Here is a 52,504-nt window from a genome sequence, read left to right as displayed (position 1 = left end):
TACCGCAAACAACAGGGGTGGCAAGCTTTTTTTATCATTCATTGCGTAAAATCAACAAAAAATCGGGGTACGTCTTTAAAACTTTTGACAGTACCTCAAAGAGCAAGGGAGGGATTTAATGAAACAAGTTGTTGTACGTGTAGACGAAGCAGCAAGCATATTAAAACTATTGGGCGATAAAACAAGGCTCACGATCATGGCGCTGTTGGACAAAAGAGATTGTTGCGTCTGTGAACTTGTGGAATTGTTTCAAATGAGCCAACCGGCCATAAGCCAACATCTTCGAAAGCTAAAAGATGCCGGTTTAGTGACAGAAACAAGAAAAGCGCAATGGATTTTTTATTCTGTAAACAAAAAACATGAACTGTATGCCTTCATTCAAGACATTTTAGCACATATCCCAAGCCAAGAAGAAAAAATAAAAGAACTTGAAACAAAAGGAACACGGATATCGTGTGAGTGAGGGGTGATTATTTGTTTTCCGTCATACTGGCATCATTGATTTTCCTTGTCACGTTAGTACTGGTCATTTGGCAGCCAAAAAACTTGTCCATTGGCTGGTCTGCCTGCGGCGGCGCGTTGTTAGCGTTGTTAGCAGGAGTAGTTGATTTCCACGATGTAGTGAATGTGACAAGCATCGTCTGGAATGCGACGCTTGCTTTTATTGCGATCATTATTATTTCGTTAATCTTAGATGAAATTGGCTTTTTCGAATGGGCAGCTTTACATATGGCAAGAGCGGCCAACGGAAACGGAATCAAGATGTTTATTTTTGTTTCCATTCTTGGCGCTTTAGTTGCGGCGTTTTTTGCGAATGACGGAGCCGCGCTTATTTTAACGCCGATCGTTCTGGCGATGGTACGCGCCTTGCAATTTGATGAAAAGAGTGTGCTGCCTTTCATTTTGGCAAGCGGTTTTATTGCCGATACAACATCATTGCCGCTTGTCGTCAGCAACCTTGTCAATATCGTATCTGCTGATTATTTCCATATTGGGTTTGTCGAATATGCGGCGCGGATGATCGTTCCGAATCTTGTCTCTCTCGGCGCAAGCATTTTAGTGCTATATCTTTATTTTCAAAAAAATATACCGAAACAATACGATTTATCACATTTGAAGAAACCAAGTGAAGCGATTAAAGATCATAAAATGTTTAAGCTTTCTTGGGTGGTCTTAAGTATTTTGTTAATTGGTTATTTTGTCAGCGAATTTACAAACATTCCGGTATCCTTCATTGCAGGAGCGACAGCCCTTGTTTTCTTGTTCATCAGCAGAAGAAGCCCAGCTGTTCATGTAAAGCAAATAGTAAAAGGAGCGCCGTGGGCCGTTGTGTTTTTCTCCATCGGAATGTACGTCGTTGTTTACGGCTTGAGAAACGTCGGTTTGACGAATGTATTAGCGGATATTATTCAAGCAGCCGCCAATCAAGGACTGTTTGTCGGAACGGTTTCGATGGGCTTTATTGCCGCCATTCTTTCATCAATTATGAATAACATGCCAACGGTCATGATTGATGCGTTAGCGATTGCCGACACGAACACAACCGGTATCATTCGCGAAGGATTAATTTACGCCAATGTGATTGGTTCCGATTTAGGACCGAAAATTACCCCAATTGGTTCGTTAGCGACCCTCCTTTGGTTGCATGTATTATCAACAAAAGGAGTGAAAATTACATGGGGAACGTATTTTAAAAACGGGATTATTTTAACGATCCCTACGTTATTCATTACGCTTGTCGGACTTTATCTATGGTTAGTCATCATCTAAAAAGGAGTCGATGGAAATGAAAAAGAAAATTATTTATTTCTTATGCACAGGTAACTCTTGCCGCAGTCAAATGGCGGAAGGATGGGCAAAAAAATATTTAGGCGATGAATGGGCAGTTTATAGCGCGGGAATCGAAGCGCACGGATTAAATCCAAACGCAGTGAAAGCGATGAAAGAAGTAGGGATTGATATTTCCAACCAAACATCTGATGTGATTGATCCTGAAATTTTAAACAAAGCCGACTTAGTTGTCACCTTATGCGGTCATGCGGCCGATCATTGCCCGGTAACACCGCCACACGTGAAGCGCGTCCATTGGGGATTTGACGATCCAGCGAAAGCAGAAGGAACAGAAGAAGAAAAATGGGCCGTTTTCCAGCGTGTTCGTGATGAAATCGGCGCGCGCATCAAAAAATTTGCGGAAACAGGTGAATAAGAATGAAATGGACAGCCGAGAAGAATCGTCTCGGCTGATTTTTTCTTATTAATTAAAGGAGTGCCATAAGTGATCCACCAATTGCACCTGTTAATACAATAATCCATGGAGGTAGCTTCCAATAGACTAGCATACTAAACAATATAGCAACAAAAGCGAAATCTATCGGTGATAAAATGGAACTGATCCAGATAGGCTGATAAAATGCAGAAATTAATATACCTACTACGGCTGCGTTCACTCCCATCAGCGCGCCATTCACTTTCGGATTTCGTCGTAAAGTGTCCCAAAAAGGTAGAGTACCTAAAATGAGAAGGAATGCTGGTAAGAAAATAGCAACTGTTGCTAGTAAGCCACCTAACCAGCCATTCATAACTGCCCCTAAATATGCTGCAAATGTAAATAATGGACCCGGAACTGCTTGTGCAGCCCCATACCCAGCAAGAAATGCTTCTTTGCTTATCCATCCATTTGGTACAAATTCACGTTCAAGCAATGGCAATACAACATGTCCACCTCCAAAAACAAGAGAACCTGAACGATAAAAACTATCAAACATCGCAATCCAATGCAATGAAGTGACTTTCCTTAAAATAGGAAGAAGAATAAGTAATCCAAAAAATAATGCTAAGCAAATTAATGCAAAGCCACGTGAAATGGGAAAGTTTATTCTAGCAGCATCATTCTCTTTATGTTCTTTATAGAGAAGATAGCCGATAAGTGCTGACAATATAATAATTCCCACCTGCGTATATGCTGTTGGCCATAGTAAAGTTACAACTAACGCTAGCAAAGCAATCGCTTTTCTTTTTAAATCTGGTGTCAGTTTTTGGGCCATTCCTAAAATAGCGTGTGCAACAACTGCTACTGCAACGATTTTTAACCCGTGAATCCAGCCAGCCTCACCGATATTTAACTCTTGCAAAATCAATGCAAAAACAATAAGTGCAATGACAGAAGGTAAGGTAAATCCAAGAAATGAAACTATTCCACCTAACACACCTGCACGCATTACTCCAATCCCAATCCCAACTTGGCTACTTGCAGGACCGGGTAGAAATTGACATAACGCCACTAAATCAGCATAACTTTTTTCATCCATCCATTTTCTTCTACGAATGTATTCATCATGAAAGTATCCTAAATGCGCGATTGGTCCCCCAAACGATGTAAATCCCAATTTTGTTGATACCATCAATATTTCTAGCAAAGACCGTATGGACGTCCTATTGTTTTCTTTGTTTAATGCTTCATGATCCATACCAATTTCTCCCTTCAAATTGCATTCTCAATTTTAATCCTTAATTTCTTTTAAATAGTTCGTATGCTTTATTTCTCGCTTCAGTTATCAACTGCACGAGTGCGCTCTCCATTTGGCGTGTGCTCCTGCGACAATGCTACACACATTGCACGCCATTTGCGATTTCAGTCCGCAAGATTGTCGCAATCTCGATACACCAACGATTGCAACTTCTTATAAAGAAGAAAGCAAATTGTGCTCGTAAGCGACTTTCGACGCAAAATTCAACGCTTGTTTCATCGCTTGCATCGTTTCGCCTTATTCATCGGTTGGCAACAATCGAATTTTAGCGGATATAACTACAACCCTTATCTATGATACCATATATCACTTATCACTGAATACGAACAAACGTTTCTTGCACAAAAAGAAAAACATTGTGAATCGATCGAAGCAACGCTAACAACATCTCGCCGGTTGGCCGATGACTTTTTCGTTTTCTTGATAGAATGAGCAAACCTATAAAAGGAACTAAAAAAGATGAAGGAACAAATTAGAAAAATGTCGAAAGTAAATAAAAGAAATGTGTCGAAACGATTTTTGGCACTATTATAGCGTTCTAGAACTATGTCAAATCGCCAGCAAAAAGTAGAGGGAGAGTGTGAAATGGAAACGGTTATCAGCATGAAAAATGTGTCTTTTGTAAGAGAAAATCGGGTTATTTTGAGGGATATCAATTGGAAAGTCAGCGAAAAGGAACAATGGGTCATATTAGGTTTAAACGGTTCAGGAAAAACGTCATTGTTAAATATCGTCTCAGGCTATCAATATCCAACAAGAGGAGAAGTTTCTGTTTTAGGACATACATTCGGGAAAACAAACTTGCCAGAACTTCGCAAACAAATCGGATTTGTCAGCAGCTCCCTTGACCGTTTTAATCAAACATTGGAATCGGAAACTGTCGAAGATATTATCGTGAGCGGGAAATTCGCCACAATCGGATTGTATCATACGGTAACACATGAAGACCGCCAGCAAGCGGAACAGCTCATGGCTTCTTTTCGAATTGATCATTTAAAAGGGAAAACGTATGATACGTTATCACAGGGAGAGAAAAGAAAAGTTTTGATCGGAAGGGCGTTAATGGCCAAACCGAAACTGCTTATATTAGATGAACCGTCCATAGGATTAGACATTTTAACACGGGAAGAAATTTTGGCGTTAATAAAAGAAATTATCGTCACTCAACCATGTCACGTGCTTTATGTCACTCACTATATTGAAGAAATTATCGAAGAAATGACCCATGTGTTGTTATTAAAAGACGGGCAAATCGTAGCCGCAGGAAAAAAAGAAGAAGTATTAACAGACGAATATTTATCCGAAACGTTTCAATTAGGAATGAACGTCCGTTGGGAACATAACCGGCCATGGGTTTCGATCGAGAAGAAAAGCATGCTCCAGCGATCATAACAAATCATAAGAAAAGCGGAGGCGGCTGTCCAGCTGCGACAGGCAAATATCGTGCCCTTACAAAATGGACAGGATGACGAAGAGTTGAAACAATTCGCTGCTGCAGCCGATTGATTGTAAAATAAAGCATAAAAAGTAGAGGGAGGAAAAGCGATTGGGAGGACCTTCGCCAATTCGATGAAAACAGAAGTGACAGCAGAAAAAATTATGCAAAAATTGCAAGAACAAGTGAATCGCCAGTTTGCTAATTTGGAAGAAGAAATGATTAGGCTGATTAAAGAAGAATTGTCAGCAATAGCAAACAATAAAAATTTTACGATCAAAAAATTTCGCGAAGTAAGTGACTTTTGGGATGATGATGATATTTATCCATTTCAAGGATACTATGAATTTCGATTTACATTATTAAGCAAATGTGAAGATAAAATACAGGAGTTTGTCTATCGGTTGCTTATAGATTCCGTCGAGGAATTAGGAATAGACGAGGTGCGTGCTTATCTCGTAAAACAAGGTTCGGCAGATGAAGCGGAAGAAATGGACATCGATGATATTGGCTTTGAACTGCGTCATTTATTGGACCATGAAATTGATGATATCGTATCTGATTTATTGGATGATTTTGGTAATTATGAAATTTCGTTTTTGATGTCTAATCAAGAAAATTCATTTCAACAATTATACAAACAAACGCAAAAACCGGATCATTTAGATTTTTTTAACCATTACGTTGAAAACTGGCTATTCGAGAAAAAAGAAAGCATAAAAAAACGGCTTAAAGAGAAAAACGGAGAAGCAATACTAACGGATTCTTTTGCTGTGGGGACATTATTTCCTTTGGAAGAAGTGAAAGAAAAGCTGGTGCAAACTTTTTTTGATACGATCGACAATGAACGTTTGTTGCGAATTTTAAAATATGCAGAAACGGAGATCAGTGATGATTTTAAAACACGCTTTCAAGCCATTCGTACCATTCAACAAACTTCTATTTGGAAAATGTATGAAACAATCATCGACAAAGAATTAGAAACATGGCTAGATAAGGCAAAAAAAGAAGTCATTTCTTTATACGATGATTGGTTAAAAGTTTGCGATTTATTATCACAATCTTTATCTGATGGTAGTTCTCCGAACGAGATTATCATGATTCTCGACAAGCTGCGAAATTATCTTTCCTTTATCAAAAAAGCAGACAAAAAAAGAAGAAGCGAAGAAGAATATGACACCATCTTGTCTAAAATTGAATGTATTTACATAGAAATGTTAAATAAAAAATATCAATGCTCGATTAAATGGAATCCTCATAAGAAAAAACGTTGGTTAAAAACATGGTTTACAGAGATCGAAGAAGTCGAACAATCTTTCCTTCATTCAAAGGGATTTAATGACCATTTGAAAAAACTGAGCAAACACATTTTTGAAAACCCATTATCACTAACAAATCAATACAGAAATAAAAAATACATCATCCATGTCGGTCCGACGAATTCGGGAAAAACATATGATTCCCTTCAGCGCTTGCTTCAGGATAAAAAAGGAATGTATTTGGCGCCTCTTCGGTTGCTTGCTTTAGAAAAATTTGAAGAGATGAATCATCATGGCATCAAATGCGCTTTAGTGACAGGAGAAGAAAGAAAAACTATAGACGGCAGCACTCATATTAGCGCAACCGTAGAAGCGGCTAACTTAACGGATGAATTTGAAGTCGTTGTCATTGATGAATGTCAAATGTTATCAGATGAAACGAGAGGATCGGCCTGGGTAAAAGCCATTATTGGAGTGAAGGCAAAAGAGATACATCTTATTGTTGCTCCGTATGCAGCAAATTTTATCCAAACCCTCTTAAATTACCATCAATTCGAATTTGAAGTGGTTGAACATGAAAGAACGACACCCCTTATTTGGGAAGAAGATCCCTTTCATTTTCCAAGAGATTTGAAAAAAGGGGATGCATTAATCGTTTTTTCGAAGCGGAAAGTTCTTAATATTGCCGCATTGCTTGTAAAAAAGGGGCATAAAGTTTCAGTTTTATATGGAAGTATGCCTCCAGAAACAAGAAGAAAACAAGTGAAACAATTTCGGACCGGTTTAACCGATGTGTTGGTGGCCACAGATGCGATCGGTATGGGATTAAATCTTCCAATCCGACGAGTCATCTTTATGGAAAGCGAAAAATTTGACGGGCAAACGATTCGCACGTTAAAGGCGGAAGAAGTTCAACAAATAGCGGGAAGAGCGGGCAGAAAAGGGATTTATGATGAAGGGTTCGTCAATGCAACAAAAAATCGAAAGAAAATCAAACAATTGCTACAGGCGAGAGTAGCTCCTATTGAATATAGTTTTCTTCCTATATCTAATGAATCAATGAAACGGTTCCCTTATGAATCATTTGATTTGTTCAAACGTGCATGGGGTTTCTATCAAAAAGAATTAAAAGGAACCCCTTATAAAGTTCATGATTTAAGCGAACAGGAAAGAAAAGTGGCCGTTTTGGAAAAAGCGTTGCATGAAATGGATATGGAACTTTCCCTTTGGAAAAAGCTTTCTTTTTGCTCTATTCCGTTTTCTATAGAAGAATCGTTTTTGGTCGACTGCTGGTTAACAATGGTTAAAGAGTATCTTCTTGATCGAAAAATAAACATGCCACTTGTATTCACTTCAACCGATACGATCGATGAATTGGAAAAAAGTTATAAAAAACTAATGTTGTATACGTCATTTGCTTATTCACAATCACTTTCTTTTGACGAAGACGCGGTATTTTTGCTGAAAGAAGAAATCTCTGAAAAAATATTTGAAGTGCTATCTAAAAATTTGACGAGTTATATGAAAAAATGTAGCATTTGTGGCGAAGTATTGCCATGGGATTTTCCGTATCCGCATTGCGATCATTGCCATAGATGCATGTATGATGATAGGTACGACTATTTTTAAAAATAACTCAACCTATTGACACATGAGCATAAGCGAAAAGGGCGTGTGGTGATATGCAAAAACAAGAGCCTAGTAAACTTATAAAGACATTAAGCATTGGGAAGGAAACTGGGAACTCATTGATGGGATTCCTTATTTGTTAGCTTCTCCTTCTTACGCATACCAATATGTCATAGGGGAATTGCATCTTGAATTCGCTTCTTATACTAAAATTGCTTGATATGACGATACATCTAGGCAACTAAACACATTCATCACGGATTCAGGTTTCATTTTAATAAAGGACGAATTTTCTATCTTTGGGCCGTTCAAGAAATGGACGAAGGTTCTTAGCCTCGCTTTGCAAGTGGAAATAGTCGTCATGTGCAACACCTTGAAATGGGGGAGCAAAATGGAGAAACGAATTGTAAAAAGTGTTGTTTATGTTTTTATTTCTTGTTTTGCGTTGCTTTTTGCTTTTACATCGCAAGATCCTATCGTGACAATGAGCGATGGTTCTTACACGACGGTGCATATGGACACAGCCGATTATTTAATGAAAATTACCCGCACATCTATAAAAGTTACTTTAGCGGCGGCATTGTTGGTGACGGCCATAGAAATCTATAAGCGCATTCGCCCGCGCTCGTAGGTGCTATATAAATACAACTGGGAGGTTTAACTTATGGCTGACGAAAAAGTAGACTCCCTATTTTTTCGACTGTCGGAGGCAAGTCTGTGACTGGCCTTCGTCACTCCTTCGCGTGACAGAGGACCGAACAACACCGCTTCACAGACAAATGCATTGTCTGGAAGCGGTGTTGTTCGGTCACCCGACAGTCGAAACATACCGATTACTCCATAAAAGACGAAAACATTAAAGTTCCAAATGGCATTTATATAGTGTGCTACAAAACAGCACTTTGTTATAAAGCGATGTCAAACTCATTTGGAGATAACTTGGGCGACTTTGCGAAAGAATTCGACCAAAAGAATGGCAACAACGTCGGCCGTTTGCACGAACAGTTCGGCCGCAAATTTATCGTCCTTCCCAATCCTATGTACGGTGACTGGGAAGGAGCTATTTTTGTCGTAGAAAGTTGATTTTGGAAAAACGGTTTTTAGCCTTCTTTTTTTTCTAACGCCTGCTTCAACAGCTCTCCTAAACTTGTGCCGAACGAATCGTTTTCCGCACTGTATTTTTTCAGCAACGCCCGCTCGTTGCGGCTGATCGTCGCGTGTTTCTTTTCCTCCGCTTTTTCAATCACATTGCAAGGCCGGCATTGGAAATAGATACCCGCTTTTCCTTCATGGATTTCCATGCGCTTTTTGCATTGCGGGCAGCGCCGGTTCGACAGTTTCGGATCTTTCCGTTTGCGAAAGCGGCAGTCCATATTCGAACATACGAGCATGCGTCCTTCTTTTGTCATTCGCTCTTTTAAAAACGAACCGCACTCCGGACACATCGAGCCTGTTAAGTTATGCGCACGATACGTTCGTTCGCTTTGTTTAATTTCCGCCACTAACCGCTCCGTTTGTTTGCGAATGTTTTGTAAAAATACTTTCGGATTGCCTTTTCCGCGAGCGATCACTTCCAACTCTTTTTCCCAGCGGGCAGTCAACTCCGGAGATTTTAACTCTTCATTCACGAGTTCGATGAGCTGTTTTCCTTTTGGTGTCGGATAAAACCGTCCGTTTTTCCGCTCAACCGTTTCGGTTTCCACAAGCCGTTCAATGATTTCCGCTCTTGTTGCGGGTGTGCCGAGTCCGTATTTCTCCATTTGCGACAAAATATCTGCCTCCGAATAGCGAAGGGGTGGTTCGGTCATCGCCTCTTTCATTTCCCATTTATTAAGCGTTAACGTCTGTCCTTTCGTTAAGATAGGGAGCGGCTTTCTGTCGTGTTTGTCGTCATGTTTTTCAAGAACTTTTCTGAATCCTGCCTCGATCACCGTCATTTCGCGAACAGTCAACATTTCGCCATCGATATCCAAAACGACATGAATCGTTTCGTATTCGCATGCAGGATAGAAGAGTGCTAAGAAGCGGCGAGCGATTAAATCGTACAACTTTCGTTCATCTGCAGTAAGCTTTCCAATGTCAAGCCGCTCTTCTGTCGGGATAATCGCATGGTGATCGGTTACTTTTTCGTTGTTGAATACTCGTCTAGCGATCACTTTCCCTTTATTTTTCAAGAGCGGTGCGATTTCGTCTTTGTATCCCGATGCCATCGCCTCCAGCCGGTCCAACATCGTCGGTTCCATATCCGCCGTCAAATAGCGGGAGTCCGTGCGCGGATATGTGACAAGCTTATGGTGCTCATAAAGCCTTTGCAAAACCGTTAGCGTTTTCTTCGCGGAAAAACCAAACCGCTTGTTTGCTTCCCGCTGCAATTCAGTTAAGTCGTACGGAAGCGGCTGCGGCTCTTTTTTTGTTTTTCGTTCGATAGAAACGACCACGGCTTGTTTGTTTTGTAGTTTTTCAAACAGCTGCTCCGCTGTTTCTTTCGAAAAGATCCGCTTTTCTCCGCTTCGTTCCCAAGAAGCATTGAGAGCACCGATCTCGGCATGAATCGTCCAATACGATTTCGGGACAAATGTTTGAATCTCTTTTTCCCGATTGATAATCATCGCAAGGGTAGGGGTTTGCACGCGCCCCGCTGAAAGAGGATCGTTATATTTCGTTGTTAACGCTCTTGTGACATTTAAGCCGATGAGCCAATCCGCTTCAGCGCGGCAAACCGCTGATTGATATAAAGGATCAAACTGCTCTCCCGGCTTTAAATGTTTGAAACCATCGCGAATCGCTTTATCTGTCTGCGACGAAATCCATAAACGTAAGATCGGTTTTTTCCAGTTCAGCTTTTTTAAAATCCAGCGGGCGACAAGTTCACCTTCACGTCCGGCATCGGTGGCGATAATGCACTCTTTAATGTCTGTTCGTTTAGCCAAGTTTTCAATGGCCCTGAATTGGTGGCTCGTTTGCCGGATGACGTTGAGCCCCATTTTTTCTGGAATAATCGGCAAATCTTCCAACCGCCATGTCTTATACTTCGGATCATAATGTTCCGGCATTTTTAATTCAATTAAATGGCCGAGTGCCCAAGTGACGATATATTGATTTCCTTCAAAGTGATGTTTATGTTGCTGCTTACAGCCAAGCACGCGAGCAATCTCGCGCGCCACACTTGGCTTTTCGGCAAGAACAAGCGATTTCATACAAAGCTCCTTTCTCGTACAAAAAGATTACTCGTTCAGTATAGCGGAAAGCGAATCAGTTTGCATCTTTCAACTTCAAGAGGGCAGAGGAGTGTGATAAAATTGGGGAAAAATATGAGAAGGTGGGAATGAACATGGCAACGATGGAAGATTTTTTGAAATCTTAAAAATGTTTCGAGAGGAAAGTTTGTTATAATGCAGCGAGGTCTTGATGCTTTAAAAAGTAATTGGTATGGATTATTTGTAAACAATTACGCGCAACGGTACGAAAAGTATTTAAACGAACTCTTGCCTAAAGCAAGTTTTTTCCAATTAAAGATGCTATAATGAGGATATCGAGTATTAAGAAAACGGTGGTGATAAATTTGTTATCACAACAAGAAATACTTAACGAAATGTCCAGAAACTTAGATATATGGAAGGAAAAATATGGTGTGAAACGGATTGGTCTATTTGGTTCGTATAGCCGTGGAGAACAAAAGGAGTCCAGTGACATTGATGTGTTAGTGGAATTTATGGATCATGCCATGACATTCGATAATTACATGGATTTAAAATTCAATCTGGAAGATCATTTTCAAAAGCCGGTAGATTTAGTCATTTTAGATGATATCAAACCAGCATTAAAGCCGAGTGTTTTAAGGAGTGCTAAGTATGCAGAAAGAGCCTAAAGTCTTTTTACAAGATATTCTCGCCGCTGCAGAAAAAATTGAGAAATACACCAAGGACTTATCTTATGATGATTTTCTAGACAATGACCTAGTGTCGGACGCGGTAATTAAAAATATATTAGTGATTGGCGAAGCAACGAAAAACATTCCAGACGAAATCCGACAAGCACACCCACATATCGAATGGAGAAAGATGGCTGGCATGAGAGATATGATGATTCACAGCTATTTCTCCATCAATTATCGAATTGTCTGGGATGTTGTTCAGAATAAGATTCCTAAGTTAAAACAACATGTTGAGCAGTTACTAAATGAAAATTAGAGTGGATATTTTTAAAACAAATCTTTTGAGTTAGCATAGAAGACTTGAATCCAAAGAATATTCTTACTGTTGCTTTGTCAAAACGCTATTGGGAGGTCTTGCAAATGAACAAATATGAAAATGTGATACTCATTGCTTCCGCACCATATGGATATGGAAAAAAAGTTGTGACAAATCGACTTAACCAAATGAAGCGTGATCATGCTGAATTGCAAAATAAGCTTTCCAAAATAAAAAGCTCATCGCGCAACTATAAATGACCCTAATCATATCCATACGTAGAATAACTTATTTTAAGGAACCGATATCAATAAGAAGTAAACAGTTCCCTCGTTGTTAATACGCAGCGAGGGTTTTGCTTTTTAAAAAAAGAGAATAAAATGAACAATCAACCCATTTCCCCTAAAAACCGCTTGACATTATATGGTTTTGTTAGTAAATTATAATTAAAGAAATGAACATTATATAAAAAGAGAGAAAAATGAACAAAAGGATGTGGTTATATCTGGTGGTTTGTCTACACAAAAGATTTACAGAATGAACGTTTAGACCCGTATTTTTATCAAATCGAATTGGAATTAAAAAAACACTTGGAAAATAAAAAAACGATCCCTTTACGGATGTTATGTAAAGAAATTACAGATGGAACAAGAAATGCAACGGAGTTTGTTGATTATAAGACGAATGTCCCTTATATCCGCTTATCAAATATTGAAGGTGGTAAATTAGTTCAGAAAGAGATGAAATACTTATTTGATTTAGAGGAGATTGAGGAAAAGGCCATTGTTAGAAAAGGGGATATTTTAATTTCGAAAATCATTTCGCTTCCAAAATTAGCTCTTGTTGATGAGGTGTATGATGGAGCAGTTATTAGCCCTGATATTATAAAAATTCGTCCGAACGATCAACAGACACAAGAGAAACTAAAGAGATTTTTTTCTTCAGATATCGGGATGCTTTCACTAAAAAAAATGGTTGTCCCGTCTATATTACCGAAAATCTCGTTAAAACAATTAGGAGATTTAGAGATCATAATTGACGAAGAAACTGAAGGGGACATTCGTAACGAACAAACCGATTTAAAACAAAAGCTGTACAGCTTATATGAATTGGAGTTCAATCACATCAACAAATCACTGACAACAGAGTGTTGGGTTGAAAAACAATTTTTAGTGGAACGATTGGATGTTAACTATTATCGCTACTATACTTCAGATGCTTTCAAACTATTGAAACATAAAATCAAAAACGAACAATGGACGCAGTTGAAAGACATTTGCGAAATCGTAACATATACGGTGAGTCCAAAAGATTTTCGCAACAAAGAAATTCGTTACATTGGCTTCAAAAATATTGATGCTAATGCGTGTCGGATTGTTTCTGCAGAAACTATATCATTTGAGAAAGTGAAAAGCCGCGCTCGTTATGAATTGAAAGAAAACGACGTACTTCTAGGAGTTGTTGGACCACATATTGGAGAAGAAAACCACCCTTTAGCTTTTGTTACGAAAGAGTATGAGGGGGCACTGGCGTCAAGTGCTTTTATCGTTTTACGTAATTTTAAATATGGAGCTGCATATTTATTGTGGTGTTTGTTTCATCCTTTAGTGCGTTCTCAACTAAAGGCTACGCGAAGAGGGCAGTTACAAATGATAATAAGTATCGAGGATCTCAAAAGAATTTACCTCCCGGTTGAATCACCCGAAAAGATTGCTTTGATTGAAAATGTGGTAAAAAAATTCTTTTATTAATCGGAGGGATATAAAATGAGGTTACCATCGTTATACGGATTTTATAAATACTATTTTAATTATCCTTTGAAAGGGAAAAAGAATTATGCGCTGGCAATAAGAGAGGCGGAAAAGCAAATTAGTGATGCTTTTGACTTAAGAGATGAATCGTACATTATAGATTACGAACATCAATCGTACCCTAGACAGCTCACCATTTCTTTTTTGAAGAAACTCTATCAGCTAATGAATGACTATTATGAACAGCCTATTTTTGAACTAGATTATCACAAAAATAGTATTCACCTTCCAAAGGAGTTGCTTACTAGCCGTATACAACTAGATATTGATTTTGGGTACTTTTACGATCGTAATGCGAAAAAAATTATTCTGCTTGAGTATGGTAAATTGAATGAAGTTTCTCGATGGATTCCTGTTTTTAAAACGTTGGTAACCTCATTCGAACTAACTGCCACGCTCCCACCAAATCTTGAAACGATTGTATTTTGGGATTTATCAAAAGGACTTATTCATGAAGAAGATTATACTAGTGCGACTACTGCGCCTATGGAACAAATTCTCAAAATCGCCAGGAAAATAGTAAATGAAAGAAGGAGGGGTTAAATGATTTTATATGAATATTTAAAAACCCCAAAAACAATCGAACAGCTTGTGACGATTGCACATGAAAATGAATTATATTGGAATCAAGAACAAATGGAACTGTTTGTGCGGTTAGATCCGTGTATTATTCAAAATGAAGCAGGATTTTGGACAGTTAAACAAGATGAACGGCGACAAATCATTTTAACAGCAATCGAGCGGGCGCTACAAGGACGCCCGCTCACAAAAATCGATCCCGATGTTTTCGGCCAACTCCCTGCTGATATGATTGTGCCACAACGTGAAATTATTGATGTTGCCATTAGCAGCGGCAAATACGAATCACCACGGGAAAATTTACTTCGTGTCAAACGATAAACAGGAGGAAACAGCAACATGGAAACAACAATTCAACAAGTACAAGAACAATTAAAAATGAAAGGATATGGTCAATTCTCTGACCTTACTAAAAATGAAGAAGATGGAACAACGATTTTCACAGCGACAGGAGATGAAAAAATCGTCTACGTAAAAATTTTCGAAAAAGATGCAGACTTATCATACGCTGTTCAGCAATCAGCACTCAGCGAAGCGCAATATCATGAATCGGTTCCTGATTTTATTTGGGCCACAAACGGAGAGGTCAATTATTACGCCGATTGTATTGAAGCAATCCCCATTGCAGAAATTCCATCCATTGCGGATGTAACAAAAAAAGAAAAGAAACCGCTAACAAGACAAGAAAAATGGTCATTGGATATTTATTCCGATTTGCAAAAACGCTTCAATGATTTACATGAGCGTCTTTACGGCCCTGCTGGTGCCGATAATATTAGCTCAACGAACGAGGCGATCGATGAAATAAGCAAATTATTGTTTATGGAAATTTTTCGCCTTTATCACCCCGACTACGTATTAAGAGAAGGAGAAAATGACGGTTTAAAATTATATGACATTTTAAAGCATGAGTACATAAAGCAGCATGGAAAAGAAGCGGTAAAACAAATCAAAACGGCATTTAAAGAAATAAAAAATCATGACGACTATGTAGCGATCAACGACAAAGGTGAAAAGTGCTATATTTTTAACGAAGATGAGTATATTAAGTTGGAAAATCCAGCAAACTATGCTGCCGCATTTGAAGCGTTCCAAGAGCTCGGTGAGTTTGAAGATGAGAACGGAGTACGAAAAAAAGCGACATTAAAAGACGTTACTGCCGATATTTTAGGACGTCTATACGATGTATTGCTGCGAGGAAAATATGATAGTAAAGTCGGGCAAGCAACGTATTTAACACCACGCCAAGTAACAGAAGCAATGGTTGAAATGGTCATGCACGATTTAACAGCGAATCCAAAAGAAGCGGCTAAATTGCGAAGAACAGACGAAAACGGCAATCCAACTTTCCGTGTACTTGACCCGACCTGCGGTTCCGGAGGATTTTTAATAAAAGCTTATGAAGCCATTAAAAGATACTTTACGAGAGAATTTGCCGGGATGCAAACGGAAAAAATAAAAGAACATTTGGACAAAATGAAGGAGCATAGCTTTGTAGGTGCTGATAAAACACGAAGTATGATTGTAAAAGCGCGTTTGAATATGGCGATGCACGGATTGCCAAAAGCGCCGATTTTTTGGGTCAACGACTCATTAATGACCGATTCATTGCAACCGGAAACATTTGATGTGATCATCACCAACCCGCCATTTGGCTCCGGATCTGTATCAAATAAAACAAAAGAAGGGGAAGCCATTCTAGAACGTTACACATCTGGAATTGAAGATGGAAAACCAACAGGGAAAGGATTATGCCTTGGAGCAAAGCCAAATAACAAAGGTGTTTGGAAGCAAGTCAATTCGACAGACCAAGCGGTGTTATTCATTGACCGAAATTTAGAACTATTAAAACCGGGCGGTTATTTAATGATCGTCCTTCCAGACGGAATTTTAAGTAATTCAAGCTATAAACATGTGCGTGAATATTTAATGGGTAAGAAAAATGAAGTGACAGGCGAGTTTGAAGGCGGTCGTGCGATTGTGAAAGCCGTTGTTTCATTACCGACAGTCACGTTCCAATTATCTGGTACCGGCGCAAAAACGTCATTCCTCTATATTAAAAAGAAAGAACACGAAAACGAAAAACAAGGACCAGTATTTATGGCGGTTGCTGAAGAAATCGGATTTGATGTAAAGAACAAAGTCGAAGTGCAACTTGGTAACGACCGCAACGATTTATTAAAAATTGTTGAAGCGTATAAAAAAGGGATGTGAAGCAATGTTAAAAGAAGTTCGTTATAAAAATTGGAAAAGTTTTGCCGATGCGACACTATATATTGATCCATTAACTATTTTAATCGGCACAAATGCAAGCGGAAAATCAAATGCGCTAGACGGTCTTGCTTTTTTAAACCGTGTTGTACAAGGAAAAGATTTACAAACAATTTTATCAGGAGACCCTGCCCTGCTTTTAGAAGCAAACATTCAAGCGATTCGCGGCGGTGTGGAATGGGCATCCAGACGTCCTTTTACTACATTTGTATTAGAAGCCGTCATTGAGTATAACGAGGAAATTGACTATCACTATAGCATTGAAGTAAGTACAACGCCAGATATAGAGATTGTTTCCGAATCGCTAATCAAAGTAAACCGCAAAACAAGCAAAACAACGAATATATTCACGGCTACAGGAGAGGAAGGAAGCCCGAGTATTGAAGCGGCTGTTTATAACGGAAAAGGTCAGCCGAAACATAAACAATTAAAACGATCTTCCTCTCTCATTAGCCAATTAAAAACCCAAGAAACGCGCGAGGAAGTCGATGAAGCGATCCAGTTTGTCGTCGGTACGTTAGAACGCATTTTCATTCTTGATCCGGCTCCGTCTTTAATGCGTGATTATAAGCCGTTTTCGAATCGTCTTGCAAGCAACGCTTCTAATGTGGCCGGGGTGCTGGCCGCATTGTCGGAAGAAGAAAAGAATCATATCGAGACGCTGCTTTCAAAATACGTTTCCCGTCTTCCTGAAGGAGATGTACAGCGAGTATGGGCGGAGCCCGTCGGTCGCTTTCAAAAAGACGCAATGTTGTATTGCGAAGAACAGTGGCCAGGAAGTAGCGAAAAACTAATAGTCGATGCGCGTGGTATGTCAGATGGTACTCTTCGCTTTATAGGGATTTTGACGGCTTTGTTAACCCGACCAAAAGGGAGCCTAATTGTAATTGAAGAGATTGACAACGGCCTTCATCCATCACGTGCTGGAATTTTGCTAGAGATGTTAAATGAGATTGGCACAGAGCGGCAAATTGATATTTTAATGACGACACATAATCCGGCGTTGCTTGATGAACTGGGACTGGAAATGATCCCATTTATTATCGTCGCCCATCGCTCAGCAGAACATGGAGCAAGTGAACTAACGTTATTAGAAGATATTCAAGCGTTGCCGAAACTGCTTGCTAGCGGTTCGATCGGAAAGCTAGTAGCAGAAGGGGAAATTGAAGAAACGCTTACACAGCAAGGAAGTGGGAAGCGATGAAACGAAAAATTCTCGTCATTGATACATCGATTTTATGTTGTTGGTTGCAAGTCCCTGGTAAAGAAACGTGCGGCACGAAAGAAAACGTATGGGACTATAAACGTGTAAGCGATTTGCTAGCGGAAGAAGAACGTCAAGGGGCAATGTTCGTTTTTCCGCTCGCAACGATTATTGAAACAGGCAACCATATCGCTCAAGCTGCAAAAAATCGCTATGAATGCGCACAAAAACTTGTTCACATTATTCAAAAAGCGTTAGACAAAGAGTCTCCTTGGGCGCAATTTTCCGAGCAGGCAGAACTGTGGACAGCAACTGAGTTGCATAAACTCATCAAGGAATGGCCAGATCAGGCGAGCCAACGTTTATCGATTGGCGATGCCACGATCAAATCGGTTGCGGAATACTACGCCAAAGTCAACGGCTGGGAAGTTGAAATTATGACTGGTGATGAAGGATTGAAAGCGTACGAACCGATTAAACCAGCAAGAACGCCGAGGAGAAGGAGGTAACCTCCATAATTACATTTATCCCCAAGTAAATAAGTGGCTTTATAGTTAGGGAATGTGGTCGGAACGATTTATTAAAAATTGTTGAGGCATATAAGAAAGGAATGTAAATCCATCTTTTTAGAATAAGTTATATCTAAATTAAGAATTTGCTAGATTTTGATGAATGGTAAAAAATCATTGCCGAGTAATCTGAGTAACCAAATTAACGTTTATCGACCTGCGACACAACTATCCAAACGGTCACTGATATTACATCAAAATCAACGTATGGAAAGTAGAAATTCTTACTGGCAATGAAGGACTAAAAGTCTACCAACCTGCTAAATCAACAAGAATGTTGGGGAGAAAGAAGAGATAAAGGAATTAGTAAAAAGGTGTGAGTTTATGTTTGTTAATGAAGAAGCAAAAATTGTTAGTAGTAAGCCAAGTATTTCATGGGTATCAACAGATTTGTTAGAAGATAGGATAGATAGTTTTACATTTAAAGACTATATTATAGAAAATGATAAATTATTTTCAAGTATGAATAACGTAGTGGAATTAAAGGATTTATTGGTAAAAAATCATCGCGGCAAAGGTCTAACAAGTAATCCAAATGGGAAAATTCCTAACTTAAAAGTGCGGAATATCACTAATAATGGTATCAATTTAGAAGATGTAGATTTAATTGATGAAAATGAATTTGAAAAAAACAAAACAGCTCATGTCAAAAAAGGAGATGTATTGTTAGCGGTAACTGGGGTTGGTTCCCTCGGTAAAGTGGATCTTTATTGGAGTGAGAAAAAAGCTACAGTAGATGGTCATGTAAATATATTACGTACAAATGAAAAGTGCGATAGTGGATATTTAAGATCTTTTTTACATTCTAAATATGGCCAAATTTTTATACAAAAATATACAATTGGAAGTACGGGACAAACGGAACTATACTCCAGTGATATAGCCAAGTTTAAAATCTATCTTCCTAATATGAACATACAGCAATACATCGGCAACAAAGTCCGAAAAGCGGAAGAGTTACGGGAAGAAGCGAAGCAATTAATGTCTCAAGTATATGAATTGATAAACATACATTTTTCTTTAGATTCATTTGAAAATGAAATAAAAGATAATTATAAATATGATTTCGTTTCATCTAATTATCTAGAAGATAGACTAGATGCAGAATACTATGATCCTAATCTCATAAAGTTATTTACACACTTATCTAAAATGGGATTTAAATTTGTTAATTTAGGGAATGTATCACGAATGGTTTTTACCGGTGAGAATGTTGAATCAACATGGATTGCTCCGGACAAAAAAGTACCATTAATTTATATAGGGAATTTGGAAGGCTATTTTGTAATTCCATCTGATAGCGAATTTATAGATGAAAACAATGTGAGAAACTGGGAAAAGTCTTTTGCAGAATTTGGAGATATATTATTTGCCTCTAGAGGTAGTCTTGATTGTTTAATAAATAGAATATCGGTTTATTTTGATGAAGATAAAAAGGGTGTTATTACTTCAAATATTATTGCTGTAAGATTAGATCAAAATTTAATTCGAACAGGCTATGTTATTTCTGTTCTTAAATCAATAATAGGCACTTATCAAATAATTAAGCATTCATGGGGAGTAGCTCAAAAAGGATTAACGGCTAACGATGTCTCTAAGATAGTGATTCCTTTACTTCAAATAAATGAACAATTAGAAATAGAAGAAAAACTAATTCAAAGTTTTAAAAAACTTCAAGAAGCAAAGAAGTTAATTAATGAAGCCAAACAAGACGTCGAAGATCTGATCGAAGGCAAGTTTGATGAGTCGAAAATTTCTGAAGGGGTGTAGGGGCGCTCCTTCTTTTCTAGGAGGTGAATGCGTTGGAGTTAAAAAGGTTACATAGTCATTTAGAGAAACTGTATCACTACGGTGAAACGGCTTATGTCGCTGAGCTTGAGCCGTTTGTTGCGAAAGGTCTTTTATATGTGCGTGGAAAGAAGGCAGTGATCACGAACAATTGGATTGCGTTTGTGAAGCGGTTTTCGAATCAAACTGATTTTCTTCATACATTGTTTTGCTTTGATGAGGAGTATCAACAATATTTGTTAAAAACGTCGTTGTTAACCGTATTAAAAATGCGTGAGGCTGAGGATTTGGAAGGAATTGTTGATTTCGTTCATAAAATGCCAAAGTTTGCAGGGGAAATCGTAAAAATATTAGATGAATTGAAACATGGTGAGCGGTACGAAACGGAAGCTTTAGAACATCATGTAAAGGAAGTCGAGCCTCTTTTTCGTGAACGCAATCATTTTATTTTTAATGGGGCACCGTATTATCAGCGCATTATTTATTATTTAGCCCATATTCAACAGTATCAACAAGAAGCGGTTGAACAAGACGAACCGCTCGGTACAAAAATTGATGAACTATGGGCAAAAGGGCGAAAAATAGCTGCTAATTTGCAGTTATCGCCGTTAAAAGATGCACCGCTTGCTGTATTAGCCCCGCATGAGCCAAATATCTCATTAAAAAATCCGTTATTCAAACATATTTTCATGCACCCTTGGAACTTATTTATTTTCCTTTGCTGCGTTGTCCGCGAACAGACGGAGGCGCAAGGGATGACGACCATTCGGTTTCATGCGGTAAACGACGAAGTTGACGTTATTTTAATGTCGTCAAAAAAACAAGAATATCGGTACGGAACGATCAATGATTTCGTTTTAGAGTTTTGTAAAGTGAGCAACTACCAACTATTCCCAAGCGAAATCGCAGGTTTAGAAACAATATTCCATCATTTGCATGATCGCGGTTTTTTAACGATTGTCGATGAAGAATACCGTATCTCGAGCCATATTGAAGATGAACTGTACAACACGAGTTTATATATTCCGCTCATGGCAGGTAGTAAACAGCTCCGCCAACGAATCGAACAGTGGATTGATGAATTGAGGGACAGAGGATGAAGCAAATCAAACTATCGATTGAGCGATTTTGGATTGAGCCAGGAAATTTTGAGAGATGGTGTGAGTTGTTATCGCGCATTCCCGAGAAAACCGAAGCGCGCTCGATCAAGGAAATCGCAAAATTATATTTAGGAAAAGATGTGGAAGAAAAAGATAAAAAACTAGACCGTTCCAAAGAATTATTTGGACTGCATGGTTATGAGTATGCAAAACATTCGCGGAATTTTGAAATTAAAGGTGTCCATTTCCTAACAAGAGCAGACAATGGACATTTGATTCGTACAGAGGAAGCAAATGAACTCGTAGTTGCGTACGAACAACAACACGGATGGGAATTGTTGCTTGCAAAACAACTGTTGCGATACTCGCCAAGAACGCGAGTCATTATGCACATGTTGTTAAATGACGGTTATTTTGAAACAAACAGTCAGTCGCTCGAACAACTAAGTAAATGGTCGCTCTGCTTTGACGGTACTATATATCATCCGTTTTCACGAAATCCCAATTTGAATGATATGAACCGGCTTCTTCACGAGTTTAAGAATGAAGCATTAGGGGAAGATTGGCGTAACATTCTTGCTGAAGAAGAAATTGAATTAGATAAAGATTGGATGTTTGTTGGTTCAAACGGTAAAGAGCCGGCAAAAACAAATATTTCTTCGTTTATGCGGGCACCGATGCAATTATTTGCCTATTTAGACTGGTTTATTGAAACTGATGTCGGAATCATCATTTTAAATAAAGAAAAGGTGTTGGAACATATCGGTTCACGTTCTTTATTTTCATTTACGAACGTTCAGAGTATATCAGAAATCGAATGGTTAAAGAAAAAAGTGGGCGAAGAGCAGGATGATCGCGGTTTTGTTGCGATTGAACCGTTACTTCGTAAGCTGATGGAGCGTTTTTATCCAACATGGGAACAAGGACTTGCGCGCTTTGTCGATTATTATATGACAAAAGGTATTCGTGAAGGTTTGTTTTATATTGCTGATTATGAATCAGGCCAACCGAGACATGGAAGGGGTTATTTAGGTAAACGAGAATACCAATTATTAAAACTTGAATTTCAACGATAAAGGGGTTGAAAAGATGAGCAAATCTGTCTGGTTAAAAGATGGGGTTTCCACATTTCCGATTCAGCAGCCAATGGTCGGTCAGCGTGAATTTTATGAGGCGTTTAAAGAGTATTTACAAGATTTAAAGTCAGCGCCAATGGCACGAGTTTTTACATTGATTGCTAAATGGGGAATTGGTAAATCGCGTATTGCTTATGAATTAGTGAGTGAAGCGCTTGGAATTGATAAAGGATGGACAATTCGTGACCAATCAGGTCAATTGCAAAAAGTCCGGTTATTAAAGCCAGATTTCGCTGATGGCATTTTACCTATTTATATCCGCTATGAACAAATGCATGAGGACCTTCTTTATGGGGAGAACTGGGTCGGTTATGGCGCGTATGTAGCGCTGGCCAAATTAGCGGAACAACAACCTGCCCGCACGATTCAAGGTTCGATTGTGAAACATATTCAAGACCATTTTCTCCCGCTTGGTTTTTCACCGGCAAAATTGGCAGAGGCGATTGAGTTAGGGCAACATGAACCAGATGATTTACTTCAACATCTTAGTCTGCTCGACCAACTTGTCCAAAATGGTTTAGCTTACCTAAAACAGTTTAGGATTGAGCATTTGATGGTTATTGTCGATGAAGTAGAATCCGAATACGAATTATTTATGGATGGGATTCAAGAACAAAGTGAAGAGCGAAAAAAGAAACTTGACGGTGAAGCCATTAAAGTGATCACATCAGCGATTAAACATGAAGATAGCCGCACTCGCCATCCAAATGTTTCTTTCTTGCTGCTTTGTTCACCGGCCATTGGCGATCAAATTAAAGCGCTCGAGGCGCTTGCCCGCCGTTTAGATAAATTGGAAATCACACAAAACTCTTATGCAGATATTAGCGATTATATCGCATCGCTGCAACAAAGCGGAACATTGCGTGAATATCCTGCAGGTCTTGTCGAAGCAGCTTACACGATTGCCGCCGGAAACTTCGGTTGGCTCAATGTGATCATGGCTCATTGTGACCAATACCTAGAACAGCATCCTGACAAAGAAACAGGTGAAATTTTACAAGACTTAGCTTATTCTATTCCGCGTTTTAGAGAAAGTTTAATCGATCATTCCCAGCTCGATTACATTGATACAAAGCCGATGCATATTCCGTTTGTGAAAAAAGCGTTATTGCGGCAGCTGCCATATCCGAAAGATTATTATAGTGCAGAAGAACAACAAATTTTATTATCAGCGAAACATATTGAAGGTATACCATTATTTAAAGAGTTTGTCGCTTTGCCGCTTGCGAAAAATGATTTAGGTTTTTATCTTGTGCAAAACAAATATAAAGCTGAATCTGATCATTTATTCGTGAATGAAACGACAGGTGAATCATTTAGTTTAGATGTCCTCTTGCGCAGTCTTGAAACGTTCTCAATTAATGTACCTAAAGGCTCTTTTATTGTCGGAAAAGAACGGGAAACGTTTTTAGCTCAAGTGCGCATGCTTTATCCGAAAGACGAAGTCGTTGAAGCGGCGGAGCTTTTATATACGTATCTTGAGCAACGAATGAAAACAGAGCAATTCGAAACATATATTGGTCCAAACTTTGCGTTCCTTGAGCGGTTGAATCGCCGCTATGCCGTCAAAAACGGGATTGCGAACTATTTATTAAACGAAGAAAAAGATCAAAAGCTTCAACAACATTTAAACGAGTTGGCGAAACAATATGATAAAGACGGTGAAATCGATCGCCTTCTTCTCGGTTTTACAAGAGCGATTGAGCAGGATTATCCAAACGTGCAAGCAATTCAAGTAAAAGGTAATAAATGCGGGCTCCGTATAAAAGTAACGAATCATCTATATTTAGGAGTTCATCCGAAAAAAATCGTCGATATTATTTGGGTTAGCAAACTACCTTCCTTGCACGATCTTGTTAACAGCAAATTGCTAGATAGCGGCAGTCACCCGATTATCATTTTAGCACCGACTGCTGATGCGGAAACAGAAATCGATGATATAAAACGAAAGTATGAGCGGCTCGGCCGTTGCCTGCTCTTTTTCCAAGTAACAAACTTGCAGAAGAAGGTATTAGAAGCGTTATCGGTTGAACGTGAGATGATGGATATCCGCAAGTCAGCCCATCAATTAGCGCAGCCATTCCGCGCAAAAATTCGTGCCATTACAGATGAAATTGCAAGAATCGCACGAACTTGGTTTGAACAGGTCGATAAAGAAGGATATGTGTTACGTCCGATTGTTTTTACAAAATCAGAAGAAGACTATCTTCCGGTATTAGCGGAAGGATATGCGAAATTGATTATTCACGATGCGACAATCGCTGAACTTGGCGCAAAACAAGGTGTAAAATTTATGGACAGCGAAGATTTCAATCGCTTTCAACATGCTTTAAAGGCGACGAAAGTTCCGGCTAAGTTAGATAAGGATGGTTATCGCGGTGCAGGATTGTTTATTCAGAATCATGAAAACGGGCAATATGAAGTGCAAATTCCGGCTGCATTCGCTTCTTTGATGTCATTTATCGGGAATCGCCGAGTAACAACCCAAGAAATTGAAGAAGCATTTTTCTTTAGTTCTGTTGATGTAATTAAGCCGGCAAAAATCATTGAACAATGGGTAACGTTTATGCAAGCGCTAAAAGTCGTGAGAACCATCAACAATACTCATGTGGAAAATGTTACTTCATATACGTTGGAAGCAAAAAGAGATAAAATTAAACAGTGGTATGAAAAAGAATACGATCAACTCGTTGATCAGTTCAAGGAAACGTTTAAAGGACCTAGACTCGATTTACTGAAGGGATATAAAAGACACGGAAGCTTAAGAAAAATTAACGAAGCTTTGCGTAATATCGATTTAAAGCTATTGCAAGTTCATACAAACAACCATCTCGCGATTTGGAAAGAGCAATTAAGTTATTTGCAACAATTTCATGATGAATGTAATTTCATCTTTGATGAAGAAAAATGGAATACACTTCAACCAAACGAGCGCAACTTTGAGAATCTCACATTAGATGGAAAAGACATGCCGATTTGGAAAAAGATAAAAATTGTACAACAATTTCATGATTATGTGTCAACGATTCAAAAGGACATTCTTGCAAAAATTCAAGAAAAAGTAGAAGAGATAAAAAATACGAACGAATATAAGGGGTACTATATCCCTATTTCACCATTTACGTACGTGCTCGAATTATATAAAAACGAAATTGAAAATGCGATGAATCATGTAAAATCTTCGCAACTACGAACGATGGTATCAAATGAAGAAACACTGGCACATCATCTATCTCTAGGAAATTATAAAGAAGCAATTGATCGGTTAAATATCATTATTTCACAAATCGGCTTAAAAAAAGTGGACCATACAAAGGTGGATTGGAAAGAACGGAGCGGTATCATTGGCCGTTATTACGATTTGAAAGATAAATTTGTGCAAATGGTAGACCTTTTTGTAGAATCGAAACCGAAAGTTGAGAAATGGATTGCTTATTATGAAATTAGTGAGACCGATGTGAAGCGTGAGGTAGGGATTGTTGAGCTTTCTATACTTTTTGACAAGTTAACCGTATTTTTAGAATCCGGTTTTGAAGAAGCGGTTGATGATCTTTTTACCGCAAAAAAAGAAAAGGCGATGGCACTTATTGATGAAACAGAAAAGCTGTTGCAGGAACGAAAAAACGATCTGACGGATCTAATCGCCCAAGTGACAAAAGTGGAAAATACGACGAAGAAAAAGCGGAACCAATATTTCGATGACCTATTAATTGATGCGGTGAACCGCCTGTTCCGTCTGCAGCATCAACCGCTATATCAAGCGGACTTAAGTGCACCGATTCAAGAAGCAACCTATGAAGAAACGATAAGAAACGTACAAGCGGAAATGAAACAATTAGAAACATATGCCCATCAGTTTTTTGCGGACCATGCCAAATTTGTGCAATTTGAGTTTTATAAAGAAGTGGTTGACCGCAAAGGAGAGTTAGACTGGGCCCATTACCAAAAAGAAAAGGAAGAACTTGAGCAAATCGGATTGATTCGGACAAAAGTGGAGGTTCTCTAATAATGTCGAGTCTGCAAATTTTAAAACCATTCGCAAGACGGACAGAGTATAAAATGCTGCGTGAATGGTTTAAGGTGAAAGAAAAAGAGATCGACAAGTTGCAGTCAGGTATTTGTGTGATTCCAGCGATTGTTCTTTTAAAAATGTCAGAAAGCGACCGTTCGCGTCTTATTCAATGGACAAAAGGATGGGGAAACCAGTTAATGGTTTTCCCACCGTATCTTCATTTAGATATTTCATCATTATTGAAGATGAATAACGCGATTTTCATTAAAGAAATGAATGAATGCACGTATGAAGGAATTCCGGTTCGTGAAGAAATCGTGACTAATTTAACTCCGAAAATTCAATTACCGACAAAACAAACGGTTGCCGTTGACTTTTATTACGATACAAGCAGCGGCTGCATGACGATCACAACATTGCCGCTTCTTGATTACCGGTTGCTTGAGCAACGTGAGATATGTCAACGTCTATTTCAATCGTTAATGCACATCAATGAAAGAGATAAAAAAGATGAAATGAGCGAAGAAAAACAAATTGCTTTTAAGCCTGTTCATCACTTTGTACTTCTTCTCTCAGCAGCTAACGTCTTAGAACGACAACAAATCGTTCCATTCATTCAAAAGTTTTTCTATGTAGAAGTACGCGAAAATGACGTGAGGCAGGCTTTAGCTGAACTCGAAAATTCGCATTATATCGATTCAGGCGGAACGATTACCGAGAAAGGGAAACAGTATATTACGGAACATGGTTATCGGGCATTTGTAAGAGAAATCATAATGCGGAGGAAAGATGATGGAGAATGGTAAAACGAAACGGGATACCGCGATTGCCAATAGTTTAGTAGCAAAAATCCAGTTAGGCTTGCCAAGTACAGTTACGAAATTAAGCGCGAAAATGCGTTTTATCGATCATATTGCTCCGAAACTTCGCAACAGCGGTGTCATTCGCCCCGTTGAAAAAAAATCACCACTAACGATTCGGGCAGCAGGGATAGCTACCGCAAGCAAAACAATACCAGCATTTGGCGGTATTTTATATAGCGCTGGTGCTGTTCGTCAAGATTTATATATAGAAGAAGGGTCTGTGTACGAAACATTTCAAGACAGCCTCGTTGACATTGATGAAGCGGATGATATTGATATTAACCATAAATTAAAATTTATTCATGTGATGCAAGTTTACGATTTGCTAGAAGAGATGATGATGGAAGCCCATAAGCCGGAACTGGTGATTGTCGACACTCCGTTAATGTTAGAGCGGGCTGACGCGCCAATGGATACACATGGCCAATTATATATTGACTATCAAAACTGTGTAGAAAGAATCAAAAATTTTTGGGAGACATATCAACATTTTATTTTTCCGTTTAATCGAAACGGTATTCGGCTTGTTTCAGTGAGTACGAAACGTTTCGGTTCTATCTTCTACGGTCTTTTTTCCGAAGATAAAAATAAAGAAATGTATATTGTAGATGAAGTAAGTTTTCACGATATCGAACAGAACAATGAAGTGTTATTCAAAATTAAAAAGGTTGGCGTAAAAAAACTGTTGCACGGTGTTTTAACTCGAAGAACGCGTACGGCTGCCTATCAATACGATTTATTAGTCCAAACGAATCAGTTGGAGCCTAAAGACATTAGAAATCTAGGAATTATCAATTTTCATTTCCGGGCAGGGATGCATACACAACCTTTATTAGTAGAGATAATGGGAAACGCTCAAAAATGGGATTCTCAAAGTTTAGATGAGCTTACATCCTATCTCGTTTCGCTTTATACGCTCGACCAACCAAAGGCACTCCCGTTGCCGCTTTGGTATGCTGAGCATGCTCTAAAGCCAATTCGAAGTGGGGCGATTATTCAATATTTTAAAACACAGGCACGCGAAATGATTAAAAAGGAAGAAGTAGAAAATGTTTGGACCGAGGAAGTAGACTTTTTCGGGGAGGATGAATAATGAGTCAAGAAAAATATATCGGCAAATTGATTGGGAATACCGGAAACCCGAATGATTTAAAAATGGTGCTGCAAGATAGCTTTTCCGCACGCCGTGGCGAGTTTGTGAAAATTTTACATCAAGAACGTCCAGATGAAGAACCGACATATGTTCTTGGGCGGATTACTTCGATTTCGCGCAGCAATATTTTATACAATAGCGATCTTGGGGAAGGATTGAATTCGATCGAATTATTACCAGGAACACAAATGACAGGGGAGACATTGTTTGCTTCCATTGACCTTGTCGGTTACAAAGAATCGGCGACAGGACAAATTCGCATTCCGCGTCGCCCGCTAGATCCCGGGAGTAAAGTCTATGGGGTCGATTATGAATTTCTTTCTAAGTTTTATCAATTTGACGAAAATAAAAGCATTGCGATTGGCAACTTAATCGGTTACGAACGTGGAGAAAATATTGTTCCTGTTTATTTGGATGTTAATAAATTAGTGACAGAACATTTAGCCGTTTTGGCGATGACAGGGTCAGGAAAGTCTTATACGGTCGGCCGCATTATTGAACGGCTTGTGGCGCAAATGAATGGAACCGTTGTTGTATTTGATACGCACGGTGAGTATGGGAAAGCATTTGAAAAAGGAGAGATCCACTTCAATACAAATCTTGAGCATATTGAAGATGAAAAAGATCGGGAAAGCATTTTATTTATTCAAGAACGTTTCCGCGCTTTACAAGCAGCAGGAGGTGGCATTCATGTATATACACCGCAAATGGAAGAGTTTGATTATAAATACGCCGGCAAGAATAAACACCTCGCCTTGCAGTTCGATCGTTTTGAAATGGACGACTTTGAAGAAATTTTGCCTGGCTTAACCGAACCGCAACAGCGTGTGCTCGATGTTGCGATTCGTTATTGGAAATATAAGTACCCAAACCCGCCTCGCGATATTAAAGATTTACGCGAGCTGCTTTCCAGTGATTTAGAAGAGTTGCGGAATTGGGATGAAATAACAGAAGCAGAAGCGCGGGCATTGAGCGGCAGAAGCGCAGCGGTCGCTTCGATGAAATTGAATCGTGTCATTAACGAAGCACGAAGCTTTTATACAAAAGCGATTGGTGAACCGACAGATATTTATAAATTAATTGGAGAAATGAACGAAAAATATGGCCGATTAATCATTATTGATTTGCAAGGTTTATCAGATGATGCAAAACAAATCGTTACGGCACTCGTATCAAGTGAAATTATGCGGGCAGCGGCAGATAAACAACGTCCGATTCGTCCTTGCTTCCTTGTGTATGAAGAAGGGCATAACTACGCTCCAGCAAATGCACCAACGATTTCGAAAAAAATTATTAAAAAAATTGCCGCGGAAGGCCGGAAATTTGGGGTAGGTTTTGCCATCGTTTCACAACGTCCGTCTAAATTGGATGCAGATGTGACCTCGCAATGCAACACGATTATTACGATGCGCCTTAAAAATCCGGATGATCAACGTTTCATTACGAAAACATCCGATATGTTAACGAAAGCAGATATTGATGAACTTCCATCTTTATCTACAGGGGAAGCGTTAATTACGGGGCGTTCGACTCCTGCTCCGCTATTAGTGAAAGTTGGTACAAAAGCGTTAGTTCATGGCGGTCAATCGCCGGAAGTAGTCAAAGAATGGGGTGTATTCGGTGGATAAAGAGCAATTAAAAGCAAAAATTATTGATGAGTTTAAAAATGGAACGATTCGCGATTCGCTTTTTCCGATGATTTCCGTTTATGGGATTCGTGATTATTCAGAGACTGTTCATTCAGCAGGACTGAATTATATTACGGAAATCGCCAGACATATTCAAGGAGTAACCGCTTTATCCGAATGCCCTGTTTATCCAATTAACCAACAATATGGCCATAGCATGACCCGGGAAGTCCGTCCGGATTCGGTATGGTATCGCCAGCAGGATGTAAAGCCTATTCTTGTTTCGGAGTTTGAACGATTTGAAAATTCAAAGGGCAAACATGATAAACTAAGAGAGAAAATTGAAAATTTATTATTGGCCTATCACCAACTCGGCGGCGATTTACCGTTGATTCTCTTTGTCTACTGGTCTTACAGCGGGGCAATTCCAAAAAATATCGATAAATATATTAGCATTTTTGATGAAGGGTTCACATTACCGAACGGCCGCTTTATTCCGGGAATTAATTCGTTCGTTACTGATTATCTCGTTTTTCAAGCAGTGGCAAGCGGAACGAAAGAAAATCTCACCATAAATGAATGGATTCAAGTGAGGTAAACAATCATGGCCCGTAAGCGTTATTCAATTCAACTAAAAAAGGATATGAATATCGGAGATAAATATATTTTGCAAGAAATGGTTGGCGAAGGATCATACGGATATGTGTGGAAAGCCCTTCGCTGTGAAGATGAAGAAATTATCGCTTTAAAAATCCCGAAAAGCCAAGAGCGCGGTGATGCAGCATTAGTGGAAGGGGAGCGCTTTATTGGCGTTTCCCATGAAAATATTATCAATATTTATTGGATGGGCAGAGTAGACGGTTATTTTGTCATTGAAATGGAGCTGTTTGATGGGAAACCCCTCTCCCAAGAGTTAAATGAAGAGGGAATCAATCATCCAAGGACATTTCAAAAAATGTTTGATATTTTTGAACAAGTGCTAAATGGTGTTGAATTTATGCACTCTCTACGCATAGCGCATGGAGATATCAAACCGGACAATATTTTAATCAATGACACGACTGTAAAGCTCACAGACTTTGGAACAAGCCGCTTGATTGAAGATATTTTTATCAAAACAATTGATGGGGCTGGAACTTTTGCTTATATTGCACCTGAAGTTCTTCATTCACAAACACGATATTTAAATTCTGATATTTATTCTTTAGGGGTTTTGTTATATCAATTGTTAACTGGGAAAACTCCGCACGACACCTATTTTAATGTCATTCATAACGTCCCTTTTCCAAAACCGAGGGAATTGAACGAGCGCATTACACCTTCGATGGAAAAAGTAATCATGAAGGCGTTGGAGAGAAACCCGGAAATACGATATCAGTCGGTTACCGATTTCCGCACCGAATTTAAAAGAGCGGTAGATGAACATTTTCAACAGCAGCAAGTTGAAAAGTTTATTCCTCGTGTAACATTAGCAAGCAAACACGATCCGTTGGAATTAGCGGTATTGAACTGTAAACTCAAAAAATTTACATTAGCTGAAAAAATTTTGACGACAGAAATAACCAATGGAAATACGATGCCGGAAATCTCTTTGCAGCTCGCATACGTATATTACAAAACAGGGCGGTTATTTGAAGCGTTGCGGAAAATCGAACAGATTGAAGGAGCAGCGGTTGAGGATACACGCCAGGAAAGCTTTGCGACAGCCGTAAAAAATTTAAAAGCAAGAATTTTCTTAGCCATGAAAAAGTACGAGGAAGCGTTGCGCTTATATGAAGAGCTGTATCAAAAAGAACCTGATAATTTAGATTATCGTTATAAATTAGCAGCATGTTATGGAGTGTGCGGGCAAGGAGAAAAAACGATTCAAATTTTAGAACAAATCAACCAAGAGACACCGGGTATTTGGGTTGTTGTTAAAAAACTTGGTCAAGCGTACGAACAAAAAAAGGATTACGAGCGGGCAAGAGCTTATTTCAAATATGCTTTAAAACTTCGGCCTGATGACGAGTATGTAAAGCAGAGGTTAACAGCTTATGATTATTATTTGTAATCTCATGGAGCTTGTCCACTAATAAAGAGTTAGCAACACAATAAGCCTATATATGTTGAAGTAGGGGGGCAAGTTTTTTGTTGTCCCCCGAACAATAACACTGTCAGGTAATGCTATTCGGCTTCATAAGTTAGTCTAGCCGAATTTGGTAAGAAAGTTGTTCTAATAGGAGCTAAAACAACTTCATTTGCTCCTCGGCTGAAACGTTTTCTCCATCTATTATATACCCCATTGCTCGGTATCCTGCTAATCTTTTTTCAAACATCTTTTTCATAATCGGTATTTTGTGATCGACGTAATCATATACACGTACTTCTTGTTTATTCGCATGAATTCGGTGCAGACGTCCTACATATTGTTGTAACGTACCTTTCCACGAAATTGGCATTGCTAAAAATAAGGTGTCCAGCCTCGTGTTATCAAACCCTTCACCCACATATTTACCTGTAGCAATCACTAATCTCTCTACACCATCAGGAATAGAAGCAAGCTTTTGTAGTGCTTGTGCTTTCTCTTTTTTCGTCATTTTCCCACAGAGTACAATAATATTTTTTGCAAAACCTTTGAAGAGGTTTTGCAAAATTTCAATATGTTCAATTCGTTCTGTTAAAACTAACGGGCAGCGGCCTTCTTCAAGTGCGGACAATACGTCATCAAACAATTGTTGATTTCGTTGTTCATTAATTACAATTTCATGATAAAGATGTTGGATGTCTTTGTTTAAAGATGTAAAATTTGTATATCTCGGTATTAAGCGATGAATGAATGGCCGTACTTTTGCTTGTGTTTTCCCATCAATTTTATAACGAACAGGCCCACACTGCATATGAATAATGGGATGTAACCCATCTTTACGTGTCGGTGTAGCTGTTAATCCACACACATACTTAGCACGAATTTGTTTTAATACCTGTTCAAAACTGAACGCAGAAATATGATGGCATTCATCAATAATAATTTGACCGTATTGTGTAATAGACGACTTCAGTTCCCCTTTGTAATTTAAGCTTTGAATAGTAGCTATATCAACATTTCCTGTGATTTTGTTTTTTCCGCCACCGATTTGTCCAATTTCTTTTGATGGGATATTAAGAAACATAGATAATTGCTCTATCCATTGTTGTATCAACTGCGCCCGATGAACAACGACTAACGTATTAACTTTTCGTTCCGCAATTAAAGCCGCTGCTATCACTGTTTTTCCAAAACCGGTTGTTGCCGAGAGAATTCCTATATCATGCTTCAGTAGTTGCGATAAAGCATCATGTTGCTGGGAAGTTAACTCACCGTGAAATTGTACTTCAATTACCTGACCATCGAATCGATGGTCATTGACTTCAGCGTGAATAGATAGAGATGAGAGGAGATCAATAACCTCTTCCAAACAACCACGTGGTAATACTAAATATCCTCTTTCCTCCCAAGAACAGTTAATGACTCGTGGTATCCCGTATGTTGACAAACGGCTTTTCTGGGCTTTATAAAATTCAGGGTTTGCAAATGTTGCTGTTTTTGTCAACTTGGTCAAAAGGGAAGAGGAAACACCATCTTTTTTTACATATAGCCCATTTTTTAATTCAATTGTTACTTTCTTTGGATATATTTCATTAGTAGTAATCAACTTATTTTCATACTTCCGTATAACATCTCGTACTTCGTTTTTTGTCATCATTTGAACAGAAGACAAATATAGCCATTGATCTGGATAAGGTGTAAAAGATTCGTCCACAAATACACTATTCCCGTTGGCTCTTGGTTTTCGTTGAAGAGGTAAAGCGATTAAGTTACCAAACCCACCTTTAGGGAGTGTATCTTGATTCGGAAATAGCCGATCATAAGAATCTAAACCGAGTTCATACCGATTTTCCAACGTTTTTGCAAGCAACACCATTCCCATTTTACGAGCTAACGAAGCAGAAATCGCTTCGGAGAAAAAGATCCATACATGTGCACCATTTCCGGACCTTGATCGTTCAATACTATACGGTACGGAAAACTGTTTGCATATGTTGACAAAAGCTAATACATCTTCTTTCCAATTCTTTTTATCAAAATCAATTGCTAAAAAGAAACAAGTTTCATCTTTTTGCATTGGATAAATTCCAATTGTGTGTTTTCCACTTAAATGATCGTAAAGTACCTGATCATCTAGTGGCAATAACGTTCGGTGTTTGCACTCACTACATTTAATCTCCGGTTTTCGACAAAAAGGCGGTTGCCATTCATAGGCACAAGCCGGGGTATATCCCGTTCGTCCATCTTTTGACTCCCAGCGAACCGCATATACATCTGTTCGGCCTCGGAAAAGTCGCTTGAATAATCGAATCTTTTCTTCCGGTGAGGAGCGGTTATTGACCATCAGATTAGCTGAAGGAACAACAGAACGAACGTCCCTATTCTTTTGCATCATTGTTGAAAGAACTTGTTTTAAATATTCGTTTTCTTTTCTCAAACGTTCACATTCCGCAAGTACCTGTTCCAATTGAATTCGGATATCCATAACCTTCCCTCTGACCATTTTAATAAGCTGCTAATATTATTGTAAAACATTGCGCTAGAAGTTAAAAGTGAACACAACTTCATTAACCTGAAGGAAAAAATATTATTGGAATAGGAGAACTCGACACAAGGTTGTGAAAGTGATATCATGATATAAAAAATTGAAGGAGGCCGTAGTCATTATGAGCATTCTCAAAAAAGGGCTAGCGTTTGGACTCGGATTGGCGTTAGCGAGCAAAGAACAAGTAGAAAAGCTAATTGATGAATTGGTAAAAAAAGGGGAATTGTCGCTTGAAGAATCGAAGGATGTTATCGACCAGTGGAAGCAGCAAACAGAAGAAAGAAAAGCGGAATTGCAACGTATCGTGCGCGAACAGATCAAACAAGTGATCGATAAATTCGATTTAGTGACGAAAGACGAGCTGCAACAATTAGAGCAACGAATCCGCCGTTTAGAAGAAAAAGAAGACTAGTAATCAAACGGGGCCGCCCATATGGCCATTAAAGGAGATGGACGGATGATTGGAAAAAGAATGCGCCATATGAGCCGCTATCGCGATATCGCTGTCGCTTTGCTCCGCCATGGCTTTGAAATGGTGGTCGAAGAAATTGGTTTTTCCCAGCTTCTTTCCCTTCCGCAACGGCTGCGTGTGGACAAAAAGGAGAAGAATGAAAAAACGATCGGCGAGCGCATCCGCCTTGTGCTTGAAGAATTAGGACCAACCTTCGTGAAATTAGGCCAGCTGGCCAGTACGCGCCCCGATTTAATTCCAGAACACATTATTCGTGAACTGGAAAAATTGCAAGATCAAGTCCCACCTTTTTCGTTTGCCGATGTTCGCCGCATTATCGAGGAGGAGTTGGGGGAGAAACTGGATCATATTTTTCATTCTTTTGAGGAAGCTCCGCTTGCCGCCGCCTCGATCGGACAAGTTCATCGGGCGGTCCTTCATTCCGGCGAAAAAGTGGCGGTGAAAATTCAGCGTCCGCATATCGCCTCAATCATGGAAACGGATTTGGAAATTCTTCAAGATTTGACCGTGCTCGCGGAACGCCGCTTGGCATGGGCGGCGCAATATCAGATGCGGGATATATTGGACGAACTATCGAAATCGCTTCGCCTAGAGCTCGATTACACTGTGGAAGCGCGCAATGCCGAGAAATTTTCCAAACAGTTTCAAAGCGATCCGACGATTTATGTGCCAAAAGTGTTTTGGGATTATTCAACAAAAAAAGTGCTGACAATGGAATATGTGGAAGGCATCAAACTAGGGGAACTTGAGCGGCTGAAACAACGCGGCTATAACTTAAAAATTCTCGCGGAGCGGCTGGCCAAGGGAATGTTCCAGCAAATTTTTATGAAAGGCTTTTTTCACGGCGACCCCCATCCGGGAAATGTGTTAGCCTTGCCAGGAAACGTGATTGCGTTCATCGATTTCGGCATGGTAGGACGAATCACGTCAGAAATGAAATATCATTTATCGTCCTTCATGATCGCTTTGATGCGCCAAAGCACCGATGGAATCATGAAAACGATTGGGGATATGGGCTTGGTGCCGGATGATGTAGATGTAAGCCAGCTGCGCGAAGATATCGAGAAATTAAGAGAAAAATATTATCATATTCCGTTGAGCCAAGTCAGCCTCGGCGTAGCGGTTCACGATTTGCTTCACGTTGCATTCCGCCACTCGATCCGCATCCCGAGCGATTTAACGTTATTAGGGAAGGCGTTGCTGACGGTAGAAGGGGTCGTGGAAAAATTGGATCCCGACTTTAGCATTATCGACATTGCCGAACCGTTTGGTCGCCAGCTGCTAAAAGAACGACTCCGCCCGAAAAACGTAGCGGAAATGGCATGGAAACGCCTTTCCGATTACGGTGAACTGTTCGTGGATCTGCCGAAAAATGTAAAAGAATTAACGAGGCTGATGAAACAAGGGAAAGTGCGCCTAGAGATCGGCATCCCTGACTTGGATTTTCTATTAAGAAAATTAGACCAAATCAGTAACCGCTTATCGTTTAGCATCGTTTTGCTTTCCTTCAGCATCATTATGGTCGGCATTATCATTGGCTCTTCGATGGGCAGACAATCGACATTGTTGTGGAAAATCCCGGCCATCGAAATTGGCTTTTTCGTCGCTACCTTAATGTTTTGCTGGCTTTTATATTCGATTTTTAGATCAGGAAGGTTTTGAGTGGAACTCCCCCACTACTGGCTAACGTCAGTGGAAGTGGGGGATTTTTTTATGTTGCTGGCTGCAAGTGTGCGGCGGCGAAGAAAACAAATGGGACTATAAACGTGTGGACGGTTTGCTAATGGAAGAGCGTCAAGGGGCAACGTTCGTTCTTCCACTCGCAGCTATTATTGAAACAGGGAACCATATCGCCGAAACAAATGTGTACAAAAACTCATGCGGATTATTAGATAAAGAGTCGCCTTGGGCACAACTAAATTCAAGAAGGGGAACAGAAGATTCAAACTCCAGCTGATTTCTATCTTGCGTTAGCTTCTTTTAGTTTATTGACCGTCTGGAAGTGCCTGCTTTGGCTTGTCGTCATCTTTTCTGCCGCCGCAGGAGCTTTTTCTTTCGTTGATCCACTAAACCACTAAATAAGCTCGGTTTCTTGAGTAAGAAACATATTACAAAAAGTGGGGAATCAAGTAAAATAAAAGAGAGAAACAAAAGCCGAGAGAAAGGGAATAGATATGCAAGCGGCGAATGGAAAACGTGGACGTATTATTTTTCATATTGACTGCAATTCGTTTTTCGCGAGCTGCGAGGTGGCGCGTGATCCGTCGCTGAAAGACGAAGCGGTCGTCGTAGCGGGTGATCCGAAAGAACGGAGGGGGATTGTGCTAGCGGCTAATTACATTGCTAAGCAACGCTTTGGCATTTATACGACGATGCCGCTATGGGAAGCGAAGAAAAAATGCCCATCTCTTGTTGTGAGGAAACCGAATTTTTCGCTTTACCGCGAAATGAGCCAGCAAGTGTTCGCATTTTTACAGCGTATTTCTCCGCTTCTTGAGCGCGCTTCTATCGATGAAGGGTATTTAGATGTGACAGAAGTTTCATCGTCCCAACATCCGCTTGAATTAGCCCACCATATTCAGCGCGGACTACTTGAAACATTGCGTATCCCTGTCAGCATCGGCATTGCACCGAACAAGTTTTTAGCGAAAATGGCAAGCGAAATGAAAAAACCGCTCGGCATTACTGTCTTGCGCAAACGCGACGTCCCAATCGTATTATGGCCACTGCCGGTTGGGCAGATGCATGGAGTAGGCGACAAAACCGCCGAAAAGCTGAATGCGATGGGGATTGTCACGATTGGCGACTTAGCAAAAGCCGAAGAAACAGCACTCCAACAAAAACTCGGTATTTATGGCCTTCGTTTGAAAGAGCGGGCAAATGGCATTGACCACAGTCCGGTTGATCCAGAAGCGGGGGAGAAGTGGAAATCAGTCGGCAACTCGACAACGCTTCCATACGATGTAACAGAAGAACATGTTTTGTTTCAAGTACTTCGTGAACTCGCGGAGTCTGTCAGCGTACGAATGAAACAGAAGCGAGTGGTGTCTACAACCATCCAACTGACGATCCGCTATCACAACTTCCAAACGATCACTCGCAGCAAAACGTGGGACAACCCGTTTCAAGAAGCGGAAGAAATTTTTCGCTATGCAGCGCATTTATTGAAAAAGCACTGGAACAGTGAGCCCATTCGATTGCTCGGCATCACCGCTCTTGACGTCTTTGATCGCAAAGAAGCAGTCAAGCAACTAGACTTGTTTCATTATGAAGAAGAGGCCAAAATAGAAGCATTGTGGAAAACGGTAGAGAAGCTCCGAAAAAAATTCGGCGACACAGCGATTCAAAAAGGTGCCGCCTTGGTAGAAAAAGAGAGGGAGCAACAAAATTAAGACATGTATAGTAATAAACTAACTTCAAACAATCGATTGTAAAATAATAAAAATGGGAGGCATTTATGGGTACATATTATAGCTTAGGGATTATTAGTGAATTTGTGGCTGAATCAGAAAAGACTTTAACTCAAGCTGAATGGGAACAGCTTTTAACAAAACGATTAGATTTAAGTTTGTTCCAACTAACCATCCATGACAATAAAATTTATGGATCGCTTTATCCAGAAATTTTCAAGGAAAACATTAAAGATTTCTATCAAATTCTAAAGGAAATTGCTGGACCGAACCGAAGTGAAAACATTGATTATTATGAAAAGAAATTCGGAAGTAATCTAGATGATTATCATTATTCCGGAACCGTTCTTTTCGTTGAAGGTTCTGACGGTTCTTTAATTAAAATAGGCGTCCGCTTTGCTCTGCTATTTGTTGAGGGGAAGGTAAGTGTTGAAATTTTTAACACTGAGCCTCATTTAATAAATTGGTTATTTCGCAACAGTAAAATAGAGAATAAGCTTGCCGGCTGTGTTATAAGCGAGATTGTGTAACTAAAAAAACTAAGAGGGCAGTAGTAAATAGCAACTGCCTTATTTTTTGTTTTTATTAGTTTACATAATATAAATTATAGGAAGTTATAAACTTTTCATCTCAAAATATAAGTAAACTTATTATATTGAGATGAAAACAAAAATAAAACGTGCAGCGGCTTAGTTGGCTCGATTGGTTGACCGCTGCACGTTAGTGAATGTTTGATTTTGAAAAATCATAAATCTCATCCTTCCATGCAAGTTACGCAATGTCAATGTTCCGGTAGCGCACACCTTTGTATTGAACACGGATAGGAGTTCCCAGTTCTTTTTCGTATGTTTTCATTAATTTTTTTGCTTTTACAAACGCGTCCATCATTCCATCAGCAAGAATTGCTTCTTCCCGCACAACATGTTTTGCTTGCTCTGTGTAAAAAGAAAAGACATACTGTTTCAATACTCTCACCTCCCTATTTATATTATAGGGAAAATCTGTGTCCATTAAAATATATAAACTGTTACAATTGTGTTAACTTTTTATTAATCTCTCACCATATTTAATTAAAAAACGTGTAGCTATTTAAGCTACACGTTTGTAAGTGTGTTACGGATTATTTATTTTCCATTCCCAATACTTCAAATAGCTATAAGGGTTGATCGCATTCCAATTCAAATCATACATGCCAAAATGCAAATGAGCAATAAATTTTCCTGTCGTTCCGACCGGACCATATCCAGAATCGCCTACATAACCGATGAGTTGCCCTTTTTTTACCGTTTGTCCTTGTTCGATGCCCGGTGCGTAGCCTTGCATATGTGCATAGTAAATGTAAATCCCTTCATTTGTTTTGACAGTAAGACGCCAGCCGCCAAAATCGTTCCACCCTTTTCGAATGATCGTTCCGTCTGTTGCGGAGTAAATTCGTGTCCCTTTTGACGCGATAATGTCTGTTCCTTCATGAACGCGGTCACCGCCATATTGCCGGCTTTCTCCATACGTATCTCCAAACAGCGTGTACGTCCCTGCTTTAAGCGGGAAAAGAGCGTCTTGCAAGCGATCGGGAGCTACAGGCTTCGAAAGTTGCCCGTCGGCAATTTTTAATACTTGTCCAACATAAATCGTGTCAGAAGATAAGTTGTTTAACGTTTTCAACTGCTGGACATTCGTTCCGTATTTTAATGCAATGGCATATAAACTATCACTAGGTTGTACGGTATATGTGGTAGCTTTTGCTGTTGTTGGTGGTGCAGTTGGCACGGTAGTTACTGGTTTTGTGACATATAATGTTTGGCCAACAAAAACAGTATCTTTGTTTAATTGATTCCAAGATTTTAAATCAACAAACGAAACGCCGTAATCTCGGGCGATGATGGAAAGCGATTCTCCTGCCCGTACTGTATGAGTCGTATATGTTCCTTTTTCTGTCGGTATGATTAGCGTCTGTCCTGGATAAATAAAATCGTTTGCCAGCTGATTGCGAATTTTAATGTCCGCAATCAAAATTTGATACGTTTTGGCAATGGAGGATAATGTATCTCCTAGTTTTACTGTATAAGTCGTTTCGTGCTGGTGAGGCGGTAACAATGTTAACATTTGTCCAACATAAATTTGATCATCTTTTAGCGCATTCCATGCTTTTAAATCTTCTACTGATATACGATACGTGGTAGCGATTTTCCATAAACTATCTCCTGTTTGAACTTTGTACGTCCGTTCATGTGCGTGAACTTGTCCTACTCCACTAGCGAATAATGCCAAAGTCAATCCTGTTGCCCATGTTTTTTTCCTCATGCTGCACCTCTCTCTGCTAGTTTGGCATATTCCTATTTTACATGGAAGATCGCAGAGAAGGCAGACTGTAATTGTTGGAAATATTCTAACAACAAAAGAAGCTGACGCCGTGCATCAACTTCTTTTGTTGTTTTTATACTGTTCAACTGCTTCCGGGTAACGGGCGACCATATCTTCTTTCGACCATAAAAGCTGTTGCTGCAAATAATCGATTACAAGCGCATCTTCTGCCAATCCCGCAGCAAAATGCCGTTTTACCCATCTCTCAGCTTCCTCAAAGCTTAAAAAAGAAGGAATCGATGGATCATCATCGCACAAAACGATCCATTTGTTTTGCTCATCGTAAAAAAGCAAAAACCATTGTTCTTCATTGTTTTTGAAAAAAATTCCTTCGTGATGTTCTTTTATATTATAACGGTTTTGTTCCGCATCGTGATAAATGGGCGGAAGATGGAAAGCTGTCATAGCAAAACTTGAAAAAGTATGCTCATCCATCAAACAACCTGACGCTTTCGGATGTCCTCCGCCGCCGAATCGTTTAGCAAATTCCGCTACATTCACAAAATCATGGATCGTTCGAAACCCGATATGTTTCGTGCCAAGGTTCACCATAGCGATAAAATCCAAATGCGGACAACGTTTGGATAATGCATTTCCTAATTCCGATATATGTTGTTCGGCAAATACGATCCCGACGCAATATTCATCGATCCACGTTTGCACCATTTGTTTCTGTTTCAGGCGGATGTAACGCTGAATTTTCTTTTCTTCTACTTGAAACAAAAATTCTTCCATATCCGTAAATGAAAACATCTGTTGCGCTTGCAAACGTTCGGTCATTTGCTGCACAAACTCATCCATTCCTAGCATCGACAATAAATCATTGAGACGCTTTGCTTGGATGTTATTATTTTCATCCCATTCCCACGTATCATATTGACGGACAAGTTCAACAAATTCATCTAATGCCTCACTTCGTTGCAACTTTTGCTGGCGAACAAGATATTCATAAAATAACGAAGTTGCGCACGTCTTTTTTCCATGCTTATTTACCGGCTCCACCCAGCCCCATGGATAACGGTTAAAATGAAGGGCAGTGACATGATGATCAATGACTTGCACATGTTTTCCCGCTTGAAACCGTTCGTCCAGCTTCTTTTCTACTTCTTCGTTTACAGCTAGATCGGTAATATACACGTGTGCTTCGTCATGAGTATCGTTTTCAATAAATTGCCGCACACGTTCATTTAAATTTCGATACGAGCAATACGAAACATCTACTTTGCCTCCAAACGCAATAGTAGCGAGCAATCCACAGCCAATTCCGTCTAAATCGCTGTCTGTAAACAATTTGATCATTCATACCTCTCCCCTTATTATGTTCTACAAACTTTTATACAATAGCTTTTTCAGAAGAGGAAACAAAATGTCCGGAAGCTGTTCTACGTTTGGAACGAAAATGCTGTACTTTCCGTAAATGTTTTGGATCGTTTTTTGTTGCCCTTCATCAATGTCCCCGTTCGCTAAAAAGATATTAATGACCTCGATTCCTTTTTTTCTTGCTTCTAATACGGCTTCATGTGTATCGATAATGCCGTTTTGTTCATAGCCGTATGCTGCTGGTTCTCCATCGGAAAACACTAATAAAAATTTTTGCTTCTCTGTACGCTGTAACAACTGCCCCGTCATAATGCGAATGGCAAAACCGTCGCGATTGTCCTCTTGAGGTTCGAGCTGAATAATTTCGGCACCGCTTTGTTTCTTAAGCGATTTAGAAAAAGAAATGACCGTCTGAAAATAATTCGGTTGCTTCGTTTCATTTGCTTCATTGGAATCTTCCCAAAAACCGACGATTTGGTGAGGGACAAACACCGATTTCAATGCCTCATGAAATAAAACGATTCCCCGCTTCGTTTCTTCCATTTTATCGTGCATTGAGGCGGAGCAATCGACTAAAAGTGTAAAGACTGCATCGATTGCGATAGATGGTTCATGTTTTTTATAAAACAGGCGCGGCTGTTCGTCTGTCCATAAACGAAGCAATTTTTTATGCAAACGGCCAAAATGCAAATCGGTGCGCGGCATTATTTTCTTATGTTCCAGCGTTTTTTCGATCATTTTTTTTAGCTTCTTCTGATAGGAAACAATCTCTGCTTTCATCTTCTCATACTCAGCAAGTTGTTGAAAAGAAGGTGGTTGAGGAGAAAGGAAAATCGCTTCGGCATATTTGTTTTCTTTACCATACGGTTCGCCTTTTCCTGTTTGCCGTATGTCTCGTTTCTTTTCGATGGCGTTTTGTTTCGTATAATCGTTCCGTTTGCTTTTTTGCACAGAACCTTGAACGATTGCGAGCGCCTGATCCCCTTCTTCCCCTTCCCGTACTCCTTCTCCTAACAAATCGGTTTGTGATCCTTGCTCCAGTTCGAATTGTAAAAAGCTTTTCGTCATATCGCTCGTTTCACGATGCCATGTCGGCAATTTTTGTTCATGAATATCCTCGTCGCCTTTCTTTTTCTGATCCAGCACATCACGGTTATTGAGCGCATTTTTCCGTTTCATATCATCGATCGTCAGCATTGCTTCTTCCGTCCCATAGCTATGTTCCGGTAAATAAAAATACGTATTTAACATATCATGTTCCAGCACTTCATCAAGTGTTTCTGTAATCATGAAAGCGACGCGAGCCACATCTTTTGTCGAAACGGCATCAAAAAATTGACCGAGCGTTTGACGAAGCCACGGCATCATTCGGTCAATCGGTTCATAAATCATCGGAATATCTTCAAGTGGCGATTCAGATGTTAATAATAAATAGATGACTGTAAATAACGCATCGGTATAAACGCTTTTCATCAAGTTGGCATTCGTTTGGCTTTGGAAATAATGACGATACACGCGGCGGCGAGTGGAAAACCATTTTTTTGTACCAGGACGTTCTTTTTTGCAAATTTCCTCAAGCCGCAAATCTTCGGCCAGCATAAATAACTGTTTTGCAAAGCTGGGGATCGATGTCATGGTTGCTTTATCAATGAATGATTTCACTTCAGTAACATCCGTATGAAACAAAGTTCCAACTGCTCGCAAACATACATCGCTTTTCAAACCGTTCACTTTTTCTTCGTTCGGCCGATTGTCCCAAAAATAGCTGACGTATAATGTTCGATTTTGAAAATCGAGATATGATTGAAACCCGAATTTGACTTCCCAATCATTTTGTTTTGTTAACGTTTTGGTTAAATCGGATAGCTCCATAAATAAAAACGAATCAATTTTTTTATCATTAAATTGGATGAAACGTCTCATCGTTGTTCCCTCACTCAAAGAGTGTTTCGGCAATGTTTCGCACAGCTGCCTTCTCGCGGTCATCTTCCAGTTTTTCGACTATTCCCCGTTCAATCGCGCGAAGCGGTGGCAAATAGACGGCTAAGTCACAGGCGTCAATTAAGGCACGAATGGAAGCCGCTTCCTCAGAAATTTGACCGTTTTTGACTTGGATAAGCAAATCTGCCGAGAGTTTAACAAAACGTTCGATTAATACGTCGTCTTTTAATATACTTTGCGCCAACAAGACAGATTTTAATGCAGCGCCTTGAATGTACGGTACATCAATGACAATAAAGCGATTTTTCAGCGCTTCATTCAAAGGAACCGTTCCGATATAGCCTTCGTTAATCGCTGCAATCACTCCAAATGTATTTTCCGCTTTGACCACTTCGCCAGTAAATGGATTCGTGATCGTTTTCCGATAATCGAGTACTCCATTCAAAATCGGCAGCGTTTCTGGTTTGGCCATGTTAATTTCATCAATATAGAGTAAATGTCCTTTTTTCATCGCTTGAATCACAGGCCCCGGAATAAATTCAATCGTTGTTTTTCCGTCTCGTTCTTGAATCGTTTTAAAGCCGAGCAATGCTTCTGCATCTAAATCAACGGAGCAGTTTACGCTATGCATCGGCTGGCCAAATAAGTACGATAACGTTTCCGCTAGTTTCGTTTTTCCAGCTCCTGTTGGCCCTTTTAACAATACGTTTTTTCCGAGTGCTAATGCAATGATGGCATCATATATAATGGTTTCATCGGCTGCTGTATAACCGCCTTTGCCTATGAGATATTCATTTTCATGATAAGCAAACCGTTGCTTTCGTTCTTGGATGATTTGTTTGATCGTATGAGGCAATGATGGAATATTCATGATGCCGTCGTCCTTTCTCTCTTGTTTGATCAATACCATATCATTCTACTAAATCCGTCTGTTTGGTGCAAAAAAGATGATTGGTTTTACATAAAAATATTATGTAAACATAAAACGGGAGAGTCAGCTATCCTCCCCATTAACTAAAATTATCTTGAATGGCTTTGCGAATAAGCGCTTCGCAGCGATCTAATTCCGCTTTTAATTGCCGCTTATATAATTTCGCTTTTTCATATCCCCCATCAGCAAACCGGTAATACACGACTTCTTGATACTTCATGCCCTCTTTCTTTTGCTTTACCTGTTTTAAAATTCCGTCCTCAATTAAATCGTGCAACGCTTTGTACACTTCTGAATGGTTCGGTTTATAACCATATGGTTTAAACTCTTGGCGCAGCACGTCTAATATTTTGAGTCCATATAAACGTTCTTGCTCTGTAAGTGTGATTAAATACAACTTTAAAAATGCACGCTGTTTTAATAAAAATCCACTTGGTGTCCGTTTTTCGCGCATGGTCTAGCTCCTTTCATAAATAGAGGTATTTACAATTGACCCCTTTTTTATAATCATTCAATTTTGTTTATAAAAGTCCTTCTTTTTTTAATGTGTTTTTATTTAGAACATAGTTTATTTTATAAATATGAAACAAAAAAAGAAATACCCGTTCTGCGACGGGCATTTCTTTTTATGTGTTTAGTTAAAAACAATCGTCTTATTTTGATGAATAATGACGCGATCTTCTAAATGCCACTTTAACGCTCGGACAAGGACTGTTTTTTCAATAATGCGTCCGACTCGCTTTAAATCTTCCGGATGGTAGCGGTGATCCACTCTCGCTACATCTTGTTCGATAATCGGTCCTTCATCTAAATCGTCTGTTACATAGTGCGAAGTCGCCCCGATCAATTTTACCCCTCGCTCATAAGCGCGCTCATATGGTCTTGCCCCGACGAACGCCGGAAGAAATGAGTGATGGATATTGATAATGCGCGACGGAAATTGTGCAACAAACTTTGGCGATAAAATTTGCATATAACGGGCAAGTACGATCGTATCAATCTTATATTCTTTTAATAACGCCATTTGTTTTTGTTCAGCTTCCTCTTTTCTTTCTTTTGTCACCGGAATGCAGTAATAAGGAATACCGATCGACTCAACACTTTCTCTCATATATTCATGATTGCTGATGACGAGGGCGATATCCGCCAACAACTCCCCTGCTTGCCAATCCCATAACAATTCTAATAAACAATGTTCTTCTTTCGAAACAAAAATTGCAAGCTTTTGCATATCATTATGTAAGCGAAAGCGCCAATTCATTTGAAAAGTTTGAGCGATCGTTTGAAAATCTTTTTCAATTTGCTCTTTTCTCGCTGCGATTTCCGGAGCGTCGAACTCAATTCGCAAAAAAAATGTACCGCCTTCTGGATCAGTGGAATATTGGCTCGATTCGACAATATTGGCTCCCTGCTCGTATAAAAAGGATGTCACTGCGGCCACAATTCCGGGCTGATCCGGACATGAAATAACAAGACGGGCACGATTTTGATAATTTTGTAAAAATGTTTGCAGACGACGTTCGCGAAAAGTGTGCATGTTCATTTTCCTCCTAAATACGATTTTTCATATCACATAATCATACAAAAAAACGGTTGGAATTCCAACCGTTTTTCTCAAAATGCAGTCAATTGCCTGTTATAAAACTATTTTGTTAAGTCGCCAGCTGGACCGAAAAATTCGTAATGGATGTTTTCTTCCGGAACTCCCCATTCTTTCAACGCATGATAGACCGTTTTCATAAATGGAAGCGGACCACAAAAATAAAAATCTGCATGTTGATCTTGGACAACGGATTGAATCCATTCTAAATGAATAAATCCTTCTTTTGCAAAATGCGGTTTTTGGCGATCCGTTTCAGACGGCGATTGATAACAGATGTAATAAGAAAGCGACTCATGCTCTTCTGTTAAGCGAGTCATATGGGAATCGAACGCGTGGACATTCCCATTTACAGCGGCATGAATGAAAGTTATTTTCCGTTCCGGCTGCTTCATTACTAATGTGTTGGCCATGCTTAATAACGGAGTAATGCCAACTCCGCCGCTAATCAATACAACAGGTGTTTCTTTCGTCATATCAAGTGTAAAATCTCCGGCTGGTGCACTCAATTCAAGTACGTCCCCTTCTTGGACATGGTCGTGCAAATAGTTAGAAACGATGCCAGCTGGTTGCTCATCTGTTGCTGCTTCTTTTTTCACGCTAATTCGATAATACTGTTTTCCAGGAGCATCGGACAAGCTATATTGGCGAATGTGCGTGTATGTTTCACCCGGGATATCCACTTTCACACTCACATATTGTCCCGGCAAGAAATCACTAATCGCTCCTTGATCTTCTGGAACGAGATAGAACGAAGTAATGACATCGCTTTCTTTTACTTTTTTCTGTACAACAAATTTGCGGAAATCTTTCCATCCCCCTGTTTTTTTCTCCGCTTCATTATACATTTGTTCCTCTACTTGAATAAATACATCCGCAATGACTCCGTACGCTTCTTTCCACGCGTCGATCACTTCATCTGTCGCTGCATCGCCTAACACATCTTTAATCGCCAGTAATAAATGCTTGCCGACAATCGGATAATGCTCTTTTTTGACCCCTAAGCTGCGATGTTTATGTCCGATTTGTTTAACGACCGGTAAAATCGCTTCGAGATTGTCAATATGTTTGGCAGCAGCGTATATAGAAGCCGCTAACGCTTTTGGCTGACGTCCTTGCTTTTGATGCGCGTGGTTAAAAATATTCAACAGCTCTGGATGGTTGGAGAACATCAGCTGATAAAAGCGCTTCGTAATTTGCTCTCCGTATTGCTCAAGCACAGGAACAGTTGATTGAATCACTTCAATCGTTTTTTTGCTTAATAATGGTTTTGTTTCACTCATGAACGAATCCCCTCACAAAACATGTATTTTATATACATGTTTATTGAAACATATCGTTTAATAAAAAAGCAATATTTCAAATACACCTTTAACAAAATGTTCACAATTTCGCGCTTGTTTAAAACATATGGTAAAATTAATGAACAAAACAAGCTTTTAAAGGTGTGAAAAACGATGCAACTGACAAACTATACCGAATATGCTCTCCGGGTACTTCTCTTTCTAGGATCATTAGAACCAGGGGAAAAAACGAATATTAAAGAAATCTCCCGTGCATTTTCCATTTCGGAAAATCATTTAAGTAAAATTGTATACGAGCTTGGAAAACAAGGATTTATTGAAACGATTCGTGGGCGAAACGGGGGTATTCGTCTTGCAAAAAAACCAGAAGACATTCAAATTGGCACAGTCGTCCGCCAAACAGAAGATAATTTATCGCTCGTTGAATGTTTTGCTGCTCATGGAAACCATTGTATTATCACCCCTGTTTGTGGGTTAAAGCATGTGCTCCACGAAGCGTTAGAAGCGTTTTTACGCGTGTTAGATTCGTATACATTGGCCGATTTACTTGCGAATAAAAACCATTTGCAATCTATCTTCCAACAAAAACGAGTGTAACAAACGTATTCAATTGTCATCTTTCGTAAAATATATTAATATTAGAAAGGTGTGCAAAAAGCTAAAGTTCAAAGGAGGTCAAAATGAAAGACATACTAACATCATTACCGCCTTATTTAAAAATGGAAAATGATGAACTTTGGTTGACAGAAGACGACCGTGAAAATTTAAAAATCAGCTACCGGATTAAAGAGATTATCTTTTCTGAGCAATCTCCGTTTCAGCATGTCATGATTTTAGACTCATACGATTTCGGAAGAATGCTTGTGCTCGATGGCGTCGTGCAAACAACCTCGATTGACGGCCATATTTATAACGAAATGATTTCTCACGTTCCACTTCAATTTCATCCATCGCCGAAGAAAGTATTAATTATTGGCGGTGGAGATTGCGGAGCAGCACGAGAAGTAGCAAAATATAAACATGTCGAAGAAATTCATATGGTCGAAATTGATGAAAAGGTCGTGCAATCTTGCAAAGAGCATTTGCCAGAAGTTTCTGGGAACTTATCGGATCCGCGTGTTCGGTTTATTTATACAGATGGAGTGGCATTTGTGAAAGACCACGCAAATACGTACGATGTCATCATTATCGATTCTTCCGACCCTGTTGGTGCAGCGAAAGAATTATTTTCATACAGTTTCTATGAAAATATTCATCGCGCATTGAAGGAAGACGGAATGATGGTCTGCCAAAGCCAATCCCCGATCTTCCATAAGGACATATTAAAACAAACTTATACGAACATTCGTCAATTATTCCCGCATGCGTCCATCTACACCGCAACTGTACCGACATATCCAGGCGGGTTATGGAGCTTTACAATTGGCGCGAAAATTCCTCTTTCACTCCCTGACACATCGTCGTTGCCAGCTGACACAAAATATATTAACGATGCCATATTGACACAATGTTTTCAATTGCCGCAATTTATGAAAACGATATTGTCATAATGGAACAGGGCTCCCAAAAGGATGCCCTGTTTTTCGCGCATTTACTAAAAAATCGCTGTCTAGCTCTAGGCATTATCAGTATGAGGCGCCCCGCCCTATCTTTCAGCGGCTAAGCCCGCTCGGAAGTTGTAGGATCTTCGCCGACGTTTTTGTTAAAAGAGCGGCTGGCAACGATAGAAATTGTTAAATCGTCAGCTGGAGGATTATGCAATCCTGCCCGAACATCGCGATAGTAGCGTTGAAGCGGATGGGAAGCAAATAAACTTTGACCGCCGACGACACGCATGGCCATATCCACTGCGTTTATCGCTATGTTCGTTGCTACATATTTCACCGCTGCCAATTCTTCTTTCATTTTTTCCCGTTTATCGGGATGACGATCCCACCGATCAGCAACCGAATACATAAAATGGCGCGCAGCCATCAGTTCGATATCGATTTGTGCGATTTTTCGCCGAACCTCCGGCACTTCCGCAATCGGGTGTGGTAAAGTATTCGGTTGATACGATTTGGCAAACGCGATCGCCTCATTACGGGCAGCGATGGCAATCCCTAAATAACAAGCAGGAATATGCAGAAGCCATCCTTGCGCTCTCCCTTTCTGCTGTGATGAACCAAGAATTTCAACAAGTGCTTTTTCGTCTACCACTACATTCTCTAAAATGAGATCATCACTTCGCGTCCCCCTCATTCCAAGCGTATTCCACGTTTCTTCGATTTTGAGACCAGAAGCAGTTTTCGGAATTAAAAAGTTTCCTACTTCTCCTGTTTCCTTTATCGTGGCCGATACGATAAAGTAATCAAGCGCAGGAGCAAGCGATGTATACGTCTTTCGTCCGGAAATCACCCAGCCGCCATTTCGTTTTTCTGCGGTCGTTTCCGGTTTCCCGCCACGTGCTGGGCTTCCTGTTGCTGTTTCTGATTGGGCGCTGTTTAATAATACTTGCTTTTCAACAATTTCTTTGCAAATGCGGGCAAACACCTCTTTTGGCCATTTTTTCTGCTCTGCTAAATTCATCACGATACCTAAATGCCATCCGAGTGATAAAGCGGTTGCCCCATCTCCTTGAGCAATCGTTTCTTGTACAAGTAGAAACTCATATAACGAAATTTCTTCTCCCCCATATTGTTTAGGTACAGTAAGAGAGAGGAAATGCGCTTTTTTCAACTGTGCAAAATTCTCGAATGGAAAAACTGCTTGCTCGTCATGCCAATGAGCGCGCTGTTGAAACTGTTTCGATAGCTGTGCGGCTTGTTGTTGCAGGCGTTTCTCTCGTTCAGTCCGAAGAAACAAATGATATAAATCGTTCATGATTCTCCCCTTTTCTTTTTTCTTTGTTTTTCATTTTACCTGTTATTAGAGAAGAAGAAAAATAATATGCAAAAAAGCTGTCTTTTTTTGACAGCTTTTTGGAAAAATTAACTTTCTTTTGCTTGTTCGGCATCAGACAACATATAGCGTTGCAATTGTTGCCGTAAGTCATCCGGGATCGGCTCGCTTTTTTGTGTCTCAAAATTAAAATAAACAACAGCTGTTTCGCCAATGGCAATTAATGCTTTCGTCTTTGCATCTAAAATGCGATGGACAATATGAAAGCTTTTATTCCCGATTTTCGATACATTCGTTTCCACATTTAGCGTTTGCCCAAAATACGCTTGGTTGACAAAATCGCATTTCGCAGAAGCAAGAATAAAACGCCATTCATGAACATCAGTGCCATATCCTAATTGTTCAAATAAGCGGATTCGCGCTTCTTCTAAGTACACAAAATAATTCGTATTGTTCACATGTCCAAGCGCGTCTGTTTCGCAAAAGCGAACGGTGATCGTTGTTACATGAGCAGACATCCAATCTCCCCTTTATTTAACTGACTAGTCAGTATATTTTGTTTTTTATATGATAGCGGGAATTTCCTCTTATTTCAATAAAAATTTAAATGTTATATTGATTATTTAGAACATAGTTTATTTTTTACAATTAAAATGTCCGATGGATGGCCATCGATCTTATCACCAAAACAATGGAACAACGAGATAGCTAATCAGCGATAAAATTCCGCACAATAACGAAATTTGCAGTTTATACTTGGCGTACTCCATTAAATCTAAATCCATAATCGAAGCGGTTGTAATCGTTGTGTCTCCCAGCGGCGAGGCGAACGCGCCAAATGTGCCACTGGCAAATACAGCCCCTACCGTCATCGGCAGCGAGGCGCCTGTCGCCACCGCAAGCGTCACACCAAGCGGCATAAACAACCCCCATGTTCCCCATGATGTGCCGATAAAATAAGAAATCAAAGATCCGAGAGCAAACATCGTCGCAGGAACGATTTCTTTTGGCAAAAACGTTCCGAACGTAGAAGTAATATAGGTTGAAAATCCTAAGTGTTCCGCTGTCAAAGATAAAGCCCAAACGAGAATCAACATGCTGATGGGCGCCATTAGTTCATTGCCGCCATCAAAAAAATGATAAATCAATTCATGGAGCTTCTGGCGACGAATGAAATAAAATAAAGCCGTGATGAGGATGGTCACAAATAATGCCAACAACATCACAAACGTTGCATCTGCATTGGAAAAAGCAGCAATAATCGTCGTAGCTCCTTTTTTCGTCCCATCGTACCAAAGAAAAAACATTGTTAGCACTAAAATAAACAGAAGCGGAAAAAACAGATGAAGCGGCTCCCCTACGACTAGTGCAAGCTCTTTTTTTAACCCTAATCGATGGAAATAATTAGTTTTACTTTCTTCCTTTTCGCCATCTTCTTTTCCGATCCGAATGTTTTTAAATGTCGTCACAATCCCAACAATAAGCCCGATGATCGCAAAAAAATTATACGGCAAGCTC

46 protein-coding genes and 1 pseudogene are annotated in these 52,504 nt (G+C 39.6%); 33 read left to right on the top strand and 14 right to left on the bottom strand.

The window, feature by feature from the left end:
• Nucleotides 1-118 precede the first annotated feature (118 nt).
• Genes HNQ34_RS14630 through arsC form a run of 3 tightly spaced genes read left to right on the top strand, consistent with a single transcriptional unit; the run spans nt 119 to nt 2,206 of the window.
• On the top strand, nt 119-463 hold the full coding sequence (locus HNQ34_RS14630; RefSeq protein ID WP_183255925.1) for an ArsR/SmtB family transcription factor: 345 nt from the start codon (nt 119-121) through the stop codon (nt 461-463).
• 11 nt (nt 464-474) lie between these two features.
• Entirely contained in the window at nt 475-1,770 is a 1,296-nt protein-coding gene (locus tag HNQ34_RS14625; RefSeq protein ID WP_183255923.1) for an arsenic transporter, read from the top strand.
• A gap of 16 nt (nt 1,771-1,786) precedes the next feature.
• Nucleotides 1,787-2,206, top strand: a complete 420-nt coding sequence (gene arsC / locus HNQ34_RS14620) for an arsenate reductase (thioredoxin) (protein WP_183255920.1) — start codon at nt 1,787-1,789, stop codon at nt 2,204-2,206.
• A gap of 52 nt (nt 2,207-2,258) precedes the next feature.
• On the opposite strand, the gene HNQ34_RS14615 is transcribed toward arsC, so the two are convergent.
• Nucleotides 2,259-3,467 carry a chromate transporter gene (locus HNQ34_RS14615; RefSeq protein WP_183255919.1) on the bottom strand — a complete coding sequence of 403 codons (1,209 nt, stop codon included), beginning with the start codon at nt 3,465-3,467 and terminating at the stop codon, nt 2,259-2,261.
• 645 nt (nt 3,468-4,112) lie between these two features.
• Here HNQ34_RS14615 and HNQ34_RS14610 point away from each other — a divergent pair.
• From HNQ34_RS14610 to HNQ34_RS14595, 5 genes and pseudogenes are all read left to right on the top strand, one after another.
• Entirely contained in the window at nt 4,113-4,919 is an 807-nt protein-coding gene (locus HNQ34_RS14610) for an ABC transporter ATP-binding protein (RefSeq protein WP_183255917.1), read from the top strand.
• 177 nt (nt 4,920-5,096) lie between these two features.
• Nucleotides 5,097-7,850: a helicase-related protein gene (locus HNQ34_RS14605; RefSeq protein WP_183255916.1), complete on the top strand. Its 2,754-nt coding sequence runs from the start codon at nt 5,097-5,099 to the stop codon at nt 7,848-7,850.
• Nucleotides 7,851-7,903: 53 nt separating this feature from the next.
• Nucleotides 7,904-8,055 (top strand): annotated as a pseudogene (locus tag HNQ34_RS17815) (Uma2 family endonuclease); the annotation flags it as partial.
• A gap of 186 nt (nt 8,056-8,241) precedes the next feature.
• The gene (locus HNQ34_RS14600) at nt 8,242-8,481 is read left to right on the top strand and encodes a hypothetical protein (RefSeq protein WP_183255914.1); all 240 of its coding nucleotides are present in this window, start codon (nt 8,242-8,244) and stop codon (nt 8,479-8,481) included.
• Between the two features lie 308 nt (nt 8,482-8,789).
• On the top strand, nt 8,790-8,933 hold the full coding sequence (locus HNQ34_RS14595) for a hypothetical protein (RefSeq protein WP_183255912.1): 144 nt from the start codon (nt 8,790-8,792) through the stop codon (nt 8,931-8,933).
• A gap of 17 nt (nt 8,934-8,950) precedes the next feature.
• Here HNQ34_RS14595 and HNQ34_RS14590 read toward each other — a convergent pair whose 3' ends face one another.
• Complete coding sequence (locus HNQ34_RS14590) at nt 8,951-11,047, bottom strand: DNA topoisomerase III (protein WP_183255910.1); 2,097 nt, start codon at nt 11,045-11,047, stop codon at nt 8,951-8,953.
• 395 nt (nt 11,048-11,442) lie between these two features.
• On the opposite strand from HNQ34_RS14590, the gene HNQ34_RS14585 reads away from it, so the two are divergent.
• The 18 genes from HNQ34_RS14585 to HNQ34_RS14500 all read left to right on the top strand — a co-directional run bounded on the left by HNQ34_RS14585 (nt 11,443) and on the right by HNQ34_RS14500 (nt 32,207).
• On the top strand, nt 11,443-11,718 hold the full coding sequence (locus HNQ34_RS14585) for a nucleotidyltransferase family protein (RefSeq protein WP_183255931.1): 276 nt from the start codon (nt 11,443-11,445) through the stop codon (nt 11,716-11,718).
• On the top strand, nt 11,702-12,040 hold the full coding sequence (locus HNQ34_RS14580) for a HepT-like ribonuclease domain-containing protein (RefSeq protein ID WP_183255908.1): 339 nt from the start codon (nt 11,702-11,704) through the stop codon (nt 12,038-12,040). Before HNQ34_RS14585 ends, HNQ34_RS14580 begins: the two co-directional genes overlap by 17 nt.
• A 104-nt stretch (nt 12,041-12,144) precedes the next feature.
• Complete coding sequence (locus HNQ34_RS14575; RefSeq protein ID WP_183255906.1) at nt 12,145-12,300, top strand: hypothetical protein; 156 nt, start codon at nt 12,145-12,147, stop codon at nt 12,298-12,300.
• A gap of 330 nt (nt 12,301-12,630) precedes the next feature.
• Nucleotides 12,631-13,791 carry a restriction endonuclease subunit S domain-containing protein gene (locus tag HNQ34_RS14570; RefSeq protein WP_183255904.1) on the top strand — a complete coding sequence of 387 codons (1,161 nt, stop codon included), beginning with the start codon at nt 12,631-12,633 and terminating at the stop codon, nt 13,789-13,791.
• 15 nt (nt 13,792-13,806) lie between these two features.
• Entirely contained in the window at nt 13,807-14,394 is a 588-nt protein-coding gene (locus HNQ34_RS14565) for a hypothetical protein (RefSeq protein ID WP_183255902.1), read from the top strand.
• The gene (locus HNQ34_RS14560; protein WP_183255900.1) at nt 14,395-14,751 is read left to right on the top strand and encodes a hypothetical protein; all 357 of its coding nucleotides are present in this window, start codon (nt 14,395-14,397) and stop codon (nt 14,749-14,751) included.
• Nucleotides 14,752-14,769: 18 nt separating this feature from the next.
• Complete coding sequence (locus HNQ34_RS14555; RefSeq protein ID WP_183255898.1) at nt 14,770-16,644, top strand: HsdM family class I SAM-dependent methyltransferase; 1,875 nt, start codon at nt 14,770-14,772, stop codon at nt 16,642-16,644.
• A gap of 4 nt (nt 16,645-16,648) precedes the next feature.
• Nucleotides 16,649-17,905 (top strand): AAA family ATPase, encoded by a 1,257-nt coding sequence (locus tag HNQ34_RS14550; protein WP_183255896.1) that lies wholly within the window; start codon nt 16,649-16,651, stop codon nt 17,903-17,905.
• The gene (locus HNQ34_RS14545) at nt 17,902-18,414 is read left to right on the top strand and encodes a hypothetical protein (protein ID WP_183255894.1); all 513 of its coding nucleotides are present in this window, start codon (nt 17,902-17,904) and stop codon (nt 18,412-18,414) included. The genes HNQ34_RS14550 and HNQ34_RS14545 overlap by 4 nt, the downstream gene beginning before the upstream one ends.
• A gap of 384 nt (nt 18,415-18,798) precedes the next feature.
• Entirely contained in the window at nt 18,799-20,244 is a 1,446-nt protein-coding gene (locus tag HNQ34_RS14540) for a restriction endonuclease subunit S (protein WP_183255893.1), read from the top strand.
• Nucleotides 20,245-20,276: 32 nt separating this feature from the next.
• Nucleotides 20,277-21,362: a hypothetical protein gene (locus HNQ34_RS14535; protein ID WP_183255891.1), complete on the top strand. Its 1,086-nt coding sequence runs from the start codon at nt 20,277-20,279 to the stop codon at nt 21,360-21,362.
• Entirely contained in the window at nt 21,359-22,438 is a 1,080-nt protein-coding gene (locus HNQ34_RS14530; protein ID WP_183255889.1) for a hypothetical protein, read from the top strand. The genes HNQ34_RS14535 and HNQ34_RS14530 overlap by 4 nt, the downstream gene beginning before the upstream one ends.
• A gap of 13 nt (nt 22,439-22,451) precedes the next feature.
• The gene (locus HNQ34_RS14525) at nt 22,452-26,504 is read left to right on the top strand and encodes a hypothetical protein (protein ID WP_183255886.1); all 4,053 of its coding nucleotides are present in this window, start codon (nt 22,452-22,454) and stop codon (nt 26,502-26,504) included.
• Nucleotides 26,505-26,506: 2 nt separating this feature from the next.
• Nucleotides 26,507-27,316: a hypothetical protein gene (locus HNQ34_RS14520; protein ID WP_183255884.1), complete on the top strand. Its 810-nt coding sequence runs from the start codon at nt 26,507-26,509 to the stop codon at nt 27,314-27,316.
• On the top strand, nt 27,303-28,466 hold the full coding sequence (locus HNQ34_RS14515) for a hypothetical protein (RefSeq protein ID WP_183255882.1): 1,164 nt from the start codon (nt 27,303-27,305) through the stop codon (nt 28,464-28,466). Before HNQ34_RS14520 ends, HNQ34_RS14515 begins: the two co-directional genes overlap by 14 nt.
• Entirely contained in the window at nt 28,466-30,154 is a 1,689-nt protein-coding gene (locus tag HNQ34_RS14510) for a helicase HerA domain-containing protein (protein WP_183255880.1), read from the top strand. Before HNQ34_RS14515 ends, HNQ34_RS14510 begins: the two co-directional genes overlap by 1 nt.
• The gene (locus HNQ34_RS14505; protein ID WP_183255877.1) at nt 30,147-30,752 is read left to right on the top strand and encodes a hypothetical protein; all 606 of its coding nucleotides are present in this window, start codon (nt 30,147-30,149) and stop codon (nt 30,750-30,752) included. Before HNQ34_RS14510 ends, HNQ34_RS14505 begins: the two co-directional genes overlap by 8 nt.
• Nucleotides 30,753-30,758: 6 nt before the next feature.
• Nucleotides 30,759-32,207, top strand: coding sequence for a serine/threonine-protein kinase (locus HNQ34_RS14500; RefSeq protein ID WP_221277450.1), 1,449 nt, complete (start codon nt 30,759-30,761; stop codon nt 32,205-32,207).
• Nucleotides 32,208-32,379: 172 nt separating this feature from the next.
• Here HNQ34_RS14500 and HNQ34_RS14495 read toward each other — a convergent pair whose 3' ends face one another.
• The gene (locus HNQ34_RS14495) at nt 32,380-34,707 is read right to left on the bottom strand and encodes a TOTE conflict system archaeo-eukaryotic primase domain-containing protein (RefSeq protein WP_183255876.1); all 2,328 of its coding nucleotides are present in this window, start codon (nt 34,705-34,707) and stop codon (nt 32,380-32,382) included.
• A 181-nt stretch (nt 34,708-34,888) separates the two neighbouring features.
• Here HNQ34_RS14495 and HNQ34_RS14490 point away from each other — a divergent pair, with 181 nt between their 5' ends.
• The 5 genes from HNQ34_RS14490 (at nt 34,889) to HNQ34_RS14470 (ending at nt 39,179) form a co-directional block, all read left to right on the top strand.
• Nucleotides 34,889-35,179, top strand: coding sequence for a phasin family protein (locus HNQ34_RS14490; RefSeq protein WP_183255873.1), 291 nt, complete (start codon nt 34,889-34,891; stop codon nt 35,177-35,179).
• 45 nt (nt 35,180-35,224) lie between these two features.
• Nucleotides 35,225-36,901, top strand: coding sequence for an ABC1 kinase family protein (locus tag HNQ34_RS14485; RefSeq protein ID WP_183255927.1), 1,677 nt, complete (start codon nt 35,225-35,227; stop codon nt 36,899-36,901).
• A gap of 121 nt (nt 36,902-37,022) precedes the next feature.
• A complete protein-coding gene (locus tag HNQ34_RS14480; RefSeq protein ID WP_183255871.1) occupies nt 37,023-37,196 on the top strand; it encodes a hypothetical protein in 174 nt (57 codons plus the stop codon).
• Nucleotides 37,197-37,413: 217 nt separating this feature from the next.
• On the top strand, nt 37,414-38,631 hold the full coding sequence (locus tag HNQ34_RS14475; protein ID WP_183255869.1) for a DNA polymerase IV: 1,218 nt from the start codon (nt 37,414-37,416) through the stop codon (nt 38,629-38,631).
• A 65-nt stretch (nt 38,632-38,696) separates the two neighbouring features.
• Nucleotides 38,697-39,179 carry a hypothetical protein gene (locus HNQ34_RS14470; protein WP_183255867.1) on the top strand — a complete coding sequence of 161 codons (483 nt, stop codon included), beginning with the start codon at nt 38,697-38,699 and terminating at the stop codon, nt 39,177-39,179.
• Between the two features lie 241 nt (nt 39,180-39,420).
• Here HNQ34_RS14470 and HNQ34_RS14465 read toward each other — a convergent pair whose 3' ends face one another.
• From HNQ34_RS14465 to hmpA, 8 genes are all read right to left on the bottom strand, one after another.
• Complete coding sequence (locus HNQ34_RS14465; protein ID WP_183255865.1) at nt 39,421-39,615, bottom strand: hypothetical protein; 195 nt, start codon at nt 39,613-39,615, stop codon at nt 39,421-39,423.
• A gap of 147 nt (nt 39,616-39,762) precedes the next feature.
• A complete protein-coding gene (locus tag HNQ34_RS14460) occupies nt 39,763-40,950 on the bottom strand; it encodes a LysM peptidoglycan-binding domain-containing protein (RefSeq protein WP_183255863.1) in 1,188 nt (395 codons plus the stop codon).
• 114 nt (nt 40,951-41,064) lie between these two features.
• Nucleotides 41,065-42,309 (bottom strand): DHH family phosphoesterase, encoded by a 1,245-nt coding sequence (locus tag HNQ34_RS14455; RefSeq protein WP_183255861.1) that lies wholly within the window; start codon nt 42,307-42,309, stop codon nt 41,065-41,067.
• 24 nt (nt 42,310-42,333) lie between these two features.
• Nucleotides 42,334-44,253 carry a vWA domain-containing protein gene (locus HNQ34_RS14450; RefSeq protein ID WP_183255859.1) on the bottom strand — a complete coding sequence of 640 codons (1,920 nt, stop codon included), beginning with the start codon at nt 44,251-44,253 and terminating at the stop codon, nt 42,334-42,336.
• 10 nt (nt 44,254-44,263) lie between these two features.
• Nucleotides 44,264-45,142 carry an ATP-binding protein gene (locus tag HNQ34_RS14445; protein ID WP_183255857.1) on the bottom strand — a complete coding sequence of 293 codons (879 nt, stop codon included), beginning with the start codon at nt 45,140-45,142 and terminating at the stop codon, nt 44,264-44,266.
• 139 nt (nt 45,143-45,281) lie between these two features.
• On the bottom strand, nt 45,282-45,656 hold the full coding sequence (locus HNQ34_RS14440; protein ID WP_183255855.1) for a helix-turn-helix transcriptional regulator: 375 nt from the start codon (nt 45,654-45,656) through the stop codon (nt 45,282-45,284).
• A gap of 180 nt (nt 45,657-45,836) precedes the next feature.
• Entirely contained in the window at nt 45,837-46,739 is a 903-nt protein-coding gene (gene purU / locus HNQ34_RS14435) for a formyltetrahydrofolate deformylase (RefSeq protein WP_183255853.1), read from the bottom strand.
• A 107-nt stretch (nt 46,740-46,846) separates the two neighbouring features.
• Nucleotides 46,847-48,085, bottom strand: a complete 1,239-nt coding sequence (gene hmpA, locus HNQ34_RS14430; protein ID WP_183255851.1) for an NO-inducible flavohemoprotein — start codon at nt 48,083-48,085, stop codon at nt 46,847-46,849.
• Between the two features lie 174 nt (nt 48,086-48,259).
• On the opposite strand from hmpA, the gene HNQ34_RS14425 reads away from it, so the two are divergent.
• The gene (locus HNQ34_RS14425) at nt 48,260-48,703 is read left to right on the top strand and encodes an Rrf2 family transcriptional regulator (protein ID WP_183255849.1); all 444 of its coding nucleotides are present in this window, start codon (nt 48,260-48,262) and stop codon (nt 48,701-48,703) included.
• An 83-nt stretch (nt 48,704-48,786) separates the two neighbouring features.
• Nucleotides 48,787-49,656: a polyamine aminopropyltransferase gene (speE, locus tag HNQ34_RS14420; protein WP_183255847.1), complete on the top strand. Its 870-nt coding sequence runs from the start codon at nt 48,787-48,789 to the stop codon at nt 49,654-49,656.
• Nucleotides 49,657-49,765: 109 nt separating this feature from the next.
• Here the strand turns inward: speE and HNQ34_RS14415 are convergent, their stop codons facing one another.
• The 3 genes from HNQ34_RS14415 to HNQ34_RS14405 form a co-directional block, all read right to left on the bottom strand.
• On the bottom strand, nt 49,766-50,968 hold the full coding sequence (locus HNQ34_RS14415) for an acyl-CoA dehydrogenase family protein (RefSeq protein WP_183255846.1): 1,203 nt from the start codon (nt 50,966-50,968) through the stop codon (nt 49,766-49,768).
• A 107-nt stretch (nt 50,969-51,075) separates the two neighbouring features.
• A complete protein-coding gene (locus tag HNQ34_RS14410; protein ID WP_183255844.1) occupies nt 51,076-51,504 on the bottom strand; it encodes an acyl-CoA thioesterase in 429 nt (142 codons plus the stop codon).
• A 162-nt stretch (nt 51,505-51,666) separates the two neighbouring features.
• Nucleotides 51,667-52,504 (bottom strand): Na+/H+ antiporter NhaC family protein (locus tag HNQ34_RS14405; RefSeq protein WP_221277449.1); only part of this gene is annotated, 838 nt, incomplete at its 5' end.

This window comes from Anoxybacteroides tepidamans (genome assembly GCF_014201465.1).
Taxonomy (GTDB): domain Bacteria; phylum Bacillota; class Bacilli; order Bacillales; family Anoxybacillaceae; genus Anoxybacteroides; species Anoxybacteroides tepidamans.
This window is presented reverse-complemented; position numbering and strand designations above follow the sequence as displayed.

Excerpts from the sequence above, each read along its gene's own strand:
- HNQ34_RS14470 (WP_183255867.1), top strand. The coding sequence starts at position 38,697 with ATGGGTACATATTATAGCTTAGGGATTATTAGTGAATTTGTGGCTGAA.
- HNQ34_RS14575 (WP_183255906.1), top strand. The coding sequence starts at position 12,145 with ATGAACAAATATGAAAATGTGATACTCATTGCTTCCGCACCATATGGA.
- HNQ34_RS14495 (WP_183255876.1), bottom strand. The coding sequence starts at position 34,707 with ATGGATATCCGAATTCAATTGGAACAGGTACTTGCGGAATGTGAACGT.
- HNQ34_RS14415 (WP_183255846.1), bottom strand. The coding sequence starts at position 50,968 with ATGAACGATTTATATCATTTGTTTCTTCGGACTGAACGAGAGAAACGC.
- HNQ34_RS14600 (WP_183255914.1), top strand. The coding sequence starts at position 8,242 with ATGGAGAAACGAATTGTAAAAAGTGTTGTTTATGTTTTTATTTCTTGT.
- HNQ34_RS14440 (WP_183255855.1), bottom strand. The coding sequence starts at position 45,656 with ATGCGCGAAAAACGGACACCAAGTGGATTTTTATTAAAACAGCGTGCA.
- HNQ34_RS14500 (WP_221277450.1), top strand. The coding sequence starts at position 30,759 with ATGGCCCGTAAGCGTTATTCAATTCAACTAAAAAAGGATATGAATATC.
- speE (WP_183255847.1), top strand. The coding sequence starts at position 48,787 with ATGAAAGACATACTAACATCATTACCGCCTTATTTAAAAATGGAAAAT.
- HNQ34_RS14525 (WP_183255886.1), top strand. The coding sequence starts at position 22,452 with ATGAGCAAATCTGTCTGGTTAAAAGATGGGGTTTCCACATTTCCGATT.
- HNQ34_RS14520 (WP_183255884.1), top strand. The coding sequence starts at position 26,507 with ATGTCGAGTCTGCAAATTTTAAAACCATTCGCAAGACGGACAGAGTAT.
- HNQ34_RS14615 (WP_183255919.1), bottom strand. The coding sequence starts at position 3,467 with ATGGATCATGAAGCATTAAACAAAGAAAACAATAGGACGTCCATACGG.
- hmpA (WP_183255851.1), bottom strand. The coding sequence starts at position 48,085 with ATGAGTGAAACAAAACCATTATTAAGCAAAAAAACGATTGAAGTGATT.
- HNQ34_RS14450 (WP_183255859.1), bottom strand. The coding sequence starts at position 44,253 with ATGAGACGTTTCATCCAATTTAATGATAAAAAAATTGATTCGTTTTTA.
- HNQ34_RS14490 (WP_183255873.1), top strand. The coding sequence starts at position 34,889 with ATGAGCATTCTCAAAAAAGGGCTAGCGTTTGGACTCGGATTGGCGTTA.
- HNQ34_RS14585 (WP_183255931.1), top strand. The coding sequence starts at position 11,443 with ATGTCCAGAAACTTAGATATATGGAAGGAAAAATATGGTGTGAAACGG.
- HNQ34_RS14630 (WP_183255925.1), top strand. The coding sequence starts at position 119 with ATGAAACAAGTTGTTGTACGTGTAGACGAAGCAGCAAGCATATTAAAA.
- HNQ34_RS14580 (WP_183255908.1), top strand. The coding sequence starts at position 11,702 with ATGCAGAAAGAGCCTAAAGTCTTTTTACAAGATATTCTCGCCGCTGCA.
- HNQ34_RS14445 (WP_183255857.1), bottom strand. The coding sequence starts at position 45,142 with ATGAATATTCCATCATTGCCTCATACGATCAAACAAATCATCCAAGAA.
- HNQ34_RS14565 (WP_183255902.1), top strand. The coding sequence starts at position 13,807 with ATGAGGTTACCATCGTTATACGGATTTTATAAATACTATTTTAATTAT.
- arsC (WP_183255920.1), top strand. The coding sequence starts at position 1,787 with ATGAAAAAGAAAATTATTTATTTCTTATGCACAGGTAACTCTTGCCGC.
- HNQ34_RS14480 (WP_183255871.1), top strand. The coding sequence starts at position 37,023 with ATGGAAGAGCGTCAAGGGGCAACGTTCGTTCTTCCACTCGCAGCTATT.
- HNQ34_RS14515 (WP_183255882.1), top strand. The coding sequence starts at position 27,303 with ATGGAGAATGGTAAAACGAAACGGGATACCGCGATTGCCAATAGTTTA.
- HNQ34_RS14455 (WP_183255861.1), bottom strand. The coding sequence starts at position 42,309 with ATGATCAAATTGTTTACAGACAGCGATTTAGACGGAATTGGCTGTGGA.
- HNQ34_RS14560 (WP_183255900.1), top strand. The coding sequence starts at position 14,395 with ATGATTTTATATGAATATTTAAAAACCCCAAAAACAATCGAACAGCTT.
- HNQ34_RS14510 (WP_183255880.1), top strand. The coding sequence starts at position 28,466 with ATGAGTCAAGAAAAATATATCGGCAAATTGATTGGGAATACCGGAAAC.
- HNQ34_RS14590 (WP_183255910.1), bottom strand. The coding sequence starts at position 11,047 with ATGAAATCGCTTGTTCTTGCCGAAAAGCCAAGTGTGGCGCGCGAGATT.
- HNQ34_RS14460 (WP_183255863.1), bottom strand. The coding sequence starts at position 40,950 with ATGAGGAAAAAAACATGGGCAACAGGATTGACTTTGGCATTATTCGCT.
- HNQ34_RS14530 (WP_183255889.1), top strand. The coding sequence starts at position 21,359 with ATGAAGCAAATCAAACTATCGATTGAGCGATTTTGGATTGAGCCAGGA.
- HNQ34_RS14550 (WP_183255896.1), top strand. The coding sequence starts at position 16,649 with ATGTTAAAAGAAGTTCGTTATAAAAATTGGAAAAGTTTTGCCGATGCG.
- HNQ34_RS14555 (WP_183255898.1), top strand. The coding sequence starts at position 14,770 with ATGGAAACAACAATTCAACAAGTACAAGAACAATTAAAAATGAAAGGA.
- HNQ34_RS14485 (WP_183255927.1), top strand. The coding sequence starts at position 35,225 with ATGATTGGAAAAAGAATGCGCCATATGAGCCGCTATCGCGATATCGCT.
- HNQ34_RS14410 (WP_183255844.1), bottom strand. The coding sequence starts at position 51,504 with ATGTCTGCTCATGTAACAACGATCACCGTTCGCTTTTGCGAAACAGAC.
- HNQ34_RS14475 (WP_183255869.1), top strand. The coding sequence starts at position 37,414 with ATGCAAGCGGCGAATGGAAAACGTGGACGTATTATTTTTCATATTGAC.
- HNQ34_RS14425 (WP_183255849.1), top strand. The coding sequence starts at position 48,260 with ATGCAACTGACAAACTATACCGAATATGCTCTCCGGGTACTTCTCTTT.
- HNQ34_RS14605 (WP_183255916.1), top strand. The coding sequence starts at position 5,097 with ATGAAAACAGAAGTGACAGCAGAAAAAATTATGCAAAAATTGCAAGAA.
- purU (WP_183255853.1), bottom strand. The coding sequence starts at position 46,739 with ATGCACACTTTTCGCGAACGTCGTCTGCAAACATTTTTACAAAATTAT.
- HNQ34_RS14545 (WP_183255894.1), top strand. The coding sequence starts at position 17,902 with ATGAAACGAAAAATTCTCGTCATTGATACATCGATTTTATGTTGTTGG.
- HNQ34_RS14610 (WP_183255917.1), top strand. The coding sequence starts at position 4,113 with ATGGAAACGGTTATCAGCATGAAAAATGTGTCTTTTGTAAGAGAAAAT.
- HNQ34_RS14540 (WP_183255893.1), top strand. The coding sequence starts at position 18,799 with ATGTTTGTTAATGAAGAAGCAAAAATTGTTAGTAGTAAGCCAAGTATT.